Source organism: Rosenbergiella collisarenosi (assembly GCF_018494085.1).
Taxonomy (GTDB): domain Bacteria; phylum Pseudomonadota; class Gammaproteobacteria; order Enterobacterales; family Enterobacteriaceae; genus Rosenbergiella; species Rosenbergiella collisarenosi.
Window position 1 is genome coordinate 461,372 of record NZ_JABBFP010000001.1, and the last position, 57,671, is coordinate 519,042.

49 protein-coding genes are annotated in these 57,671 nt (G+C 49.3%); 31 read left to right on the top strand and 18 right to left on the bottom strand.

Features of this window, described 5'->3' with window-relative positions:
- Positions 1 to 54: 54 nt before the first annotated feature.
- Together HGT70_RS02055 and eat are read right to left on the bottom strand one after the other, a co-directional pair.
- Entirely contained in the window at positions 55 to 1,395 is a 1,341-nt protein-coding gene (locus HGT70_RS02055; protein WP_071434116.1) for an aspartate aminotransferase family protein, read from the bottom strand.
- Positions 1,396 to 1,472: 77 nt separating this feature from the next.
- The gene (eat, locus tag HGT70_RS02060; RefSeq protein ID WP_214194763.1) at positions 1,473 to 2,840 is read right to left on the bottom strand and encodes an ethanolamine permease; all 1,368 of its coding nucleotides are present in this window, start codon (positions 2,838 to 2,840) and stop codon (positions 1,473 to 1,475) included.
- Positions 2,841 to 3,092: 252 nt separating this feature from the next.
- Here eat and HGT70_RS02065 point away from each other — a divergent pair, with 252 nt between their 5' ends.
- The 3 genes from HGT70_RS02065 (at position 3,093) to HGT70_RS02075 (ending at position 6,547) form a co-directional block, all read left to right on the top strand.
- A complete protein-coding gene (locus tag HGT70_RS02065; RefSeq protein ID WP_214194818.1) occupies positions 3,093 to 4,109 on the top strand; it encodes a phosphotransferase enzyme family protein in 1,017 nt (338 codons plus the stop codon).
- A 114-nt stretch (positions 4,110 to 4,223) separates the two neighbouring features.
- Positions 4,224 to 5,291, top strand: coding sequence for an AraC-like transcriptional regulator QhpR (gene qhpR / locus HGT70_RS02070; RefSeq protein ID WP_244968787.1), 1,068 nt, complete (start codon positions 4,224 to 4,226; stop codon positions 5,289 to 5,291).
- A gap of 71 nt (positions 5,292 to 5,362) precedes the next feature.
- Positions 5,363 to 6,547 carry an MFS transporter gene (locus HGT70_RS02075; RefSeq protein ID WP_071434124.1) on the top strand — a complete coding sequence of 395 codons (1,185 nt, stop codon included), beginning with the start codon at positions 5,363 to 5,365 and terminating at the stop codon, positions 6,545 to 6,547.
- Between the two features lie 28 nt (positions 6,548 to 6,575).
- On the opposite strand, the gene HGT70_RS02080 is transcribed toward HGT70_RS02075, so the two are convergent.
- The 3 genes from HGT70_RS02080 to HGT70_RS02090 form a co-directional block, all read right to left on the bottom strand.
- The gene (locus HGT70_RS02080; protein WP_071434126.1) at positions 6,576 to 7,844 is read right to left on the bottom strand and encodes a mechanosensitive ion channel family protein; all 1,269 of its coding nucleotides are present in this window, start codon (positions 7,842 to 7,844) and stop codon (positions 6,576 to 6,578) included.
- A 110-nt stretch (positions 7,845 to 7,954) separates the two neighbouring features.
- Positions 7,955 to 8,557: a peroxiredoxin C gene (locus HGT70_RS02085; protein WP_048911659.1), complete on the bottom strand. Its 603-nt coding sequence runs from the start codon at positions 8,555 to 8,557 to the stop codon at positions 7,955 to 7,957.
- A 114-nt stretch (positions 8,558 to 8,671) separates the two neighbouring features.
- Positions 8,672 to 9,253: an acyl carrier protein phosphodiesterase gene (locus HGT70_RS02090; protein WP_071434129.1), complete on the bottom strand. Its 582-nt coding sequence runs from the start codon at positions 9,251 to 9,253 to the stop codon at positions 8,672 to 8,674.
- A 99-nt stretch (positions 9,254 to 9,352) separates the two neighbouring features.
- Here HGT70_RS02090 and queA point away from each other — a divergent pair, with 99 nt between their 5' ends.
- Positions 9,353 to 10,438, top strand: coding sequence for a tRNA preQ1(34) S-adenosylmethionine ribosyltransferase-isomerase QueA (gene queA, locus HGT70_RS02095; RefSeq protein WP_214194819.1), 1,086 nt, complete (start codon positions 9,353 to 9,355; stop codon positions 10,436 to 10,438).
- A gap of 99 nt (positions 10,439 to 10,537) precedes the next feature.
- Here queA and HGT70_RS02100 read toward each other — a convergent pair whose 3' ends face one another.
- Positions 10,538 to 11,617: a YncE family protein gene (locus HGT70_RS02100; protein WP_214194765.1), complete on the bottom strand. Its 1,080-nt coding sequence runs from the start codon at positions 11,615 to 11,617 to the stop codon at positions 10,538 to 10,540.
- Positions 11,618 to 11,681: 64 nt separating this feature from the next.
- Positions 11,682 to 13,904 carry a ferric-rhodotorulic acid/ferric-coprogen receptor FhuE gene (gene fhuE, locus HGT70_RS02105; RefSeq protein ID WP_214194766.1) on the bottom strand — a complete coding sequence of 741 codons (2,223 nt, stop codon included), beginning with the start codon at positions 13,902 to 13,904 and terminating at the stop codon, positions 11,682 to 11,684.
- Between the two features lie 627 nt (positions 13,905 to 14,531).
- On the opposite strand from fhuE, the gene tgt reads away from it, so the two are divergent.
- The 4 genes from tgt to secF are packed head-to-tail and all read left to right on the top strand — an operon-like array spanning position 14,532 to position 18,861.
- Positions 14,532 to 15,656, top strand: a complete 1,125-nt coding sequence (gene tgt / locus HGT70_RS02110) for a tRNA guanosine(34) transglycosylase Tgt (protein ID WP_071434133.1) — start codon at positions 14,532 to 14,534, stop codon at positions 15,654 to 15,656.
- 23 nt (positions 15,657 to 15,679) lie between these two features.
- The gene (yajC, locus tag HGT70_RS02115; RefSeq protein ID WP_071434135.1) at positions 15,680 to 16,012 is read left to right on the top strand and encodes a preprotein translocase subunit YajC; all 333 of its coding nucleotides are present in this window, start codon (positions 15,680 to 15,682) and stop codon (positions 16,010 to 16,012) included.
- A gap of 25 nt (positions 16,013 to 16,037) precedes the next feature.
- Positions 16,038 to 17,885, top strand: coding sequence for a protein translocase subunit SecD (secD, locus tag HGT70_RS02120; protein ID WP_157725230.1), 1,848 nt, complete (start codon positions 16,038 to 16,040; stop codon positions 17,883 to 17,885).
- Between the two features lie 10 nt (positions 17,886 to 17,895).
- Positions 17,896 to 18,861 carry a protein translocase subunit SecF gene (gene secF, locus HGT70_RS02125; RefSeq protein WP_071434139.1) on the top strand — a complete coding sequence of 322 codons (966 nt, stop codon included), beginning with the start codon at positions 17,896 to 17,898 and terminating at the stop codon, positions 18,859 to 18,861.
- Between the two features lie 53 nt (positions 18,862 to 18,914).
- Here the strand turns inward: secF and leuD are convergent, their stop codons facing one another.
- The 4 genes from leuD to leuA are packed head-to-tail and all read right to left on the bottom strand — an operon-like array spanning position 18,915 to position 23,596.
- Positions 18,915 to 19,520, bottom strand: coding sequence for a 3-isopropylmalate dehydratase small subunit (gene leuD, locus HGT70_RS02130; RefSeq protein WP_214194767.1), 606 nt, complete (start codon positions 19,518 to 19,520; stop codon positions 18,915 to 18,917).
- 11 nt (positions 19,521 to 19,531) lie between these two features.
- Positions 19,532 to 20,932 (bottom strand): 3-isopropylmalate dehydratase large subunit, encoded by a 1,401-nt coding sequence (leuC, locus tag HGT70_RS02135; RefSeq protein WP_214194768.1) that lies wholly within the window; start codon positions 20,930 to 20,932, stop codon positions 19,532 to 19,534.
- A 4-nt stretch (positions 20,933 to 20,936) separates the two neighbouring features.
- Positions 20,937 to 22,028 (bottom strand): 3-isopropylmalate dehydrogenase, encoded by a 1,092-nt coding sequence (gene leuB / locus HGT70_RS02140; protein ID WP_071434143.1) that lies wholly within the window; start codon positions 22,026 to 22,028, stop codon positions 20,937 to 20,939.
- A gap of 2 nt (positions 22,029 to 22,030) precedes the next feature.
- Positions 22,031 to 23,596: a 2-isopropylmalate synthase gene (leuA, locus tag HGT70_RS02145; RefSeq protein ID WP_071434144.1), complete on the bottom strand. Its 1,566-nt coding sequence runs from the start codon at positions 23,594 to 23,596 to the stop codon at positions 22,031 to 22,033.
- 758 nt (positions 23,597 to 24,354) lie between these two features.
- Between leuA and ilvI the strand changes: the two genes are divergently transcribed.
- The 21 genes from ilvI to mutT all read left to right on the top strand — a co-directional run bounded on the left by ilvI (position 24,355) and on the right by mutT (position 49,571).
- The gene (ilvI, locus tag HGT70_RS02150) at positions 24,355 to 26,079 is read left to right on the top strand and encodes an acetolactate synthase 3 large subunit (protein WP_214194820.1); all 1,725 of its coding nucleotides are present in this window, start codon (positions 24,355 to 24,357) and stop codon (positions 26,077 to 26,079) included.
- Positions 26,079 to 26,570: an acetolactate synthase small subunit gene (gene ilvN / locus HGT70_RS02155; protein ID WP_214194769.1), complete on the top strand. Its 492-nt coding sequence runs from the start codon at positions 26,079 to 26,081 to the stop codon at positions 26,568 to 26,570. Before ilvI ends, ilvN begins: the two co-directional genes overlap by 1 nt.
- A 136-nt stretch (positions 26,571 to 26,706) precedes the next feature.
- Positions 26,707 to 27,744: a catabolite repressor/activator gene (gene cra / locus HGT70_RS02160; protein ID WP_071434150.1), complete on the top strand. Its 1,038-nt coding sequence runs from the start codon at positions 26,707 to 26,709 to the stop codon at positions 27,742 to 27,744.
- Between the two features lie 278 nt (positions 27,745 to 28,022).
- The gene (gene mraZ / locus HGT70_RS02165) at positions 28,023 to 28,481 is read left to right on the top strand and encodes a division/cell wall cluster transcriptional repressor MraZ (protein ID WP_071434152.1); all 459 of its coding nucleotides are present in this window, start codon (positions 28,023 to 28,025) and stop codon (positions 28,479 to 28,481) included.
- Entirely contained in the window at positions 28,481 to 29,425 is a 945-nt protein-coding gene (gene rsmH / locus HGT70_RS02170; protein ID WP_071434154.1) for a 16S rRNA (cytosine(1402)-N(4))-methyltransferase RsmH, read from the top strand. Before mraZ ends, rsmH begins: the two co-directional genes overlap by 1 nt.
- On the top strand, positions 29,422 to 29,742 hold the full coding sequence (ftsL, locus tag HGT70_RS02175) for a cell division protein FtsL (protein WP_071434156.1): 321 nt from the start codon (positions 29,422 to 29,424) through the stop codon (positions 29,740 to 29,742). The genes rsmH and ftsL overlap by 4 nt, the downstream gene beginning before the upstream one ends.
- A gap of 13 nt (positions 29,743 to 29,755) precedes the next feature.
- The gene (gene ftsI / locus HGT70_RS02180; RefSeq protein WP_071434158.1) at positions 29,756 to 31,516 is read left to right on the top strand and encodes a peptidoglycan glycosyltransferase FtsI; all 1,761 of its coding nucleotides are present in this window, start codon (positions 29,756 to 29,758) and stop codon (positions 31,514 to 31,516) included.
- Positions 31,503 to 32,990: a UDP-N-acetylmuramoyl-L-alanyl-D-glutamate--2,6-diaminopimelate ligase gene (murE, locus tag HGT70_RS02185; protein ID WP_214194770.1), complete on the top strand. Its 1,488-nt coding sequence runs from the start codon at positions 31,503 to 31,505 to the stop codon at positions 32,988 to 32,990. The genes ftsI and murE overlap by 14 nt, the downstream gene beginning before the upstream one ends.
- Positions 32,987 to 34,348: a UDP-N-acetylmuramoyl-tripeptide--D-alanyl-D-alanine ligase gene (gene murF / locus HGT70_RS02190; protein WP_214194771.1), complete on the top strand. Its 1,362-nt coding sequence runs from the start codon at positions 32,987 to 32,989 to the stop codon at positions 34,346 to 34,348. The genes murE and murF overlap by 4 nt, the downstream gene beginning before the upstream one ends.
- Positions 34,342 to 35,424: a phospho-N-acetylmuramoyl-pentapeptide-transferase gene (gene mraY, locus HGT70_RS02195; protein WP_071434164.1), complete on the top strand. Its 1,083-nt coding sequence runs from the start codon at positions 34,342 to 34,344 to the stop codon at positions 35,422 to 35,424. The genes murF and mraY overlap by 7 nt, the downstream gene beginning before the upstream one ends.
- A 2-nt stretch (positions 35,425 to 35,426) precedes the next feature.
- Complete coding sequence (gene murD, locus HGT70_RS02200) at positions 35,427 to 36,743, top strand: UDP-N-acetylmuramoyl-L-alanine--D-glutamate ligase (RefSeq protein WP_214194772.1); 1,317 nt, start codon at positions 35,427 to 35,429, stop codon at positions 36,741 to 36,743.
- A complete protein-coding gene (gene ftsW / locus HGT70_RS02205; protein WP_071434168.1) occupies positions 36,743 to 37,969 on the top strand; it encodes a cell division protein FtsW in 1,227 nt (408 codons plus the stop codon). Before murD ends, ftsW begins: the two co-directional genes overlap by 1 nt.
- Positions 37,966 to 39,027: an undecaprenyldiphospho-muramoylpentapeptide beta-N-acetylglucosaminyltransferase gene (murG, locus tag HGT70_RS02210; protein ID WP_214194773.1), complete on the top strand. Its 1,062-nt coding sequence runs from the start codon at positions 37,966 to 37,968 to the stop codon at positions 39,025 to 39,027. Before ftsW ends, murG begins: the two co-directional genes overlap by 4 nt.
- A gap of 51 nt (positions 39,028 to 39,078) precedes the next feature.
- The gene (murC, locus tag HGT70_RS02215) at positions 39,079 to 40,545 is read left to right on the top strand and encodes a UDP-N-acetylmuramate--L-alanine ligase (protein ID WP_214194774.1); all 1,467 of its coding nucleotides are present in this window, start codon (positions 39,079 to 39,081) and stop codon (positions 40,543 to 40,545) included.
- A gap of 695 nt (positions 40,546 to 41,240) precedes the next feature.
- Positions 41,241 to 42,083, top strand: a complete 843-nt coding sequence (gene ftsQ / locus HGT70_RS02220; protein WP_071434173.1) for a cell division protein FtsQ — start codon at positions 41,241 to 41,243, stop codon at positions 42,081 to 42,083.
- The gene (ftsA, locus tag HGT70_RS02225) at positions 42,080 to 43,336 is read left to right on the top strand and encodes a cell division protein FtsA (protein ID WP_048911514.1); all 1,257 of its coding nucleotides are present in this window, start codon (positions 42,080 to 42,082) and stop codon (positions 43,334 to 43,336) included. The genes ftsQ and ftsA overlap by 4 nt, the downstream gene beginning before the upstream one ends.
- A gap of 72 nt (positions 43,337 to 43,408) precedes the next feature.
- The gene (gene ftsZ, locus HGT70_RS02230) at positions 43,409 to 44,563 is read left to right on the top strand and encodes a cell division protein FtsZ (protein ID WP_214194775.1); all 1,155 of its coding nucleotides are present in this window, start codon (positions 43,409 to 43,411) and stop codon (positions 44,561 to 44,563) included.
- A gap of 104 nt (positions 44,564 to 44,667) precedes the next feature.
- The gene (lpxC, locus tag HGT70_RS02235; protein ID WP_071434177.1) at positions 44,668 to 45,585 is read left to right on the top strand and encodes a UDP-3-O-acyl-N-acetylglucosamine deacetylase; all 918 of its coding nucleotides are present in this window, start codon (positions 44,668 to 44,670) and stop codon (positions 45,583 to 45,585) included.
- 248 nt (positions 45,586 to 45,833) lie between these two features.
- Entirely contained in the window at positions 45,834 to 46,331 is a 498-nt protein-coding gene (gene secM, locus HGT70_RS02240) for a secA translation cis-regulator SecM (RefSeq protein ID WP_071434179.1), read from the top strand.
- Positions 46,332 to 46,389: 58 nt separating this feature from the next.
- Entirely contained in the window at positions 46,390 to 49,095 is a 2,706-nt protein-coding gene (secA, locus tag HGT70_RS02245; protein WP_214194776.1) for a preprotein translocase subunit SecA, read from the top strand.
- 80 nt (positions 49,096 to 49,175) lie between these two features.
- Positions 49,176 to 49,571, top strand: a complete 396-nt coding sequence (gene mutT / locus HGT70_RS02250; protein ID WP_071434183.1) for an 8-oxo-dGTP diphosphatase MutT — start codon at positions 49,176 to 49,178, stop codon at positions 49,569 to 49,571.
- Positions 49,572 to 49,581: 10 nt separating this feature from the next.
- Here mutT and yacG read toward each other — a convergent pair whose 3' ends face one another.
- The 6 genes from yacG to ppdD form a co-directional block, all read right to left on the bottom strand.
- Positions 49,582 to 49,785, bottom strand: coding sequence for a DNA gyrase inhibitor YacG (yacG, locus tag HGT70_RS02255; protein ID WP_071434185.1), 204 nt, complete (start codon positions 49,783 to 49,785; stop codon positions 49,582 to 49,584).
- Between the two features lie 8 nt (positions 49,786 to 49,793).
- Entirely contained in the window at positions 49,794 to 50,537 is a 744-nt protein-coding gene (gene zapD / locus HGT70_RS02260) for a cell division protein ZapD (RefSeq protein WP_071434187.1), read from the bottom strand.
- On the bottom strand, positions 50,534 to 51,151 hold the full coding sequence (gene coaE, locus HGT70_RS02265) for a dephospho-CoA kinase (RefSeq protein ID WP_214194777.1): 618 nt from the start codon (positions 51,149 to 51,151) through the stop codon (positions 50,534 to 50,536). The genes zapD and coaE overlap by 4 nt, the downstream gene beginning before the upstream one ends.
- A 97-nt stretch (positions 51,152 to 51,248) precedes the next feature.
- Positions 51,249 to 52,448, bottom strand: a complete 1,200-nt coding sequence (locus HGT70_RS02270) for a type II secretion system F family protein (protein ID WP_214194778.1) — start codon at positions 52,446 to 52,448, stop codon at positions 51,249 to 51,251.
- Positions 52,435 to 53,832 carry an ATPase, T2SS/T4P/T4SS family gene (locus HGT70_RS02275; protein WP_071434193.1) on the bottom strand — a complete coding sequence of 466 codons (1,398 nt, stop codon included), beginning with the start codon at positions 53,830 to 53,832 and terminating at the stop codon, positions 52,435 to 52,437. Before HGT70_RS02275 ends, HGT70_RS02270 begins: the two co-directional genes overlap by 14 nt.
- Positions 53,829 to 54,269, bottom strand: coding sequence for a prepilin peptidase-dependent pilin (gene ppdD / locus HGT70_RS02280; protein WP_071434195.1), 441 nt, complete (start codon positions 54,267 to 54,269; stop codon positions 53,829 to 53,831). Before ppdD ends, HGT70_RS02275 begins: the two co-directional genes overlap by 4 nt.
- 236 nt (positions 54,270 to 54,505) lie before the next feature.
- On the opposite strand from ppdD, the gene ampD reads away from it, so the two are divergent.
- Complete coding sequence (gene ampD / locus HGT70_RS02285; RefSeq protein WP_214194779.1) at positions 54,506 to 55,054, top strand: 1,6-anhydro-N-acetylmuramyl-L-alanine amidase AmpD; 549 nt, start codon at positions 54,506 to 54,508, stop codon at positions 55,052 to 55,054.
- Between the two features lie 25 nt (positions 55,055 to 55,079).
- Complete coding sequence (ampE, locus tag HGT70_RS02290) at positions 55,080 to 55,931, top strand: beta-lactamase regulator AmpE (protein WP_214194780.1); 852 nt, start codon at positions 55,080 to 55,082, stop codon at positions 55,929 to 55,931.
- Positions 55,932 to 55,957: 26 nt separating this feature from the next.
- On the opposite strand, the gene HGT70_RS02295 is transcribed toward ampE, so the two are convergent.
- Positions 55,958 to 57,310: an amino acid permease gene (locus tag HGT70_RS02295; protein ID WP_071431599.1), complete on the bottom strand. Its 1,353-nt coding sequence runs from the start codon at positions 57,308 to 57,310 to the stop codon at positions 55,958 to 55,960.
- Between the last annotated feature and the right edge of the window lie 361 nt (positions 57,311 to 57,671).

Genomic DNA, 57,671 nt, shown 5'->3' on the forward strand with positions numbered 1-57,671 from the left:
GAAAGATAATTAAAGGTTGCGCAGCCAATCAGTGACTGCGCGTGACAAAAAAACTTAGCGACAGAGTTGCTCTAGCGCCCGATCTAATCCGCCGACTAACCAATCGATATCGGCGGCTTGGAAAGCGAGAGGCGGACGTAGTTTCAGCACGTTGCCATAAGGTCCAGCGACTGAGGTGAGGATCCCTTGATCACGTAGACGCTCGATCAGATCCAAGGCTAAAGCCTTGTTCGGTTGTTTGCTTTGCGGATCGGTGACTAGTTCAAAGCCAATAAACAGGCCCGCACCGCGTACATCGCCGACACAGCGATATTTATGCTGTAGACCGCGCAGCTCTGCGAGCAATCGCGCGCCCATTTCACGACTATGCTGCTGTAAATTCTCTTCTTGAATCACCGTTAATACCGCTTGCGCCGCCGCCATCGATACCGGATTCCCGCCGAAGGTGTTGAAGTAGGGAATATGATCGCTAAACGAGGCTAATACCTCACTTTTTGCAAACAGGGCGGAGACGGGAATACCGTTACCCATAGGTTTGCCGGTGGTTATGATATCGGGCACTACGCCGTGTCGCTCGAAGCCCCAGAAGGTATCGCCAGTGCGTGCGAATCCCGGCTGTACCTCATCGGCAATAAAAATACCGCCATTCTTATGCACCACGTCAATCGCGGCTTTAAGGAAGCCTGGAGGATTAGGTAATACGCCGTCTGAGGAGAAGATCGAATCGGCGAGGAAGCCAGCAAAGGTGATGCCGTTTTGTTTCATATCGTCGATCTGTTTTTGGATCTCATTAGCAAACCATTGACCCGGGTCGCTTGGCGCTAAACGATAAAAGTCGGGCGCCGGAACGATACGGGTGGTGGCGGCCAGCGCTTGACCGCTGCCAAGTGCCGGGGATGCGCCTGAGGTTAACTCGCTGGTGCCGTGATAGGCCTCTTGGGTGACGATAATGCCGGTGCCACCACTGAATGATTTGGCGACGCGTATCGCGAGGTCGTTGGCCTCCGATCCGGTACACATATACATGGCGCGATCGACCTCTGTCGGTGTCGTCGCCAGAATCGATTCGGTATAGTTTAAAATATTCTCATGCAGATAGCGGGTATGGGTATTCAGCTGTTGCATTTGCTGGGTAACGGCGGCGACGACGGCGGGATGGCAGTGACCAATACTGGCGACGTTATTATAGACATCGAGATATTTACGGCCTTCAGCATCCCATAGATATTGTCCTTCGCCTCTCACCAAATGCACAGGATTGCGGTAAAAGAGGCGGTAAGATTCGCCTAATAACTGGTCTCGCTTATCGGTCAATTGACGTATTTCTGGGCTAAGCGCGTCGGCATGTTCGGCGCGAAAACTGTTGGTGTCCATAATCGTGGAGCGTGTTGCCATGATCAATTCCTCGCACTGTTGCGGTCAGTGATAAATAAGAACGGGTCGCTTAAGCGCGTGCCCGCTCGCAAGAAAGATTATTCGTTTTCGACGATGGTAAGGTTCAGCGGCTGGCTTGCCGCACGTCTGACTTTGGTGGTCAGGAAATAGAGGTAACCGCCGACCATTAACCCGATAAACAGTCCACCGATCACCGGGTTGAACCAGAGCATAGTGACAAAGCAGATCACCGAGAGTACCAACGCAATACCAGGGATGACAGGATAACCGGGTGCACGATAGCTGCGCTCAAGCATCGGTGCGGTTTTACGTAAGCGGAATAGGCTAAGCATGCTCATCATATACATGACGTTAGCACCGAATACTGCCATCGTGATCATCGCGGCGGTAAGGCTCATTCCCTGCAGCGTCATGCCATCGTTCATCACGATAATCATACCGATGATTCCGCCTGCAATAATCGCGCGGTGGGGCGTTTGAAAACGACTCAATTTACAGAGCGAACTCGGAAGATAGCCGCTGCGCGATAGGGCGAAGAATTGGCGAGAGTAACCGAGAATGATGCCATGAAAGCTGGCGATCAGGCCGAACAAGCCAATCCATACCAACATATGCATCCACCGAGAGTGCTCGCCGACGATCATCTTCATCGCTTGCGGGAGGGGATCATTAATACCGGATAGCGCGCGCCAGTCGCCCGCGCCGCCAGCGAAAAGCATCACACTCAGCGCGAGGAAAACTAAGGTCAGGATGCCGGTAAGGTAGGCGATCGGGATCGTTTTCTTCGGATTTTTCGCTTCCTCTGCTGCCATTGCCGCGCCTTCAATAGCTAAGAAAAACCAGATGGCAAAGGGGATTGCTGCAAAGATACCGGGTAGAGCCGCCATGGAGAAATGCTCATGACCGGACCAGCCGTGGGAGACAAAATTGCTGAGGCTAAAACCGGGAGAGACGACGCCCATAAAGACCAGCAGCTCAAATACGGCTAATACGGTGACGATTAGTTCAAACATCGCCGCGAGTTTTACGCCGAGAATATTGAGTCCCATAAAGACAATATAGGCGCCTAAGGCGGCATATTTTGGGTTAAGTGTGGGGTATTGCACGTTTAGATAGGCACCGATTGCCATAGCGATTGCCGGAGGGGCGAAGACGAATTCGATAAGCGTAGCGAATCCGGCGATTAAGCCGCCTGTATCGCCAAACGCGGCACGGCTGTAGGCAAAGGGGCCACCGGCCTGTGGTATTGCCGTCGTGAGCTCGGTAAAACTAAAGATAAAGCAGGTGTACATCACGGCGATAATCAGCGTAGTGACGAGAAAGCCGAGCGTTCCTGCCACGCCCCATCCATAGCTCCAGCCGAAGTATTCTCCAGAGATCACCAATCCTACGGCGATACCCCAGAGATGGAGCGCGCCGAGTGTTGGTTTTAATGATGTCGTCATAGTTAACCCCGTTAGCAATAGTGAAGACGTCGTTGATAGTGAATGATGCTATGCCACCGATAATGCAGTGCTTAACGACGAGAAACTTGACCTGAGAAGACAGTTTACTGTGGTGCAAGGTAAAGTCCCGCGCTAACGGGCACCGACTGTACTCTAAGGTCAACTTTCGTGAATCTATCGTCAAGCTTGTGGCGCGAACTCTGGAGGATGCTACTCCACACATTAGGTTGCCATTGTGTGTAGGAGAAGATGATGAGTGTGAAACAATACGACGCCCTTGACCAAGCAGTACTGATGCATATCGCCAATCACGTTGTGCAAGCCTATCCCTCCCTGCAGGGGGCAGAGATCAAACTCCTCTGTCGTTCAGAGAATGCGACATTTTCGCTTAGCGCGCGGGGTAAACGCTATGCGTTGCGTCTGCATCGCGGTAATTATCATCAGAAGGCAGCTATCGAAAGTGAACTGTTATGGTTGGACGCCTTACGCTCGCAAGGGATCCAAGTGCCCGAAGCATTACGCGATGGCGAGGGTGAGCGCATACAAACCTACGGACTCTCCGCCGACGAGCAACGCCATGCCGTCGTTTTTCACTGGATCGAGGGGGAGATGCCGACCTGCGAGGTCTCACCGGTTGCCTTCCGGCAATTGGGCGAGATTACCGCACGTTTACATCAACATAGCCGAGATTGGCAACAGCCTGCCAATTTCCAGCGGTTACGGTGGGACCATGGTTCGATGGTCAGCGCGAACAGCCATTGGGGTGATTGGCGGGATATCAGCGATATGGCGGTGAGCGATCGGGCCTTAATCGATAACGTTATCGAAGACGTCGCGGGTAAGTTAAAAAAATATGGTCAACATCGCGATCGTTTTGGGCTGATCCATGCCGATCTGCGCTTAACGAATCTCTTGCTCGATCGTGGGGAAACTCGGGTGATCGATTTCGACGATTGTGGGTTTGGCTGGTATCTGCACGATCTTGCGGCGGCAATCAGTTTTGTCGAACATCATCCTAATGCACAGCACTGGGTCGACCATTGGATCGAGGGGTATCAGCAAGTGCATAGCCTTAGTTATGAAGATCTGGCAGTGCTTCCCGCCCTGTTTATTCAGCGACGGATCCAGCTGACGGCCTGGCTGGCCTCGCATAGGGATACCGAGATGGCGAAAAGTGTTGCTCAGGGGTGGTCGGCGCAGACCCTCGGCTTATGCCGCACCTATTTGGCAGGGAAAAACTTGCCGATTGGTCAGGGCGTGCACTATTAGGTAGCAGAGTGGGCGAAGAGGGAGGAGATAGATGAGTTATGCTGGGGGATTTTGATTCTTGGTATGAAATTTGCTGGTTAACCCTCATTGTTACCCTTTTTCATGAGGCTCACCATGCAAACACTCTTCTCTTCCCCCACGCCTGCCGCGCATCATGGGGTATTGGCCGCGGCCGCGAGCGGGCTTAGCCAATTTATTACGCACCAAGGTGGGGACAGTGAGCGGGTGTTTGGCATGAGTGGCATCAACCCCGACCTACTCGGTAACCCAACGATGAGCTTAAGCTTGGTTAACTATTGTCGCGTCATGGAAGTGGCTGCCAAGCATTCAGGCATCGATAATTTCGGGCTGTATTATGGCAAGCAATTCAAACCGCAATCGCTAGGTTTACTCGGCTATATCGGGATATGCTCATCGACCTTAGAGCAGGCATTACGTAACGTCGTTCGCGCCTTTCCCTACCATCAGCACGATACATTCGTTCAGTTAGTGGATAAGGGCGAGAGCTGGCAGCTGCACTACCAGGTACGCCACGGGGCTATTTTACAGCGTCGACAGGACGCCGAATTGACCTTATGTATGTTCTTAAACCTGATCCGCCATGCATTAGGCAGCCATTGGGCACCGAAAGAAGTTCACTTCGAGCATCCGCGTCCTGCCGCATGGCACGAACACTGTAAAGTTTTCGATGCGCCAATTTGGTTCGATCAGCCAACTAATTGCCTGGTGATCCCGAAAAGCGATGGGTCTCGTAGCATGCCAGAGAGCGATCCGATGTTGTTAACCGTCACCCAAGATGCCATCCGTCAGCTTAACTATCAGGTCTCAACACAACCCTTTGTCGATCAGATCCGCGCGCAAGTACAATTAGCGATCGGTGAGGGGGAACCTGATCTGGAAACGATCGCCGACCAATTAGCGATGACCCCATGGTCATTGCAGCGTCGTCTACGTCAAGAGGGGATGAGTTTTAGTGGTGTCGTCGACCACGTACGTGGCGAGATGGCGATGTGCTATTTGCAGCAGCCACAGCTATCGGTCACCGATATGGCATTGCTGTTGGGCTACTCGGAAGTGAGTGCCTTCTCACGGGCGTTCAAGCGTTGGTTCGGTACTAGCCCACGGCAATGGCGTCGGTCACAGACTGAAAAACATTTTGCCGATACCTCGATGATTCTCTAGCTGCTATGATTAACGCCTCGTATTGAGCCACGCCGCACATACTGTGTCGGCGTCAGTCTGATAGGGCGCTTATGCAATCCTTTACCCCGCCTGCCCCGAAAGGGGGCAATCCAGTATTTATGATGTTTATGCTGGTGACGTTTTTTGTCAGTATCGCTGGGGCGCTACAATCCCCAACACTTAGCCTCTACCTGAGCCAGGAATTGAAGGCGAAGCCTTTTATGGTTGGGCTATTTTTCACCATCAATGCCGTGACTGGCATTATTATCAGCTTTATTTTAGCCAAGCGGTCGGATCGTAAGGGCGATCGTCGTCGACTCCTAATGTTCTGTTGCGCGATGGCCATTGGCAACGCGGTGATGTTCGCCTTTGTGCGGCAATACGTAGTGTTGATCACATTGGGACTGATCCTCTCGGCGCTGACAAGCGTAGTGATGCCGCAGCTGTTCGCGCTAGCACGTGAATACGCGGATCGCACGGGTCGTGAAGTGGTGATGTTCAGTTCGGTGATGCGGGCGCAGATGTCGTTAGCCTGGGTGATCGGGCCGCCGATCTCTTTCGCGTTGGCGTTGAATTACGGATTTGTGACGCTGTATCTCGTGGCGGCCGCACTGTTTCTCTTATCGTTAATTTTAATAAAGACGACGTTACCCAGCGTACCAAGACTCTATCCGGCTGAGGATCTCGCGAAAAGCGCAGTCAGTGGCTGGAAGCGTGCGGATGTACGGTTTCTGTTTGCTGCCTCGGTATTAATGTGGGTCTGTAATCTGATGTATATCATCGATATGCCACTGTATGTCAGTAAAAGCTTAGGTATGCCTGAAAGCTTTGCAGGCGTATTGATGGGGACGGCTGCGGGGTTAGAGATCCCGGTGATGCTATTGGCAGGCTATTTGGCTAAACGGGTAGGTAAACGGCCGTTGGTGATCGTCGCAGCGATTTGCGGCCTAACGTTTTACCCAGCGATGCTGGTATTTCATCAACAAACAGGATTGTTAGTGATTCAATTGTTGAATGCCGTCTTTATTGGGATCGTGGCGGGATTGGTGATGCTGTGGTTTCAGGATTTGATGCCAGGGAAAGCGGGGGCCGCAACGACCTTATTTACGAATTCTGTCTCGACGGGGATGATCTTCGCCGGGCTGTGCCAAGGTATATTAAGCGATCTCCTCGGCCATCAGGCGATTTATATTCTAGCCACCGTTCTAATGGTTATCGCGCTACTGCTGCTGTTACGCGTTAAAGAGCAAGCTTAGAATGAGGGGGCCTGCAGGCCCCCTGTGGTTACGGGCTGTTTTGTTGAGTAGCTGGGCTAGGCATCAATGCGCGAATATCCGTACCAGTAGGGGTTTGATGAACGCGCAGCCCAAACGCAGGTAGTGCTGCGTAGAGATAATCGAAGATATCGCTTTGGATCGCTTCATACTCCGCCCAGACCACCGTATTGGTGAAGGCATAAATCTCAATCGGTTGGCCGTTCTCGGTAGGAGCCAACTGGCGTACCATCAACGTCATATCCTGGCGAATCTGCGGATGGGTCTTTAACCAACTCTCCAACCAGACGCGAAAAGTACCGATATTGGTCAGCGCACGATGATTAAGTAGCGATGCATTGTGATTATCGCGCTGCGTATTCCATCGGCTGATCTCTTGCTGCTTGTTGACTAAGTAGGGACTGAGTAGATGGGCTTGTCCCAGCTGTTCGATTTCGGCCTCCGACAAGAAGTGAATGCTGGTCGTATCGATATTGACACTACGCTTGATGCGTCGTCCTCCCGATTCCGACATCCCTCGCCAGTTTTTAAAGGAGTCGGAAATTAAGGCATAGGCGGGAATAGTAACGATAGTTTTATCCCAATTGTGCACTTTTACCGTGGTTAAATTGATATCGATGACCGCGCCATCCGCACCATATTTTGGCATATCGAGCCAATCGCCGATTTTTAGCATATCGTTGGCCGAAAGTTGAATACCGGCGACTAAACCCAGAATCGGGTCGCGAAAGACCAGCATCAGGACGGCGGTCATTGCGCCCAATCCGGTCAGGAGGCTACCGGGGGACTTTCCAAGCAGTAGCGAAATCATCAAGATGACGATTAAAATCGCCATAATTAATTTAATACTTTGGAAAATACCGCGTAGCGGGATCTGTTTGGAAAATTCGCTTCTGGCGGTGATCGCCTGAATAACGTCGAGCAGCGAGAAGCCGATTAGCAAGCTGAAGAGCATCACCCATAATTGACAGAGGGTGGTAAGTCCAACGAACAGCATACTCTGCGGATCGAACAGGATATGGAGTAATGTCTGAAAGAGTACGCCTTGTAATAGCCAGGCGGCGCGATTAAATAAGCGGTGTTTGAATAAAGATTTCGGCCAGAGGTGTTGGCTTTTTTCTGACTGCTTTTTCAGTATCGGTAATAGCAGTTTATGAAGCAGTAAATGAATGATTAAAGAAAGAAAGATCATCGCGGCTAACATGATTAATGTTGCGATGAGGTCGGTGTACTGCGTAAGACCTAAAGTCTGAAGCCAATGTTGTAGAGGGAGTTGCATAATCATCCTAGAAATGGCAACGCTGTCAAAAGGGCTGTAAGCGATTATCTACGGCGCGATGATTCCTTACGCGAGGTGAGTGCCCCCTAACGTCTTAGGGGGCAAGGCGATTATAGCTTCGCCGCGTTTTGCGACAGGTACTTCGCGACACCTTCTGGTGATGCGCCCATACCTTCTTTGCCTTTTTCCCACTGTGCAGGACACACTTCGCCGTGCTCTTCGTGGAATTGGAGTGCATCGACCATACGGAGCATCTCATCAACGTTACGGCCTAATGGCAGGTCGTTGACCACTTGGTGGCGAACAACACCGTCTTTGTCGATTAAGAATGAACCACGTAGCGCAACACCGGCTTCTGGGTGTTCGATACCGTACGCTTGTTGGATCTCACGCTTGATGTCGGCAACCATCGCGTATTGAACTTTACCGATCCCGCCATTCTCGATCGGAGTATTACGCCATGCGTTGTGAACGAATTCTGAGTCAAAAGAAACGCCAACCACTTCTACACCACGTTGCTTGAATTCAGCGTAACGCTTATCAAATGCAATCAGCTCTGAAGGGCAAACAAAGGTGAAGTCCATTGGCCAGAAAAAGAGTACGGCAGGTTTGCCGGCAATGTGCTTATGGAAGTTAAAATTCTCAACAATCTCACCGTTACCTAAAACTGCCGCAGCGGTAAAATCAGGGGCTGAACGAGTCACAAGTACCATACATACTCCAAGTGTTAATGAATAAAATCGTGTGAGGAACCGCGCTTAGCTACTGCGGCTCCCGCGTCTCATTGCGCGAAGGCAGTGTACCAGATGCGAATAAGGGGCGGGAGGCTAAAGCTGTTTTTCTTTGGCTTGTGCCATGAGCTGCGGGTAGAAACGGGAAAATAGATGTTCTAAGGCATCGTAGTTTGCGACGAAATCGTGATAGCAGTCGGCAAGCATAGCCAGACGGGGTCGCCGTTGCGCCATCTGACGTAATACGTTTTCTAGGTTCTCCGCCTCAGCATAACGTTCTAACCAGCGTTGTTGCCAGATCAGGCGATTGAGGTGTTGAAAGTTGTCGGGAGTATCTGGTAGATCGCGGGCAATCGTGTGCTCAGCCATCGCGCAGAATGCAGGCAATGATTGCGCGGGGTGCAGGCTTGCCCAGTCGCGCGCCAGAAAATGGTCCCAAATCACGTCCAGCGCGATCGGTGCGACGCGGCGGGTAGCTGGCGTGAAGAGCTGTTTGGCCTCACGAACTTCAGACAGATGGTCGGATAGACTATCGAGTCGGCGATGCATATGGATGCCTGCCACAATGGGTGCCGACCAGCGGCCTGCAGGATCGCCACGGACAAAATCCGCCAGTAAATTACCGGTTAAGGAACTGCTGGCGAGTTCGGCGAGATGGAGGTGTGCGAGAAAGTTCATAGCGCTATTATCGCCTGAGTTGTCTGAAAAGCCAAAGGTTCTGTAATGCCGCCTTTTCCGTTACACTGTGCGCCTAAATTTTTATCGGAAGAAGTCACCATGCGCGTTGCTGATTTTAACTTTGCTTTACCTGAGTCGTTAATTGCCCACTATCCACAGCCGGAGCGGAGCGCTTGCCGACTGCTATCGTTAGACGGGCCCTCGGGAGAGTTACAGCACGGCGTCTTCACCGATGTGTTGGATAAGCTCGAACCTGGTGATTTACTGGTGTTCAATAATACTCGGGTGATCCCTGCGCGGGTGTATGGGCAAAAAGCCAGCGGCGGTAAGCTCGAGATGCTGGTGGAGCGGATGTTAGACGATAAACGGGTATTGGCCCATGTCCGTGCCTCCAAGGCGCCAAAGCCGGGTGCAGAATTATTGTTGGGAGATGCCTTAGAGGTGCGTGCCACCATGGTCGCTCGTCACGATACTCTGTTCGAAATTGAGTTCCACGATAGTCGTGAGGTGTTGGATATCCTCAACCAAATCGGGCATATGCCATTACCACCTTATATCGACCGCCCGGATGAAGAGGCGGATCGCGAGCTGTACCAAACTGTTTATAGCGCGAAACCGGGGGCTGTCGCCGCGCCAACTGCGGGTTTGCACTTCGACCAGCCGCTGTTGGAGGCATTACGTCAGAAAGGGATCGAAACGGCTTTTGTCACCTTACATGTGGGGGCAGGAACGTTTCAACCGGTGCGGGTTGAGAGTATCGAAGATCATATTATGCATGCCGAATATGCTGAAGTGCCACAAGAGGTGGTTGATGCAGTACTCGCCTGTAAGGCACGAGGTAATAAGGTGGTCGCGGTGGGGACGACCTCGGTACGTTCTTTAGAAAGTGCTGCCAAAGCGGCAGATAACGCGTTAATCGCCCCTTTCTTCGATGACACGCAGATCTTTATCTACCCCGGCTATAAGTACCAAATCATCGATGCGTTAATCACCAATTTCCATCTTCCCGAATCGACGCTGATTATGCTGGTCTCTGCCTTTGCCGGCTATAAAAATACCATGCATGCTTATCAGCAAGCGGTAGAACAGCAATATCGCTTTTTTAGTTACGGCGATGCGATGTTTATTACGCAGAACCCGCAAGCGGTGAATGAAACGCTGAGTGACACGACTAACGGGTTGTAGCGATATATTGTTTTCTAGCTGAGTAAGACGGGGATGTTTTCATTCTTTGCCACCTTTCAGAGCCGAGAATATCCCCATCCTTTATCACCAAGCCATGAATTAGTCGAGCGCGATGCGCGCTATACTATCGGGTCCTTTCGTCGAGTTATCGGCATTAAACTCCTGCTTAAGGGTCACGTAAAGCGTCTTCCCGTCTGCTGATACGAATAGACTATTAGGATTGTCGGTAAACGACCAAGCGTGTTTTTCTGCCAAGCTCACGGCATCGAGTTGCAGTACCTTTTTGGATTCGCGCTGGCTAATATAAATCTCATGGCGTTGTGCATTAAACTTAATACCTAAGGCATCCCCCGCCAGGCGTTTAATCACTTTGCCGGTGTGCTCATCGAACACTAAAGTCGTCTTTGCCTCAGAGTTATCCGTAACGAATAGATGTCCCGTAGACGGGTCTTCGGCCATATTCAGGAATAAATACTTTCGACCATCATCGGGCTTCCAGCGTTGTTCTATTTTGTTGTTGTGGGGATTAATAACGGCTATCTCGCCACTGCCACTGGCGGCATAGATACGTTGGGTTAGCGGGGAGTAGATAATACCGGTCACCCACTTGCCAACATGCTCAATCTGCCCCTTAAGGGTCATTGTCTGGGCATCAACAACAGAGATATACCCCGGGTCGGTCACTCGTCCGATATAGAGTTGTCGGTCATGAAGAAGAATTTCGCGGGCACCTACCGGATCGCCATCTTTATCTTTGCCTTTGAAAAAGAGACGTTGTAGTACTTTTCCATCTTGAGCATCGATTTTCGATACGGCGCCATCTAACGAATTAGTGGTATAGATGAACTTCCCATCCTCGTCGGCCGTCATCCCAAAATTCTTAAGGTCGGTGTGGGTTTCCCCTGTCGTCGCGAGTGTATTCGGATCGAGCCGATAAATTACACCGCCATTCACGCCCTTAAAGCTTTGTGCGCTGGCGATAAATAACGCATTTTTTTGGGGGATAACGGCTAATTCGTAGAGACCATCACCGAGCTGTCGTTGGTTAACGACCTTTGCGGTAGGTTGGCTAACAGATTGTGAAGAGGGGGCGGCGATAGCCGTAAACGTGGGTAGCGCCAGCGTTGAAAGAACAGCTATAACTAAGCGCGATGAAGACAATACATTTCGTGATCTCATGGGGGCTCCACACTCGGGGACAATAGGCGATATGCCCCGAATTAACGGGACATGTCGTGAATAATTAGAATTTATAGGATACGTTGACGGAGACGTTACGTGGCTGGCCGTAAACATCGCTATTTCGATAGGTATAGTAACCACGGTCGAATAGATTATTAATATTCGCCTGTACTGCGACCTGTTTGGTGACCTGATAGCGGGTGAAGAGGTTGGCCAACGGATAGCTACCCTGATAGACCCGCTGTGTGTTGCCGTCAGGTGTCTGAACATCCCAGAACACACGGTTTTGCCAAGTGAAACCACCGCCCACGGTTAGCGCTGGCAGCGTTGGGAGTTGATAACGGCTAAAGAGTTTAAATACCGTTTGTGGCTGGTTGCTGCTATAGCGACCCGTTGAGTCGGTCGCTACATAGCGCGTTGCCCCAAAGGTCATCTGTAAGTTATCGGTGATCGCCCCGTTTAATTCAAACTCGGCGCCTTTACTGCGCGCACCTTTCGTCGCGACATAGGCCTGTTCGCTGCTATTGTTAACGTATACGCCATCTTGTTCTTGGCCGACGTCATTTTGTTCAATACGGAAGATAGCGAAGGTGGCGGTTAGCCGTCCATCGTCCCACGCCGACTTCACACCCGTTTCATAGCTCTTCCCGGTGATAGGAGACAAGTAGTGGCCGCTGCTATCGCGATAGGTTTGCGGCTGGAAGATAGAGGTGTAGCTAGCGTAGGCTGACCAGGTATCGTTGAGGTCATACACGATACCAGCGTAAGGCATCGTATTGTTTTTTTCCATATCGCCACTGGAGCCATCGCTACGATATTGCGTGTAGCGCGCGCCCACAATCAGCGCGAGTGGATCGGCAAGCGAAAAACGAGCGGCAGCGTAAGCCGATTTTTGGCGGATAATATCATTGGCGTTCTGGTACCAATCGCCCCAAGTCGGTTGGGCGATATTTCCATTCCAATGATTATTAAAGATGCCCATGTCGCTAGCGGTAATCTCGCTAGCATCGTCACTGGTCGTCCCGTTGCTACTCTGCGTAGCATTATGCTGACGGCTGTAATTGACCCCAAACATCAGCTGATGCTGGCGACCCAATAACTTAAAGGGGCCGCTGGCATAGCCATCGACAGACGTTAGCTCACGTTTGCCACGGTCTTTACTACCAAAACCATCAGCGCCCTCACCGGAGTCCATATCTGGCTTAGTGAGATAACCGACATAGAGGAGTTTATCGCTAAAGGTATTTTCGGCGTGAGTGCCGTTCAAGTGAGTAGACCAGCCGTTATCGAAATGATGCACTAAGTCAGCGTAGACCTTACGTACGGTGGTGTGGTAATAGGTCCAGTCCGCCGCCGAGTTGAGGCCTCGCCGATAGTGTGTGAGCGTACCATTATCATAAAAGACGGGATTTCCACCCCAAGTCGGGTTACTAGTATCGGCGTCTTGGTAATCGTAGGCGAGGGAGAGCGTGGTGCGCTCGCTCAAATCGGCATCGATCGTCCCGTAAAGGAATTTGGTGTTTTTGGTATAGCGATCGAGCCAGCTATCTTGGTTTTGGTACCCCGCAATAACCCGCCCGCGCAGCGAGCCTGATTCGTTCAAGGGAGTAGAGAGGTCTGCGATATAACGTTGTTTATTCCAGCTACCATAACTGGCGTCTAAACTGCCGGTAGCTGTCTTACTGTCGGCATGCTTGCGCACCATATTTACCGAGGCGGCAGGGCTACCTGCACCGGTCATTAACCCAGTCGCTCCGCGAATGACCTCAATCCGGTCATAAATAGAGGTATCCGAGGCGGTGTCGCCGTAGTTCCAAGCGTCTCCCATCGAGGTGGGAATACCATCATAAGTGAAATTAGTGAGCTTGAATCCGCGGGAGTAATAATAGGCTCTTTCGCTATCGTCCTGCTCACTTGTGATCCCCGTTGTATTATTTAATACATCGTTGATCGTTTGCAGTTGCTGATCCTGCATACGCTGCTGGGTAATCACGCTTAATGATTGAGGTACATCGCGAGGAGTCAAGAGTAGTTTGGTCGCGGCTCGCGTGGTTTTGACCTGATAATCCTGAGTGGAGTGATCATCACTACTATTAACGGGTGCACCGTAGACCACTACGTCCTGCTGTGTCCCGCTGTCGGTGGCAGCGTTAGCCTCAGCACGCGCGGCAGGAAGGGTAACCAGCGAATGTACGGTGAACGCCAGTAGCGAGAGTGTGAATACCTTATTGACCTGCGGTGTGTATGCAATGAGACGGGCCGTGCTTCTGCGAGCAGTAGACATAATTATCCCTATAAAATCCAAAGATTTAGATGCTGAATGCCTTTATTTTTTATTTGTCTGCGTAGGTGGCGACAAGGAATGGCATTTTTTGTAAATGAGAAGGTTAATCATAATCATTTGTCTTATGGTGTGGAATGATTATTTTATTTAATTTATAACTAACCCGCGCATGCCGAATCACCCCCCTTGATTTCAGGTTTTATCCTGTTTCCGCCCGAAGTTTTCCCAAAGAGAAAAGATTGTCGATTGAAAATTAGGTAAGGTTTTCTTAGCTTTCTACGTGAATATGCCCGGAGTAATCGTTAAAGAAAGGGAAGGAGGACGCGATAAATCGTGGGTCACCGCTCAGTGAGATCCTTGCTGAACGAGACGGCGAATTAGGTTGTTGTCCAATTCAAGTAGCACGCCATATCATCGGCGGGTGCGGGATAGGGAAATCATCAACTTTATGGTAGCATCCTAGCGCGGAAATTAACTGTGTTGGAAATTAGTCTTGAACAAGCGCTAATCCGGCACAATATTGCAAAGGTTAACCCGGACGAATGGACTAACGTCCCACCGTTTTCGCGGTTTCTGGTGTGTAACTCGTTGCATCTAATCAGACTGTTTCTCTGATGGAGAAGTTTTGTGAAATTTGAATATATTAAGCGCGATGGTCGCGCGCGCCGTGGTCGCTTAGTGTTTGATCGCGGAGTCGTTGAAACCCCAGCATTTATGCCAGTCGGCACTTACGGTACCGTAAAGGGAATGACGCCCGAAGAAGTGAAAGAGACCGGTGCACAAATTTTGCTCGGTAATACTTTCCACCTCTGGTTGCGTCCGGGCCAAGAGATCATGAAATTGCATGGCGATTTACATGACTTTATGCAATGGCAAGGTCCTATCTTAACCGACTCTGGCGGATTCCAAGTATTCAGCTTGGGCGATATCCGTAAAATTACCGAAAAAGGCGTACACTTTCGCAACCCGATTAATGGTGATCCTATCTTCCTCGATCCCGAAAAGTCGATGGAAATCCAGCACGACTTAGGATCGGATATCGTGATGATCTTTGACGAATGTACGCCGTACCCAGCAGAATGGGATTACGCGAAGCGTTCGATGGAGATGTCGTTACGCTGGGCGCAACGTAGTCGTGACCGCTTTGACGAACTGGGCAATAAAAATGCGCTGTTCGGGATTATCCAAGGCGGGGTTTACGAAGATTTACGCGATATCTCGGTCAAAGGACTAGTCGATATCGGTTTTGATGGGTACGCTGTCGGCGGTCTTGCCGTGGGTGAGCCTAAAGCCGATATGCACCGTATTCTTGAGCATGTTTGTCCACAATTACCGGAAGATAAACCGCGTTATTTGATGGGCGTCGGTAAGCCTGAAGACTTAGTCGAAGGGGTACGCCGTGGTATCGATATGTTTGACTGCGTGATGCCAACACGGAATGCGCGTAACGGTCATCTATTCGTCACCGATGGCGTGGTGAAAATTCGTAATGCGAAACATAAAAGCGATACTTCACCGCTGGATGCAGAGTGTGACTGCTATACCTGTAAAAACTACACTCGCGCCTACCTGTACCATCTCGATCGGTGTAATGAAATCTTGGGTGCTCGGCTCAATACCATTCACAACTTACGTTACTATCAGCGCTTAATGGCGAGCTTACGCCAAGCGATTGAAGACGATAAGTTAGAAGAATTCGTTGCTGACTTTTATACGAAGATTGGCAAAGAAGTGCCAGCTTTATCATTTTAATATCAATTAATGAGGGATAGTTTATGAGCTTTTTCATTTCTGACGCAGCAGCAGCGGCTGGCGCACCAGCACAAAATAGTAGTTTCTCGATGATCATCATGCTGGTCGTGTTCGGCCTCATTTTCTTCTTTATGATCCTTCGTCCACAGCAGAAACGCGCGAAAGAACATAAAAAGTTAATGGAATCGATCGCGAAAGGCGACGAGGTGATGACCACCTCAGGTTTCGTTGGCCGAGTGACTAAAATCTCTGAAACGGGCTATGTTGCTATCGCGTTAAACGAAACCAATGAAGTCGTGGTTAAGCGTGATTTCGTCGCTGCCGTTCTGCCTAAAGGCACAATGAAAGCATTATAATTTCACTCTTCCTTAGGGAACTGCCGTGTTAAATCGTTATCCTTTATGGAAGTACATCATGCTGATCGTTGTGTTACTGGTCGGCCTGTTGTATGCACTTCCAAACCTCTATGGTGAGGATCCGGCTGTTCAGGTCACGGGTGAGCGGGGCGCCGCTGCCAGTGAGCAGACAATGGATCAGATCCAGACCGTACTGAAACAACAACATATCGATACCCGTTCGATCGTGCTTGAGAATGGTGCCATCATGGCGCGTTTCGCAAACACTGATATCCAACTGCGAGCACGTGAAGCCTTAGTGAGCGCATTAGGTAACAACTATGTTGTGGCGTTAAACCTTGCACCGGCGACACCACGCTGGTTAGCGGCGCTTTCTGCTGAGCCAATGAAGCTTGGTCTAGATTTGCGGGGTGGTGTGCACTTTTTAATGGAAGTGGACATGGACACTGCTTTAGGCAAGCTGCAAGAGCAAAATGCTGAAACGCTACGGGGTGACCTGCGTACCGCGAAACTCGGCTATACCACAGTCGGTAAAATCGATAACTACGGTATTCAGATCCAGTTCCCAAATGCGCAGGCGCGCGATGCCGCCGTCAGCTACCTCAGCCCGCGTCATCGTGATTTAGTTATCAGAAGCCGTGGTAGTAATCAGCTGACTGCGGCGATGACGGATGCCCGCTTAAGCGAAGCTCGTGAGTATGCGGTACAGCAAAACATTACTATTCTGCGTAACCGTGTTAACCAGTTAGGGGTTTCTGAGCCGTTAGTACAGCGTCAAGGTTCCGATCGGATCGTAGTAGAGTTACCGGGTATCCAAGACACTGCACGGGCCAAAGAGATTTTGGGGGCAACCGCGACACTTGAGTTCCGTTTAGTCAATACCAGTGTCGATCCTGCGGCTATCGCAGCAGGTCGAGTCCCGGGTGACTCCGAAGTCAAGGCCATGCGCGATGGCCAACCGGTGGTGTTATACAAGCGTATCGTACTGACCGGGGATCATATTACCGATTCCACCTCAACGATGGACGAGTATAACCAGCCACAAGTTAATATCTCGCTAGATAGCGCAGGCGGTAACGCCATGTCTGATTTTACGCGTAACAATATTGGCAAACCGATGGCGACATTGTTTGTTGAATATAAAGACAGCGGTAAAAAAGACGCTAATGGTCGAGCGATTTTAGCCAAGCAAGAAGAAGTGATTAACGTCGCGAATATTCAATCGCGTCTAGCTAATAGCTTCCGTATTACAGGGATTAATAATCCTAACGAAGCGCATCAGCTTTCCTTGCTGTTACGTGCGGGTGCCTTAATCGCGCCAATCCAGATCGTTGAAGAACGCACCATTGGTCCAACCATGGGTCAACAGAATATCCAACAAGGCTTACACGCCTGCCTGTGGGGTGTTGCGGTGTCGATTCTCTTTATGCTGGTGTTCTACAAGAAGTTCGGCGTGATCGCGACTACGGCGTTAATTGCTAACTTAATCTTGATCATCGGTATTATGTCACTGCTGCCTGGCGCAACCTTGACGATGCCGGGTATTGCCGGGATTGTCTTGACCTTGGCGGTAGCGGTCGATGCCAACGTCTTGATCAACGAGCGGATTAAGGAAGAGCTGCGTAATGGGCGGACGGTACAGCAGGCGATCCATGAAGGTTATCGTGGCGCGTTTTCGAGTATTGTCGATGCCAACATCACCACGCTTATCACGGCTATTATCCTCTATGCTGTAGGTACCGGCTCTATTAAAGGGTTTGCGATTACGACAGCGATTGGGGTGGCAACCTCTATGTTTACGGCTATTGTCGGGACGCGAGCGATCGTGAACCTAGTTTACGGCGGCAAACGTATCAACAAGCTGTCGATTTAAGGAGCCTGTCGTGGCACAAGAATATAGTATTGAACAACTTAATTATGGCCGTAAAGTGCATGACTTCATGCGCTGGGACAAGCTTGCCTTTACCCTATCGGCGTTGCTGTTGATTGCCTCTGCCATCATTATTGGTGTGCGTGGCTTTAACTGGGGACTCGACTTTACCGGCGGTACGGTTATCGAGATCACGCTAGAGAAACCCGGTGAATTGGATGTGATGCGCTCAGCATTACAACATGCCGGCTTCAGTGATCCTCAGGTGCAGAACTTTGGAAGCAGCCGTGAGGTGATGGTTCGTTTATCTCCTCATGACGGTAACGCTGGGCAAGAGCTCGGAACTAAAGTTATTAGCGAAATCAACCAAGCGACTCAGCAAACTGCGGTAGTTAAGCGTATTGAGTTTGTTGGGCCGAGCGTTGGTAGCGACTTGGCACAAGCCGGTGCACTCGCCCTGCTGGCGGCATTGATTTGTATCTTGATTTATGTCGGCTTGCGGTTCGAATGGCGTCTAGCGTTAGGGGCGGTATTAGCCCTTGCGCATGACGTGGTCATCACGATGGGCGTGTTATCGCTGTTCCACATTGAGGTTGATTTAACGATTATTGCCTCGCTGATGTCGGTGATCGGTTACTCGTTAAATGACAGTATTGTTGTCTCCGACCGGATTCGTGAGAACTTCCGTAAAATTCGTCGTGGGACACCTTACGATATCGTCAACATCTCTCTGACTCAGACGCTGAGCCGGACGTTGATGACCTCGGCAACAACCTTAGTCGTGGTATTGATGCTGTTTATCTTCGGTGGTGAGCTACTACGTGGTTTCTCACTGACGATGTTAATCGGTGTGACTATCGGTACGGTCTCTTCGATTTATGTTGCCTCAGCGCTTGCGCTGAAACTCGGCATGAAGCGCGAACATATGTTGGTGCAGAAGGTCGAGAAGGAAGGGGCAGACCAGCCACGTATTCAGTAAGCGATGGCGATCAAAAAAAGGGACATGAAAATGTCCCTTTTTTTATGGTGAAACTATTGTAAGAAAGCGGGTTGCTTCGCCTCGTAGGCATCGATAGACGCTGCATGTTGCAGGGTCAGGCCAATGCTATCTAAACCATTTAGCATACAGTGGCGACGGAAACTATCTAGCTCGAAGGTATACGTTTTTTCTCCTGCCTGAATCGTCATTGCTTCCAAATCAACGGTAAAATTAATCCCCGGGTGTTGCTCAACCTGCTGGAACAGCTCGTCGATTTGCGCTTCGCTTAATTTTACGAGTAGCAGCTGGTTGTTGAAACTATTGCTATAGAAGATATCGGCAAAAGACGGAGCGATGACGACGCGAAAACCAAAATCGGTTAACGCCCACGGTGCGTGCTCCCGTGATGAACCACAGCCGAAGTTTTCGCGGGTTAACAGAATACTGGCACCCTTATACAACGGTTTGTTTAAGACGAAATCGGGGTTGGGGATCTTGCCTTGGTCGTCAATAAAACGCCAATCGTTAAATAGGTGCTGACCGAAACCGGTGCGTGTCACCTTCTGCAAAAATTGCTTAGGGATGATCGCATCAGTATCGACATTGGCCGCGTCTAACGGCGCAACTAATCCGGTGTGTTGCGTAAATTTAATTGCCATGTTGCAGATCCTCAGTTCAAGGTACGGATGTCAGTGAAGCGACCGGTAACGGCAGCGGCGGCGGCCATAGCGGGACTGACCAAATGAGTCCGTCCACCCCGTCCTTGACGACCTTCAAAGTTACGGTTACTCGTGGATGCACAACGCTCCCCGGCATTTAGGCGGTCGTTGTTCATGGCTAAACACATTGAGCAGCCGGGTAGACGCCATTCAAATCCAGCCTCTAAGAAGATTTTATCTAAGCCTTCTTCTTCGGCCTGCGCTTTGACTGGGCCTGAACCAGGAACCACCATGGCTACGATGCCTGGTGCGACCTTGCGCCCCTTGGCAATTGCGGCGGCGGCGCGCAAATCTTCAATACGTGAGTTGGTACAAGATCCAATAAAGACTTTATCGATGGCAACATCGGTTAAGCGGATGCCTCCCTCTAAGCCCATATACGCTAGCGCTTTTTCAGCTGAAGCTCGTTCCACTGGATCGCTAAACTCTTCTGGACGCGGGATTGGTTGGTCGACGGCGATGACCTGCCCAGGGTTGGTTCCCCAAGTCACCTGTGGGGCGATATCTGCGGCATCCAACGTTACGACACAGTCGAACTCTGCGTTATCGTCAGACTTCAGGGTTTTCCAGTAAGCGACAGCCTCATCCCACTGTTCACCCTTCGGCGCAAATTGACGACCTTTTAAGTATTCAAAGGTTGTGTCATCCGGCGCGACCAAGCCTGCCTTAGCCCCTAATTCTATCGCCATATTACACAGGGTCATACGACCCTCCATGCTAAGCGCTTCGATCGCCGCTCCGCAGAATTCGACCACATAACCCGTACCGCCTGCGCTACCGGTCTTACCAATGATGGCTAAGACGATATCTTTCGCCGAGATCCCGCCAATAGCAGAGCCGGTTACCTCGATTTTCATCGTCTTGGCGCGGCCTTGTTTTAAGGTTTGGGTCGCCATGACGTGTTCAACTTCTGAGGTACCGATACCGAATGCCAGAGCACCGAAGGCGCCATGGGTGGCAGTGTGGGAATCGCCACACACAATGGTCATACCGGGTAAGGTGATGCCTTGTTCTGGGCCGATGACATGCACGATACCTTGGAAAGGATGGTTTAAATCATAAAGACTCACCCCAAATTCGGCGCAGTTTTTGATTAGCTCCTGCATTTGAATACGCGCCATCTCACCGGAAGCATTGATGTCACGTGTCTCGGTAGAGACATTGTGGTCCATCGTGGCAAAGGTCTTCGAGGGTTGACGTAATTGACGTCCGTGAGCCCGCAAGCCATCGAAGGCCTGTGGTGAGGTCACTTCGTGAACTAAGTGGCGATCGATATACAAGATCGGCGTCTCTTGAGGCGCTTCGTGAACGACATGTGCATCAAATAACTTCTGGTATAAGGTTTTGCTCATTTTATTATTTTTCCTCGGCAATATACCGGGCAATGATATTACCCATTTCATCGGTGGAGACCGCATTCCCATCACCCGCTAAATCGTGGGTACGATGACCGGCTGCTAAGGCCTGGCTGATCGCCTGTTCGATGGCGTCGGCCGCCGCGTTCTGCTGCAAGCTATAGCGTAGTAGTAGGGCTAAGGATAAAATCTGTGCGATCGGGTTAGCGATATTTTTCCCTGCGATATCGGGGGCCGAGCCGCCAGCAGGTTCGTATAAGCCAAATCCTTCTTCATTCAGGCTCGCAGAAGGTAGCATCCCCATTGAGCCGGTGATCATCGCACACTCATCGGATAAGATATCGCCGAATAAGTTGGAACACAGCAGGACATCGAATTGAGAAGGATCTTTTATCAGCTGCATCGTGGCATTATCGATGTAGATGTGTGCCAACTCGACGTCAGGGTACTCCTTCGCAATCTCAATGACCGTTTCACGCCATAAAATCGATGACTGTAAGACATTAGCTTTATCGACCGACGTGACCTTGTTACGGCGTTTACGGGCGGATTCGAAGGCTAAGCGTGCAATACGCTCGATCTCATAGCGATGATAGATTTCGGTATCGAAAGCACGCAGTTGGTCGCCGCTGCCTTCACGGCCTTTCGGTTGACCGAAGTAGATGCCACCCGTTAATTCGCGGACACATAAGATATCGAAACCGCGCGCGGCGATATCGCTACGCAGTGGGCAGTAGGCCTCTAAGCCCTTATACAGGGCCGCAGGGCGCAAGTTGCTGAACAGTTTAAAGTGCTTACGTAGAGGAAGCAGGGCGCCACGTTCCGGTTGGTCGCTCGGGGGTAAGTGTTCCCACTTAGGACCACCGACGGAGCCGAACAGAATAGCATCGGCTTGCTCACAGCCTGCAACTGTCGCCGCAGGAAGTGGGGTGCCGTGATTATCGATGGCAATGCCGCCGACGTCAAAATGCTGAGTGTTGATCTGAAAACCAAAACGCTGGCTGACTGCAGCCAAGACCTTTTCGGCCTGAGCCATCACTTCTGGACCGATTCCATCACCGGGTAAGACGGCAACATTATAGTGAGTCGACATAATTACACTGTTTCCTTAATTTCAGTCTGAGACTTACGCTTCAATTCTTGCTCGACCTGACGTGAACGCCAAATCGTGTTTAGTGCATTGACCATCGCCTTCGCAGAAGACTCGACAATATCGGTGGCTAAGCCAATACCATGGAATTTACGGTCGTTATATTTCACGACGATATCTACCTGTCCCAGTGCATTCTCGCCCTGACCTTTGGCCGTTAACTTATAATTAACTAACTCGATCTCTAATCCGAAGATACGATTGATGGCTTGATAGACGGCATCGACCGGGCCATTACCCGTGGCGGCCTCTTCTTTCATCTCTTCACCCACAGCAAGTTTTACTGAGGCGGTGGCGGTAATATTGGCGCCTGACTGTACCGTAAAGTCGTGCAGGACAAAGTGATCGCTCTCGTCGGCTTGGCTATTAATGAAGGCTAATGCTTCTAAATCATAGTCGAAGACTTGGCCTTTTTTATCGGCTAATTTTAAGAAGGCCGCGTACAAGGTATCTAAATTATAATCTTGCTCTTGATAGCCCATCTCGGCCATGCGGTGTTTGACTGCAGCACGTCCAGAACGCGAGGTTAAGTTCAGTTGTACCTGATGTAAGCCGATAGATTCTGGTGTTAAAATTTCGTAGTTCTCACGGTTTTTCAGGACGCCATCTTGGTGAATACCTGAGGAGTGAGCGAAGGCGTTGCTCCCAACTACGGCTTTATTGGCAGGGATTGGCATGTTACAAATTTGGCTTACAATCTGGCTAGTGCGATAGATTTCTTGGTGATTGATACCAGTGTGCACATTCATCATGGCATGACGGGTTTTGATCGCCATGATCACTTCTTCCAGTGCGCAGTTACCGGCGCGCTCGCCCAAGCCATTTAATGTCCCTTCTACTTGACGCGCACCGGCGGTAACCGCAGCCATTGCGTTACCGACGGCCATCCCTAAATCGTCGTGGGTGTGGACAGATAAAATAGCTTTATCGATATTGGGTACACGCTGGATCAGTGCAGAGATAATGTTGGCATATTCGTGGGGCAGGGTGTAGCCAACGGTGTCGGGAATATTGATAGTACGTGCGCCGGCATTAATCGCGGCCTCGACCACACGACATAAGTCGTCGATAGGAGTACGGCCGCCGTCTTCGCAAGAGAATTCTACATCGTCGGTATAGTTCCGCGCACGGCGGATCATGTATTCCGCTCGTTCGATGACTTCCGGTAAAGTCGAGCGTAATTTGGTTTCGATATGCATCGGCGAGGTCGCTAAGAAGGTATGGATGCGGAAAGCATCGGCCACTTTCAAGGATTCATAGGCCGCATCAATATCTTTCTCGACGCAACGGGCTAGGGCGCAAACACGGCTATTTTTAATGGTGCGCGCAATGGTCTGTACAGACTCGAAGTCACCAGGGGAAGAAACTGGGAAGCCGACTTCCATAACATCGATCTTCATCCGCTCTAGGGCCAGCGCGATCTGTAATTTATCTTTCGCGCTTAAACTTGCCTGTAATGCTTGCTCACCGTCGCGTAACGTTGTATCGAAGATAATGACTTGCTGGCTCATATTTACTTCCTTAATTTCTTATATTTGATGGCCTTAGCGCATAAAAAAACCCGCGCTGTTCGGCGCGGGTTTTTCAGTTCTTTCAGGCTTTAATCTTTATTCGTTTTCGCCCACAGAACAACCGCGCTGATATTTAGCGAGGAGGAGGAGTTCTGTGAGGTGAGTGAAACGAATCATTATTAAAGCCTATAGAAAGCGTGTGTGCCTATATTGGTACGTGAATCAGCAGGGTATGTCAACGAAAAATTAACCACGCTGTTATTTAACAAGTGTGAATAATATGAGTAAGAGCACGTATCACCAGTATATTTTTTAAATCAATGATTTATATATAATAATTTCATATAAATACTTTTGCGATAGATGATTATTCTGCTTGATTACCAATGATTGGCGGTTTAGTTTGCGGTAATAACGCTATGCAGTACAGCTGACTTGATATAATGACGGGTCTCTCTAGTGAGACATTTTCTTTATTTCGTTATGAATGGGGGATATCAAGCTATTTATGAGAATGTGCTTAGCTTTTTTATTATGTCGATAAGTGAAATGTCAGAATAATTCTCTATTCATTTTGCTGGTAAGTTTTTTTGACTTATTTTCTGTGCCGCGAATTTAAGCGGTATGTTAACGTAAGAAGCTCCCCATTTAGAAAAACTTACTCTTCCGATTAACAAAGCGGATGGGGGGCATAAGCGAAGCATTTCTTATCACTGATGTCAGTGAACAGTCGTATGAGTGAGCAGCCGGAGGCAGTAATGCAGATGTTGTCAGGAGCAGAAATGGTCATTCAATCATTGATTGACCAAGGCGTAAAACAGGTGTTCGGTTATCCCGGCGGAGCAGTTCTCGATATTTACGATGCGATCCAAACGGTGGGCGGTGTTGACCATATCCTCGTTCGCCACGAACAAGCCGCTGTGCATATGGCTGATGCTGTCGCGCGGGCGACGGGCGAAACCGGGGTCGTGTTAGTGACTTCTGGACCTGGCGCAACGAATGCTATTACAGGTATCGCCACGGCATATATGGATTCAATTCCCATGGTTGTACTCTCTGGGCAAGTCGCTTCCTCATTGATCGGTAGCGATGCGTTTCAAGAGTGCGACATGATTGGAATTTCGCGCCCAATCGTCAAACACAGTTTTCTCGTCAAGCGCACCGAAGATATCCCTGAGATGATTAAAAAAGCCTTTTGGTTAGCCTCAAGTGGGCGGCCCGGGCCGGTAGTCATTGATCTACCGAAGGATATTCTTAATCCGGCAGTGAAACTGCCTTATCACTGGCCAGAAAGCGTTAGCTTAAGAAGCTATAACCCCACTGTTCAAGGCCATAAAGGGCAGATTAAACGCGCACTCAGTACGCTGCTGGCCGCTAAGCAGGCCGTGATTTATGCCGGTGGCGGAGTGATTACGGCCAACGCAGAATCCGCCTTGAAAACGGTAGCGGAAAAGCTTCAATTACCGGTCACCACGACACTAATGGGATTAGGCTGTTTTCCTGGCACGCACCCACAAAGCGTCGGTATGTTGGGAATGCACGGCACTTACGAAGCGAATATGACCATGCATAATGCAGATGTTATCTTCGCGGTAGGCGTGCGTTTCGATGATCGGACGACGAATAATATCGAGAAATACTGCCCGAATGCCACCGTGATCCATATCGATATTGACCCAGCATCCATCTCTAAAACGGTCAATGCCGATGTCCCGGTGGTCGGCGACGCACGTCAAGTGTTAGAGCAAATGGTAGAGCTCCTCGATAAAGCGCCACCCGTTTCGGCGACATTGGCAGCCGAATGGTGGGCGAAAATTGATCAGTGGCGCGCCCGCGACTGCCTCGCTTTCTCGACGGATGGCGATAAAATTAAGCCGCAAGCGGCAATTCGCACGTTGTGGAAATTAACCAAGGGTCAGGCCTATGTTGCCTCGGATGTTGGGCAGCATCAGATGTTTGCCGCACTTCACTATCCGTTCGATAAATCTCGGCGCTGGATTAACTCCGGTGGACTAGGCACGATGGGGTTCGGCTTGCCTGCCGCACTGGGGGTGAAATTATGCTTACCAGAAGAAACGGTGGTGTGCGTGACGGGTGACGGCAGTATTCAAATGAATATCCAAGAGCTGTCGACGGCGCTGCAATATGGGTTGCCTATCTTGGTGCTGAATCTCAATAACCGCTACTTAGGTATGGTTAAGCAGTGGCAGGATATGATTTACTCAGGACGTCACTCGCACTCCTACATGGAGTCGCTGCCGAATTTCGTTAAAATTGCCGAGGCTTATGGTCATGTCGGAATCGCGATTACGTCGCCCGATGAGCTTGAAGAGAAGTTGCAACAAGCCCTCGACTTAGTGGCTGAAGGGCGTTTAGTCTTTGTCGATGTGATGGTCGATGGTAGCGAGCATGTTTACCCTATGTTAGTTCGCGGCTCGGGGATGAATGAGATGTGGTTAAGTAAGACGGAAAGGAGTGAATAATGCGCCGGATATTGTCAGTAATACTTGAAAATGAGTCTGGGGCATTATCGAGAGTCGTCGGGCTCTTTTCTCAGCGTGGCTATAATATCGAAAGCCTGGCCGTCGCCCCGACGGAAGATCCCACATTATCGCGCATTACTATCCAGACGATCGGCGATGAAAAAGTGTTGGAGCAGATTGAGAAACAGTTGCACAAGCTGGTGGATGTCTTACGGGTCAACGAGCTAGGCCAAGGCGCTTTCGTTGAGCGAGAAGTCATGCTGGTGAAAATTATCGCCGAAGGCGCGGTGCGCGAAGAAATTAAGCGCTGTGCCGATATTTTTCGTGGGCAGATCGTCGATGTTAGCCCACGTTTTTATACCGTGCAGTTAGTCGGTAGTGCAGAAAAACTTGATGCCTATCTGACGGCCGTCCGGGCGGTAACCGATATTGCCGAGGTCGTGCGTTCTGGTGTCATCGGAATTTCTCGTGGAGATAAAACGCTTAATTGATCATTCAGCGGGCAGGGCGAAAGCCTTTCCCGCGCTTACGATTTGCTCGATACTCACGTCAAAGGGTATATAGTCTTGAAGCATAAGCGTATTATCCAACGCATGTGGGCGTAGAGGGCAGAGGAGTGAGGCAAGGATGAAATTAGACGAGATAGCACGGTTAGCGGGAGTGTCTAGAACCACTGCCAGTTACGTGATCAATGGCAAGGCCAAGCAGTACCGGGTGAGTGATAAAACCGTTGAGAAAGTGATGGCTGTTGTGCGCCAGCATAATTATCAGCCAAATGCTGTGGCTGCCGGCTTGCGAGCGGGGAAAACGCGTTCGATTGGATTAGTTATTCCTGATCTCGAAAATACCAGTTACACCCGTATCGCTAAGTACCTCGAAAGGCAGGCTCGGCAACAAGGCTACCAGCTACTCATTGCCTGTTCGGAGGACCAACCTGATAACGAGATGCGTTGTATTGAGCATCTTCTCCAGCGGAAAATAGACGCTCTGATCGTGTCGACCTCTCTCCCGGCGCAACATCCTTTCTACCAACGCTGTGCAGAGCGGCAATTACCCGTTATTGCATTAGATAGACCCCTCGATCACTGCTTATTCAGTAGTGTTGTAGGAGCGGACCGTAATGATGCCTTCGCGTTAGCTAGCGCTCAGCGTCAGCAGCCCATTGAACAGGTGCTTTTTTTTGGCGCATTACCAGAGCTTTCGGTGAGCTTCCTGCGTGAACAAGGATTCCGCGAAGCTTGGCGCGATGACCCGCGGGTACCACAATTTCTCTATAGCGACAGCTTCGATCGGCAAAATGCCGCACAGCAGTTTAGTCTTTTTCTTACGAAAAACCCGTTACCCACCGCAATTTTTACGACCTCGTTCGCTCTGCTACAAGGTGTCATGGATGCCTGCTTATCTGTGCTCGGTGAGCTGCCTTCGAGCCTCTCGATTGCGACGTTCGGTGATCATGAGTTATTAGACTTTTTGACTTGCCCGGTACTTTCTGCGGGTCAACGGCACCAGGATATTGCGGAATGCGTACTAGCATTAGTCCTGAAATCTTTGGTTGATAACGATCCTCCGGCTGCGGGGGTGACCACTATCCCTCGTCATCTTTATGCGCGAGGGGCCTTGTTACGGTCAGTGATAGCATCTGCCGGCGATACCGATCCACTGTAATAACCCAACCTGTTTCAAATCTCGTTGATTTACGTAATGTTATTTAAATTAGGGATTAATCTGAATTGTTATTTTTTCTCCTCATTTAAATCATTAAGTTATCTTTATCCCCTCGTCATAAAATCGCCTCTTCCTTTTACGAAAAGCTCGCGATGATTGGAATTATTACGCAGCGACTCACGAAGCCGCTTGACAAGCTTTTCCTCCGCTCCGTAAACTCCCATTGTGGGAAAATGTGGGGCAAAGTGGTGATTTCTTTCCGATTATAAGGTCATATCATGTTCCGTGGGGCCAACCCTGTAAATATAGACAGTAAAGGACGGCTAACGATCCCGACGCGTTATCGTGAGCAGCTTTACGCTGAGTCTGACGGAAATATGGTGTGTACGATTGATTTACATCAGCCTTGCTTATTGCTCTATCCACTACCCGAGTGGGAGCGTATCGAACGAAAGCTTGCCGGGTTATCCGCGATGAATCCTGCGGAACGCCGAATTCAACGGTTATTGCTCGGGCATGCGACAGAATCGCAGCTTGATAATGCGGGACGATTACTCTTAAGCGCACCTTTACGTGCCCATGCCACACTCACCAAACACATTATGTTGGTCGGCCAATACAATAAATTTGAGTTGTGGGATGAACACACTTGGTATGACCAAGTAAAACAAGACATTGAGGCTGAGCAGCATGCTCAGGGTGTATTATCTGAGCGTTTGCAGGACTTATCGTTATAATGACGTCTGAAAATTTTAAACATACTACGGTACTACTCGACGATGCTGTCAATGGGCTAAATATCCAGCCAGATGGCATCTATATTGATGGCACATTCGGTCGCGGGGGACACTCCCGGTTGATCCTCTCTCAATTGGGTGAAAATGGCCGATTAATCGCCATCGATCGTGATCCACAAGCCATTGCCGCTGCCGCACAGATTGACGATCCTCGCTTTTCAATTATCCATGGTCCTTTTTCACAATTGGGCGATTATGTTCAATCCCTCGACTTAGTCGGCAAAATAGACGGCATACTACTTGATTTAGGGGTTTCCTCCCCACAACTCGACGATGCAGAACGCGGTTTTTCCTTTATGCGCGACGGACCACTCGATATGCGGATGGATCCCTCGCAGGGAGAATCTGCCGCACAATGGTTAATGCGGGCTGCGGAAGAGGACATTGCGTTCGTCATTAAGACCTACGGGGAAGAGAAATTCGGCAAGCGTATTGCGCGCGCCATCGTTGAGCGTAACCGTCTGGCGCCGATGACACGTACCAAAGAGTTAGCTGAGGTGGTCGCGGCAGCGATGCCAGTGAAAGATAAGCATAAGCATCCGGCTACGCGCAGCTTCCAAGCCATTCGTATCTGGGTTAATAGTGAATTGGAAGAGATCGAGCGTGCACTACAAGCTTCTATTGCGGCGTTATCCCCGATGGGACGGCTCTCTATCATCAGTTTCCACTCGCTCGAAGACCGATTAGTTAAACGTTTTATGCGTACACACAGTCGTGGTGTGCAGGTGCCTGCGGGTGTGCCGATGACGGAAGCACAAATTCGGGCCCTAGGGGGGCGAGAGCTGCGTGCGCTAGGTAAATCGGTACCAGGTCCTGCTGAAGTCGCCGAAAACCCTCGTGCCCGTAGCTCTGTGCTACGAATTGCCGAGAGGAGCGAAGGGTGATCAATAACGAACGCCATAGCCTCCCGTCAGTCATTGGCGGCGATTTGCTGCGCCATGGTAAATTGCCGGTCATTTTATTGGCTGCGGTACTGGTGACCTCGATAATGGTCGTTATCACGACGCAAAAGACGCGCTTACTGACGGCACAGCGTGAGCAGATGGTGTTAGAAAAAGACTCCCTAGATATCGAGTGGCGAAATCTCATCCTCGAAGAAAATGCCTTAGGTGATCACAGCCGCGTCGAGCGTTTAGCGGTGGAAAAATTGCATATGCAACATGTTGACCCTTCTCAGGAACATATAGTGGTTCAACCATAGGAATCGAAAACTGATGGCCGGCGCAAAAAAAACGCTGAAAACAAAAAAGCAAGAAATCAAAGCCAACTTCATACGTTGGCGTTTTGCATTGTTATGCGGCGGAATTTTACTGGCATTAGTCGGACTATTATCGCGTGTCGCGTGGCTACAAGTGGTCAAGCCTGAACGGTTAGTCAAGGAAGGCGATATGCGCTCATTACGGGTGCAGTCAGTTCCTAGCTCACGCGGTATGATCAGTGACAGAAACGGGCGGCCTCTTGCGGTCAGTGTGCCGGTAAGTGCCATTTGGGCCGACCCTAAAGAGGTCAATGCTCAGGGCGGCATTGGCTATGATAACCGCTGGAAGGCGTTAGCCGATGCGCTATCGCTTCCACTTGACCAGCTAGCCTCGCGAATAAATGCCAATCCGAAAGGTCGTTTCGTCTATCTTGCTCGCCAGGTCAATCCTGCAGTCAGTAGCTATATTCAAAAACTAAAGCTTCCAGGTATCAATCTGCGAGAGGAATCGCGTCGTTACTACCCTGCGGGGCAGGTCGCCGCACACCTCATCGGCTTTACGAATATTGATGGCCAAGGGATTGAAGGCGTCGAGAAAAGCTTCGATAAATGGCTGACCGGTACCCCTGGGGCAAGAACGGTGCGTAAGGATCGGCAAGGGCGAGTGATTGAAGATATTTCATCGACCGATAGCCGTGTGGCCCATAACCTGACCTTGAGTATCGATGAACGACTACAAGCGCAGGTTTATCGTGAACTGAATAACGCCGTGGCCTTCAATAAGGCGGAGTCAGGGACGGCGGTGCTGGTAGATGTGAATACTGGCGAGGTGCTGGCGATGGCCAATAGCCCTGCCTATAACCCGAACAATTTGAGTAATACGCCGCGCGAGACAATTCGTAACCGAGCGATCACCGATATATTTGAACCGGGATCAACGGTAAAACCAATGGTCGTTATGACCGCATTAAAACGTGGGGTAGTTCATCCAGGGAGCGTGCTCAATACCGTACCTTATCGGATTAATGGCCACGAAATTAAAGATGTCGCACGCTACAATGAGCTGACGCTGACCGGTGTACTCCAGAAATCGAGTAACGTCGGCGTATCACGTTTAGCCCTCGCCATGCCCTCTTCGGCGCTGGTCGAAACTTATAGCCACTTTGGGCTAGGTCAGCCAACTAACCTTGGTCTAGTGGGCGAGAGTAAAGGGATCTATCCGCATAAACAGCGCTGGTCGGATATCGAACGTGCTACGTTTTCCTTTGGTTATGGGTTGATGGTTACGCCTCTACAATTAGCACGCGTCTATGCGACGATTGGTAGTTATGGGGTAGCTCGTCCCCTCTCGATTACTAAAGTGTCGCCACCGGTTGCGGGAACGCGCGCCTTCGATGAGGCGACGGTAAAAACCGTCGTCCATATGATGGAGAGCGTCGCGTTACCTGGTGGCGGTGGCGTTAAAGCTGCTATTAAAGGCTACCGTATCGCGATTAAAACCGGGACCGCAAAAAAAGTGGGACCTGACGGCCATTACGTCAATAAGTATATTGCTTACACTGCGGGTGTAGCGCCTGCGAGCCGACCACGTTTTGCGTTAGTGGTGGTTATCAACGACCCTCAGGGTGGAAAATATTATGGCGGCGCCGTCTCTGCACCGGTATTCGGTGCCATTATGGGCGGGGTTTTACGCACAATGAATGTCGAACCCGATGCACTGGCGACTGAGAACAAAGAATTAACGACAACGAATGAGGGATCAAGTGACCGATCGTAACCTGCAGGAGGTCTTAGCACCTTGGGTACCCAATACGCCTCGGCAAGCACTGAAGGCGATGACACTTGATAGCCGAGCAGTGCAAGCTGGCGATTTATTTGTCGCGGTCGTCGGTCACAGCACCGATGGACGACAATATATTTCGCAAGCCCTTTCACAAGGCGCCGTCGCAGTGATAGCCGACGCGCAAGGCATTGCAAACGATGGAGAAATCCGCCACCTTGAGGGCGTACCCGTCATTTATCTCGCGCAATTAGCCGAGCGGTTATCGGCATTAGCAGGGCGTTTTTATGCCCGTCCCCTCGATGCAATGCGCGTAGTTGGAGTAACAGGCACTAACGGTAAAACCACCATTACCCAGCTACTCGCTCAGTGGGTATCGCTGCTAGGAGAATCGAGCGCGGTAATGGGAACCGTCGGTAATGGGCTTTATGGTCAGCTTACCGACGCTGAGAATACTACCGGCTCGGCGATTGATGTACAGCGTACACTCGCAGAGTTTGCCGCCCAACATGCCACGTTGACGGCAATGGAGATTTCCTCTCACGGGTTGGTGCAGCACCGGGTTGCCGCACTATCCTTTGTCGCTGCCGTATTTACCAACCTCAGCCGCGACCATCTCGATTACCATGGTGATATGGCAAGTTATGCGGCCGCAAAATTATCCCTGTTTACGGAACATGAGGTCGGCGTTAGCGTCATTAATGCTGACGACGACGTCGGTCAACAATGGTTGGAAACACTTACCGATGCCGTTGCAGTAAGCTGTCGTGGGTTAAGCCTCTCTGAGCGTCATGGCTTATGGTTGAGCGCGACCGAGATATCTTATCGGGATGAAGGGATAACGATTAAATTCGATTCCGCATGGGGAGCAGGCGAGTGCGTCAGCGCCCTGATGGGGGAGTTTAACGCCAGTAATCTATTGCTTGCCTTGGCAACGCTATTAGCATTGGGTTATCCGCTAGCGCAACTGACGGCCACGTGCGCGCAACTCTCTCCAGTATGTGGGCGGATGGAAGTCTTTAAGCAGGCTGGACACGCGACGGCAGTCGTCGACTATGCCCATACGCCCGATGCGCTCCAAAAGGCCTTAGATGCTGCACGTCAACACTGTCAGGGTCAGCTCTGGTGTGTCTTCGGCTGTGGTGGAGATCGCGATAGCGGTAAACGCCCGCTGATGGGGGCTATCGCCGAGGAGTTTGCCGATCGTGTGATCATCACCGATGACAACCCGCGTAGTGAGAACCCGACAACGATCACCCGCGATATTCTCTCTGGACTGGTGGACCCTAGCCGCGCAGTAGTGATTGCAGGTCGGGCTCAGGCTGTGACAATGGCCCTCCAGCAGGCGGCTGAAAACGATATCGTGTTGATCGCCGGTAAAGGCCATGAAGATTATCAAATTATCGGGCAGCAGCGTATCGATTACTCAGACCGCCAGACGGTCGCGACTCTTTTAGGAATGATGGCATGATCCCAGTAACGAGTAGACAACTCGCGTCGATTACCGAGGGTGAGCTGATAGGTGAAGATATCACGCTGACTCATCTCACCACAGATACCCGCGAAATTGTTGACGGGAGTGCCTTTGTTGCCTTGATTGGTGAGCGATTTGACGCCCACCAGTTCGCAGAACAAGCGATCAAGGCGGGGGCAGGTGCGTTGCTGGTTAGCCGCCGTCTCGATGTTTGCGTTCCGCAGATAGTGGTGGCGGATACGCGTATCGCCTTTGGAAAAATCGGCGCATGGGTTCGCCAGCAAGTCCCTGCAAAAGTCGTCGGATTAACCGGATCATCGGGGAAAACGTCGGTGAAGGAGATGACCGCTGCGATCCTAAAGCTCTGTGGTGAAACACTTTATACGGCAGGCAACCTTAACAACGATTTCGGCGTACCGATGACACTACTACGTCTGACCCCTGAACATCGTTATGCCGTGATTGAAATGGGGGCCAATCATCAAGGTGAGATTGCCTATACCACCCATTTAGTGAAACCCGACGCGGCTCTAGTGAACAATCTCGCTGCAGCACACTTAGAGGGATTTGGCTCGCTTGCAGGCGTTGCTAAGGCGAAAGGTGAGATCTTTCAAGGCCTGCCACCACAGGGTATCGCTATTTTAAATGCACAGAGCCACGACCGTGAGAACTGGCAACCCGTCCTCGACGATAAACAAGTATTAACCTTCTCAGCGGCTGAGCAGGGGAGTGCAGATTATTTTGCCACGAATATTGCCGTGACAGTGGCAGGAACGGTTTTTCAGCTCCATACCCCTCATGGCGACTGCGAGATTATCCTGCCATTACCTGGACGTCATAATATTGCCAATGCGCTTGCGGCTGCGGCCTTAGCGCAAGCCGTCGGCGCGCCGTTAAGTGCAATTCGTCAGGGGCTGAAGACATTAACCGCGGTGCCGGGAAGGCTTTTCCCGATCACGCTTTCAGATACCGTACTTCTCCTCGATGACTCTTACAATGCGAACGTTGGCTCCATGACTGCAGCGGCGCAGGTGTTGGCGTCAATGCCTGGCTATCGCATTATGATCGCTGGAGATATGGGTGAACTAGGCAGTGATACCGAGTCATGCCATCGTGCAGTCGGTAGCGCCTTGAAGGATGCTGCGGTAGATAAGGTGTTAACTGTGGGTGAGTATAGCCATTGGATTGCGCAAGAGAGCCAAGTCGGTGAGGTCTTTGCAACAAAAGCAGCACTTGCCGCGCGTGCGCAACAATTAATCGAAGAATTTAAAAACGTAACGTTGTTAGTGAAAGGATCACGCAGCGCTGCGATGGAAGACATAGTCGCAATTTTACAGGAGAAAGACGTATGTTAGTTTGGCTAGCCGAACATCTGGCTAAATTTTATTCAGGATTTAACGTCTTCTCATATTTGACGTTTCGTGCCATTGTCAGCCTGTTAACGGCTCTCTTTCTCTCGCTGTGGATGGGACCGAAGCTGATTGCTTGGCTACAAAAGTTACAGATTGGTCAAGTCGTCCGTAACGATGGACCTGAGTCACACTTCAGTAAGCGTGGTACGCCGACGATGGGTGGGATAATGATCCTCACCTCCATTACGATATCGGTGTTACTCTGGGCTTATCCCTCAAACCCCTATGTATGGTGTGTATTGTTCGTACTCGTAGGCTATGGGATCGTCGGCTTCGTCGATGATTATCGTAAGGTCGTACGTAAAGATACCAAAGGCTTAATTGCGCGCTGGAAATATTTCTGGCAGTCGGTGATCGCTTTGGGCGTGGCGTTTACGCTGTATGCCATCGGTAAAGATACCCCGGCAACACAGCTAGTAGTGCCATTCTTTAAAGACATTATGCCGCAATTAGGCTTACTTTATCTTTTCTTGACTTATTTCGTCATCGTTGGAACCAGTAATGCGGTAAACCTGACTGATGGGCTTGATGGCCTTGCGATCATGCCAACGGTATTTGTTGCGGCAGGCTTTGGCTTGGTCGCTTGGGCAACAGGAAATGTGAAGTTTGCTGAATATCTTCATATCCCTTATCTGCGCCATGCGGGTGAGTTAGTCATTGTCTGTACGGCAATCGTCGGTGCCGGGCTCGGATTCTTGTGGTTCAACACCTATCCAGCACAAGTCTTTATGGGGGATGTTGGCTCACTCGCGCTCGGTGGCGCGCTGGGTACTATCGCCGTACTACTCCGCCAAGAGTTCTTATTAGTGATTATGGGTGGCGTATTCGTGGTTGAAACCTTATCGGTCATTTTACAGGTCGGATCCTTTAAATTACGCGGCCAACGTATTTTCCGTATGGCACCTATTCACCACCACTATGAACTGAAAGGCTGGCCAGAGCCGCGTGTCATTGTTCGGTTCTGGATTATCTCCTTGATGTTGGTGCTTATTGGTCTCGCTACGCTGAAGGTGCGTTAATCATGGCAGATTACCAAGGTAGAAAGCTTGTTATCGTCGGTTTAGGTATTACCGGGCTTTCGTGTGTCGATTTTTTTATGGCACGAGGTGTTGTACCGAAGGTTATTGATTCCCGTAGCAATCCACCTGGTATTGATAAATTGCCTAAACAGGTCGAGCGTTGGGTCGGTGACATTAATGTGCACTGGCTACTTGCCGCCGACCTTATTGTCCTTAGTCCTGGGGTGGCTTTGTCGCATCCCGCGGTGAGTGCTGCTGCCGCAGAAGGCATCGAGATCGTTGGCGATGTCGAGCTGTTTTGTCGTGAAGCCCAGGCACCGATTGTCGCGATTACCGGTTCAAATGGTAAAAGTACGGTGACGAGCCTAGTGGGAGAGATGTCCCGCGCGGCGGGGTGGCAGACGGCTGTCGGGGGGAATATTGGGCTACCTGCGTTATCGCTACTTAATCCCCAGGTACAGCTCTATGTACTAGAATTATCCAGTTTCCAATTAGAAACGACGCATAGCCTGCGAGCCACTGCTGCGACAATTTTAAATGTCACTGAAGATCATATGGATCGCTATCCCCTTGGCTTCCAACAATACCGTGCTGCAAAATTACGTATTTATGAGCACGCTAAGCACTGTGTCGTTAATGTCGACGATGCGATGACGATGCCGGTACGCGGCGTTGATCCACGCTGTATTAGCTTCGGCGTCACCTTTGGCGATTACCATCTTAATCAGCAGCAGGGGCAAACGTGGTTACGCGCCAAGGGCGAGAAGGTTTTAAATAGCGACGAGATGACGATCACTGGCCAGCATAATCTGACCAATGCCCTCGCCGCATTGGCGCTGGCTGAAGCCGTCGGTGTCCCGCGAGCCAGTTGTCTCAAAGCGTTGACCACCTTTACCGGACTAGCACATCGTTATCAGTTAGTGCATCGCCACGCGGGCGTTGAGTGGATCAACGATTCGAAAGCGACCAATGTTGGCAGTACGGAGGCGGCACTCAAAGGAATGAAATGTCAGGGCACACTGTGGCTGCTGCTCGGCGGCGATGGGAAATCTGCTGACTTTTCGCCTCTTGAGCGATTAATACAAGGTAACAATATAAAGGTTTACTGTTTTGGTCGAGATGCGGAATTGTTATACGCATTACGTCCTGACGTGTCCGTTAAGGTGGATACACTCGATGACGCGATGCACGCGATCAGTCAGCAGGTGAGCAAGGGTGATGTGGTACTGCTATCGCCCGCTTGTGCTAGCCTCGATCAATTTAAAAATTTTGAACAGCGCGGCGAACGATTTGCGGCGCTCGCGAAGGAGTTGGGCTAATGCATATCCCGGGTCTGAGGATGTTGGGGCGTGGTATTGCTGCGCTCTCAGAACGGATACAAGATTGGGTAATGGGATCGCGAGAGAAAGATAACTCTTCGGTAGTGCTCTATGACCGTACCCTATTATGGTTAACGTTTGGCTTAGCGATTATCGGCTTTGTGATGGTTACGTCGGCCTCTGTCCCTGTGGGGCAACGGATGAACGATGATCCTTTCTACTTTGCCAAACGGGATGCTTTTTATCTCGGCTTAGGCTTGGCTATTTCATTAGTGACGCTGCGTTTACCGATGTCATTTTGGCAGAAGTACAGCAACGTCATGCTGCTCCTCTCGGTCGTCATGCTTTTAGTCGTGTTGGTTGTCGGTAGCTCAGTAAACGGGGCATCGCGGTGGATAGCATTGGGACCACTGCGTATCCAGCCGGCTGAGTTTTCCAAGCTCTCATTATTTTGTTACTTAGCGAGCTATTTAGTCCGCAAAGTTGAAGAGGTGAGAAGTAATCTCTGGGGCTTCTTAAAGCCTATGGGAGTCATGGTCATTCTCGCGGTACTGCTACTGGCACAGCCCGATCTCGGTACGGTTATCGTATTGTTTGTGACAACGCTTGCGATGCTGTTCTTAGCCGGTGCCAAGCTGTGGCAGTTTTTAGCCATTATCGGTTGCGGGTTATTCTCGGTGGTCTTGCTGATCATGGTCGAGCCTTACCGGATGCGTCGCGTAACCTCGTTCTGGAACCCTTGGGCAGATCCTTTCGGAAGTGGCTACCAATTAACCCAGTCGCTAATGGCCTTTGGCCGTGGTGAGTTTTGGGGGCAAGGTCTGGGGAATTCTGTACAAAAACTTGAATATCTCCCCGAGGCGCACACCGACTTTATCTTTGCAATTATCGGCGAAGAACTTGGCTATTTTGGTGTGGTTCTCGCGCTATTAATGGTATTCTTTGTGGCATTTCGTGCGATGTCCATTGGACGCAAAGCCTTAGAACTTGACCAACGTTTTTCTGGATTTCTAGCGTGTGCGATCGGCGTATGGTTTAGTTTCCAGGCACTGGTTAACGTTGGTGCGGCGGCGGGAATGTTGCCAACCAAAGGTCTGACGTTGCCACTTATTAGTTACGGCGGATCGAGCTTAATTATTATGTCTACGGCAATCGTCCTGCTTTTGCGCATCGATTTTGAAACGCGCCTAGCGAAAGCCCACGCAGTAACCCGAGGTAATCGATGAGTAGTAAAAAGCTGATGGTAATGGCAGGAGGCACTGGAGGACATGTTTTTCCAGGGCTCGCGGTTGCTCATCAATTAATGGAAGAGGGTTGGGAAGTGCGCTGGCTTGGAACGGCGGACAGAATGGAAGCTGACTTAGTCCCTAAGCATGGTATCGAGATCGAGTTTATAAAAATTAACGGCCTGCGTGGCAAGGGGGCTAAGGCCCTGCTACAAGCGCCGTGGCGTATTTTCTCCGCTTGGCGGCAGGCGCGTAAAATCATCAAGCAGTGGCAGCCGGATATTGTATTAGGGATGGGCGGCTATGTCTCTGGCCCGGGTGGTTTGGCTGCGTGGAGTTGTGGCGTGCCGGTCGTGCTGCATGAACAAAATGGTATCGCTGGCCTAACAAATCAGTGGCTATCTAAAATTGCCCGTAAGGTGTTACAGGCTTTCCCAGGTGCCTTTGCGCACGCCGATGTTGTCGGTAACCCGGTTCGTAAAGACGTTCTCGCGCTTCCATCGCCGACTGAGCGGTTTCAGGAGAGAGAAGGGCCATTGAGAGTACTGATTATGGGCGGTAGCCAAGGAGCGAGAATTCTTAATCAGCAACTGCCTGAGGTGGCGCAAGCCCTAGGAAATAGCGTGATTTTCTGGCATCAAACTGGAAAAGGTAACCAAGCCGCGGTCGAGCAAGATTATCAACAGCGCGGCGTCGGTCAGCATAAAATTACCGAATTTATTGACGACGTGGCAGCGGCCTACGCTTGGGCTGATGTTGTAGTCTGCCGCTCAGGGGCATTAACAGTGAGCGAGATCGCCGCCGCGGGAGTCTCAGCCATTTTCGTACCTTTCCCTCATAAGGACAGACAACAGTATTGGAATGCGTTGTCATTAGAGAAAGCGGGCGCGGCGGTAATCTTAGAGCAACCTCACTTTACGGCGCAGGCGGTGATCGAGTGTCTCCAAAACTGGGATCGTAAAGCCTTACTCGTTAAAGCTGAAGACGCGCAAAAAACAGCGGTTCGCGATTCAACACAACGCGTAGCTCAAGAAATTAAACGCATTGTCGCACATTAATTTTAGGGACGACGTTTTGTCCCCTCGTAAGTGATAGGTAAGAAGTTATTCATGAATACTCAACAATTAGCGAAGTTACGTTCTATCGTGCCTGAAATGAGACGGGTTAAGCACATCCATTTTGTTGGGATTGGTGGGGCGGGTATGGGCGGTATTGCTGAGGTGCTGGCCAACGAAGGATACCAAATTAGTGGATCAGACTTGGCACCTAATGCGGTAACGAAACATTTGGTTGGCCTAGGAGCCACCGTCTACTTTAACCATAGCCCAGAAAATATTCAGGGTGTCAGTGTCGTCGTTGTTTCTAGCGCTATCGCTGAAGATAACCCAGAATTAGTGGCCGCTCGCGAGTCACGTATTCCGGTTATTCGCCGTGCGGAGATGCTCGCGGAGCTAATGCGTTTTCGTCATGGTATCGCGATAGCCGGTACACACGGTAAAACGACGACAACTGCGATGGTATCGAGTATCTATGCTGAAGGGGGACTCGATCCCACGTTCGTTAATGGTGGGCTCGTTAAAGCGGCGGGAACGCATGCCCGATTGGGTAGCAGTCGTTACCTGATTGCTGAAGCTGATGAGAGTGATGCTTCATTTCTTCACTTACAACCGATGGTGGCGATTGTTACTAATATCGAAGCCGACCATATGGATACCTATCAGGGTGACTTCGAGAATCTTAAGCAGACGTTTATCAACTTCTTACATAATCTACCTTTTTACGGTCGGGCTGTGCTCTGTGTTGACGACGAGGTTATTCGCCATCTGATCCCCGATGTTGGGCGGCAGGTCACGACCTATGGATTTAGTGCGGATGCTGACGTGAGAATAGATGATTATCAACAGCATGGCGCGACGGGCCAGTTTACGGTCTACCGTCAAGATAAACCCAAAATATCGGTCACCTTAAATGCGCCAGGCCGTCATAATGCGCTGAATGCTGCTGCAGCGATAGCCGTAGCGAGCGAAGAAGGGATTGAAGATTGTGACATCCTTTCCGCGCTAGAGAGTTTCCAAGGGACGGGGCGTCGTTTTGATGTTTTGGGGGATTATGCCACCGAAGCCGTTAATGGCCCGGATGGCAGCGCAATGCTCGTGGATGATTATGGGCACCACCCCACTGAAGTCGATGCAACGATCAAGGCGGCCCGAGCGGGATGGCCAGATAAAAAACTGATCATGGTGTTCCAACCCCATCGCTATTCTCGAACTCGTGATTTATTTGATGATTTTGCCAACGTTTTATCGAATGTTGATGTATTGTTGATGCTTGATGTCTATTCTGCCGGTGAAACACCCATTGCAGGGGCAGATAGCCGAGCGCTATGTCGTTCAGTACGTTCACGCGGTAAAGTCGAGCCGATACTCATTACTGATCAGGATGCATTATTAGAGTTTCTTGCACCGACCTTAAGTGGGAATGACTTGGTGCTTTTACAAGGTGCAGGAACGGTAGGGCGGATTGCGCGGCAGTTAGCTGATAATTGGAGCAAGCCTGCGTTGTTGGCTAACTCATAAAAAATACGTGTTTATTGTTAGGGGGAGAATTGCTCCCTCTACTCACGAGAGACTGAAGAAGTATTCTCTCTAGACGATTGGAATCGATACCCGTTAATGAGTTGAATCATATCTTTGCAACGTAATGCACCCTAGCGGCGGGGGAGGGGCTTTTTCTCCTGATGATATATTCTGTGAAGACGCTGCTCGAGCGTAGCGTTTTTAACCTTTTAGCTCAGTGGGGCCAGTCTGAACGTGCAGGACCTATTTTATGATTTTAGCCATATGTATCGTATGAAGTTTAGTGGCAAGTCATGAAGTTAATGGGCAACTGAAGGTTTTTTATGCAGGAATCAATGGTCTGTTGCAATAATTGGTGACAAAATATTGCCTTCAATACAGATTCAGACTATTAATGAATTTAATGATTATGATGCAAAATATCTTTTTGATGAGAAACGATATTTTTGCCGGTTAGGACTGACTGTTCGAATTAGCCACCCTAACACATTTAGCAGGGCTAAAGTGGCCCACCATTAGCTGCCAAGGATCGGAGATAACAAGGATTATGCCCAAGAGTCATGGTCATTTTCAGTCGATGGAGAATAACTTCTCGATGACTATTGCCCCATACGAAGTGATCCTTATGGTAGCTAAGCAAGCGGGAAACGTTATATCGCCGCTTGTTCAACAGATTCTGGAGTAAACAGACTGATATGTCTCAGGCTGCACTGAATACGAAAAATAAAGAAACGCAGAAACGTTTACGTTCTGGTCGCAGTAATGGCACTCGTCTTTTTGGCGTTGTGTTTCTTCTGATGGTCATTGGTACCATCGTGTTTGGTGGCATCGCGGTCGTTAATTGGATGAATGATGTATCACGGCTGCCGCTCTCAAAGCTCGTCGTGACAGGCGAAAAACGCTATACCTCGAATGACGATGTGCGCCAAGCGATACTGTCATTAGGGCCTCCTGGCACCTTTATGTCGCAGAATGTCGATATTATTCAGCAACAGCTTGAAAGGTTGCCCTGGATTAAACAGGTCAGTGTTCGTAAACAGTGGCCGGACGAATTAAAGATTCATCTGGTTGAATATGTTCCCGTTGCAAGGTGGAATGACCAGCATGTTGTAGATGCTTCGGGTATCTCGTTCACGCTGCCTTTCCATCCCGGCGCGCCGAAGCAAGACATGCCATTACTCTATGGCCCAGAGGGTAGTGAGAAAGAGGTGATGGACGCCTTTTATCAGATGGCAACTAGGCTGCATCAGGTTCATTTAACGCTCAAGGCAACGGCAATGACAGCGCGCCACTCTTGGCAGCTGATCACGAGTGATGGCATAAGAATTGAGTTGGGTAGAGGCGCAGACGATAAGCGGTTGCAACGCTTTATCACGCTTTATCCTGAGCTCGTAAAACAGGCACAGGCTGATAATAAAACGATCAGTTATGTCGATCTTCGTTACGATTCGGGCGCCGCAGTTGGATGGGGCCCCGCACCCGTAGATACGCAAGTAGGTAATCAGCAACAAAATCAGGCACAGGCTAAACAACAATGATCAAGGCAACGGACAGAAAACTGGTAGTAGGACTTGAAATTGGCACCGCCAAGGTTGCTGCCTTGGTAGGGGAAATTCTGCCCGATGGTATGGTTAACATTATCGGCGTTGGTAGCTGTCCTTCACGCGGAATGGATAAGGGCGGTGTAAACGATCTTGAGTCCGTTGTAAAATGTGTACAACGGGCGATTGACCAAGCAGAGTTGATGGCTGATTGCCAAATTTCCTCTGTCTATCTCTCATTATCGGGCAAACATATTAGTTGTCAGAATGAAATCGGGATGGTTCCGATTTCGGAAGAGGAAGTTACCCAGGATGATGTAGAGAACGTCGTTCATACAGCTAAATCCGTCCGGGTAAGAGACGAACATCGTATTTTACATGTTATCCCGCAAGAATATGCCATCGACTATCAGGAAGGGATTAAAAACCCAGTCGGTTTATCTGGGGTAAGGATGCATGCTAAAGTACATCTGATAACCTGTCACAACGATATGGCGAAAAATATTGTTAAAGCGGTAGAACGCTGTGGCCTAAAGGTCGATCAACTGATTTTCGCCGGTCTTGCGTCGAGTTATGCCGTATTGACGGAAGATGAGCGCGAGCTTGGTGTCTGTGTCGTCGATATTGGCGGAGGCACGATGGATATGGCGGTCTATACTGGCGGTGCGCTTCGTCACACTAAAGTGATCCCTTATGCAGGGAACGTCGTGACCAGTGATATTGCTTATGCATTTGGTACACCTCCCACTGATGCAGAGGCTATTAAAGTACGTCATGGCTGCGCGCTAGGTTCAATCGTTGGGAAAGATGAAAACGTCGAAGTCCCAAGTGTAGGAGGACGCCCTCCACGCAGCTTACAGCGCCAAACTTTAGCGGAAGTAATCGAGCCGCGTTATACCGAATTACTGAATCTGGTCAACGACGAGATTCTTGAATTACAAGAGCAGCTTCGCCAACAAGGGGTTAAACACCACTTAGCGGCGGGGATAGTACTGACCGGTGGTGCTGCGCAAATTGAAGGCTTAGCCGCCTGCGCGCAGCGTGTGTTCCACACTCAGGTGCGAATTGGGCAGCCCTTAAATATCACAGGATTGACCGATTACGCGCAAGAAGCCTACTACTCAACGGTTGTTGGCCTCTTACATTACGGCAAGGAATCTCACTTGGGTGATGAGGCTGAGTCTTCAAAACACTCGCCAGTCAGTACTTGGTTCAAAAAATTTAACAGTTGGTTAAAAAAAGAGTTTTAATTTTGATTCAAGAGGATCATTCTAAGCGTACTAAGTGATCCTCTGGCAACAGGCACATAACGGAGAGTAATCATGTTTGAACCTATGGAATTAACCAACGATGCGGTGATTAAAGTCATCGGCGTCGGTGGTGGTGGTGGTAATGCTGTAGAACACATGGTACGTGAACGTATCGAAGGTGTTGAGTTCTTCGCAGTGAATACGGATGCGCAGGCATTACGTAAAACAGCAGTCGGCCAAACAATCCAAATCGGTAATAACATTACTAAAGGATTAGGGGCAGGCGCGAACCCAGAAGTTGGACGTAACTCAGCGGAAGAAGATCGCGAGGCGTTACGTGCAGCATTAGATGGTGCCGACATGGTATTCATCGCAGCAGGTATGGGTGGTGGTACAGGCACGGGCGCAGCTCCAGTGGTTGCTGAAGTGGCTAAAGACCTCGGTATTCTGACAGTAGCAGTGGTCACCAAGCCATTTAACTTTGAAGGCAAAAAGCGTATGGCTTTTGCTGAACAAGGTATTGCTGAACTGTCTAAGCATGTCGACTCGCTGATTACTATCCCGAATGACAAGTTACTTAAAGTCTTGGGCCGCGGTATCTCTTTGCTAGATGCTTTTGGTGCAGCGAACGATGTACTTAAAGGTGCGGTACAGGGTATTGCTGAGCTGATTACTCGCCCAGGTCTGATGAACGTCGACTTTGCCGATGTGCGTACTGTGATGTCTGAAATGGGTTATGCCATGATGGGATCCGGTATTGCCTGCGGTGAAGATCGTGCTGAAGAAGCTGCAGAGATGGCGATTTCAAGCCCGCTGTTAGAAGATATCGACCTGTCTGGTGCACGCGGCGTCTTAGTCAACATCACTGCTGGATTCGATCTTCGTCTTGACGAGTTTGAAACGGTCGGTAATACCATCCGCGCGTTTGCTTCAGATAACGCAACCGTGGTGATCGGGACTTCTCTTGACCCTGAGATGAACGACGAGCTACGTGTAACGGTTGTGGCAACAGGTATTGGTATGGATAAACGTCCTGAAATTACCCTAGTTACCAACAAGAATAACTCGCAGCCTGTGGTCGACCATCGTTACCAGCAACACGGTTTGACTCCGTTACCTCAAGAGACCAAACCCGCGGCGAAGGTAGTTAACGAACCAGGCTCACAGCCTAATAAAGAGCCAGATTATCTCGATATTCCGGCGTTCTTACGTAAGCAAGCGGATTAAGATATTACTGAAAATTGGCGGTAAACGCTTTTTGTGTTAAGGTGTTGGTCCGTACATGGGGTATATTCCCGTCTGGAAACAGTAATTTTTGCGAGATTGATACGATGATCAAACAAAGGACATTAAAACGTATTGTTCAGGCCACTGGGGTCGGTTTACATACCGGCAAGAAAGTGACGCTGAACCTGCGGCCTGCGCCAGCAAATACTGGGGTCATCTATCGCCGCACTGACTTGAATCCACCGGTTGATTTCCCGGCTGATGCTAAATTTGTGCGCGACACGATGCTTAGTACTTGCCTTATCAATGACCAAGGAATCCGTATTTCTACGGTCGAACACCTAAACTCTGCTTTGGCAGGATTAGGGATTGATAACATTATTGTTGAAGTCGATGCACCTGAAATTCCTATCATGGATGGCAGTGCAGCCCCTTTCGTCCATCTATTGCTTGATGCAGGTGTCGAAGAGCTAAATAGCGCGAAGAAATTCTTGCGCGTTAAGCAGGCTGTACGCGTCGAAGATGGCGATAAGTGGGCCGAAGTGAAACCTCATAATGGGTTCTCACTCGATTTTACTATCGACTTTAAGCATCCCGCTATTGACTCCAGTTCTCAGAACTATCGTTTGAATTTTTCAACAGAAGCGTTCATTAGCCAGATCAGTCGTGCAAGAACCTTTGGGTTCATGCGCGATATCGAACAACTACAGTCTCGTGGCCTGTGCCTGGGTGGAAGTCTTGACTGTGCGATCGGATTGGACGACTTCCGCGTGTTGAACGAAGATGGTCTACGTTTCGACGACGAGTTTGTACGTCACAAAATGCTAGATGCTATCGGTGATTTGTTTATGTGTGGCCATAACATGATTGGTGCTTTCTCTGCCTATAAATCAGGTCATGGCTTAAACAATAAACTGCTGCAAGCGGTTTTAGCTAATCAAGAAGCTTTCGAGTGGGCAACCTTCGAAAATGAAGCTGAAATTCCGCAGGCGTTTAAACTGAAAAACTTCGTTCTCGCTTAATAGTATCGTTACGGTTAATACCGTCACCTAAGATGAGCCAGCTGATTCCTCCGTTCAGCTGGCTCTTTTTTTTGCATGAAATCTGTACGCTCAACTGCTTTTTCGGCGACATCGTGTAATCGTTAGTGTGGCATGAGTGGATTGATGCTACTATCATCGTCATCTGCAAGGTGGAAAACCGAGAATAGACTTCAGCTGTCATTAATAACGATAAGAGAAGATATTTTTTCAATATCAATGGATGAATTGTGATTGGTTTGATTTCGCGCTGGGGACAACTGGGAAAACGTTACCTATGGCCGCATCTCTTATTAGGGATAGTCGCGGCAGGGTTCGGTCTGCCTTTTACAACAGGTCTTTTATCAGCAGCGAACGACGCCACACTATGTAATAGACTTTCGATTTCCCCACAAGCACGCATCTTCCCTATCATACGTCTACATGACCGTATTTTACGTCCGACGTATGTCCAAAATTTCTGGCAGCAGCAAACCTTACGCACCGTCATTCGTCATCTTTCATTCTCAATTCCGAGGACGTCAAACGCCGAATCTAGCTATGCACAGCTTACGGTTAAACGCTTAGTTGTACTCTATTCCTTAATCACACTATTGACTTCAGCCGCCGCGCTTAAAATAAGACGGCTTACCTGTCAACGTCTAGTGATCGAACGGCCTCGAGTTTTCTCCGCCGGACATTGGTTAGCCCAAATTCAGGGGATCCGCGCCGGACCTATACCAACTTAATAAAAAATATAGGTATTTAGGATCGTAGATTGGTTGTCAAAATAGAGAATTTATAATCATGGTAATGAAGTTATTAACGAAAATTTTTGGTAGTAGTAATGACCGGACGTTACGCCGTATGCGTAAAGTGGTTGATGTTATCAACAAAATGGAGCCTGACTATATCGCGTTAAGCGATGACCAGCTTAAAGCGAAAACCAATGAGTTTCGTCAGCGCTTGGAAAAAGGCGAGAGCCTAGAAAGTTTAATTCCAGAAGCCTTCGCCACCGTCCGCGAAGCGAGTAAACGTGTCTTTAATATGCGCCATTTCGATGTGCAATTATTGGGCGGTATGGTACTTAATGAGCGTTGTATTGCCGAGATGCGTACGGGTGAAGGTAAAACCCTAACGGCGACCCTTCCAGCTTATCTTAATGCGCTCAGCGGTAAGGGCGTTCACGTCGTGACTGTTAACGACTATCTCGCCCAGCGTGATGCTGAGAATAACCGTCCCTTATTTGAGTTTCTGGGTCTAACCATCGGGATCAACTTACCGGGTATGCAATCACCTGCTAAGCGCGAAGCGTATGCGGCAGATATCACCTACGGGACCAATAACGAATATGGTTTCGACTATCTGCGCGATAACATGGCTTTTAGCCCTGAAGAGCGCGTCCAACGTAAGTTGCACTACGCTTTAGTCGATGAAGTGGACTCCATCTTGATCGATGAAGCGCGTACGCCGTTAATTATTTCAGGCCCGGCTGAAGATAGTTCTGAACTCTATATTCAAGTTAATAAAATTATTCCTCATCTGGTACGTCAAGATAAAGAAGACTCTGATACTTTCCAAGGTGAGGGGGACTTCTCGGTCGATGAGAAAGCGCGTCAAGTTCATTTGACTGAGCGTGGTCTAGTCAAAATTGAGCAGCTGATGGTTGCCCAAAATGTGATGCAAGAGGGAGAGTCACTTTACTCGCCGACTAACATCATGTTGATGCACCATGTTACCGCGGCGCTGCGCGCTCACGTGCTCTTCACGCGTGACGTAGACTATATCGTGAAAGACGGTGAGGTTGTTATCGTCGACGAACATACGGGCCGTACCATGCAAGGTCGACGCTGGTCAGAAGGTTTACACCAAGCCGTCGAAGCGAAAGAAGGCGTAGAAATCCAGAACGAGAACCAAACACTGGCTTCTATTACTTTCCAAAACTATTTCCGTATCTACGAAAAACTTGCCGGTATGACAGGTACTGCTGATACCGAAGCCTTCGAGTTTAGTAGCATTTACAAGCTCGATACTATCGTTGTCCCGACTAACCGCCCGATGGTCCGTAAAGACAATGCAGACTTAGTCTATATGACTGAGAAAGAAAAAATCGACGCGATTATTGAAGATATCAAGGATTGTACGTCTCGTGGTCAACCGGTACTGGTTGGTACCATCTCGATCGAAAAATCGGAAGTTGTGGCCGATGCTCTCGCGCGCGCAGGTATTAAGCACAGCGTATTAAACGCGAAGTTCCATGCCAGCGAAGCCGATATTATTGCCCAAGCTGGCCAGCCTGGTGCGGTAACCATCGCTACCAACATGGCCGGACGTGGTACAGATATTATGTTAGGCGGAAGTTGGCATGTCGAAGTTGACGCGCTTTCCAATCCTACCGATGCTGAGATCGCGGCGATCAAAGAGGCCTGGCAAATTCGCCATGATGCAGTACTAGAGGCTGGCGGGTTACATATTATTGGTACAGAGCGTCACGAATCACGTCGTATCGATAACCAGCTTCGCGGACGCGCAGGTCGTCAGGGCGATAAAGGATCATCACGTTTCTACCTTTCAATGGAAGATGCCTTAATGCGTATCTTCGCCTCTGACCGCGTGTCTGGAATGATGCGTAAGTTGGGGATGAAACCGGGCGAAGCGATTGAGCACCCATGGGTGACCAAGGCGATCGCGAACGCTCAACGCAAGGTTGAGAGCCGTAACTTTGATATTCGTAAACAGTTATTAGAATACGACGATGTAGCGAACGATCAACGTAAGGCCATTTATTCTCAGCGTAATGAGCTGTTGGATGTTTCTGATGTGAGTGAAACTATCAACAGTATTCGCGAAGACGTTTTAAGCTCGACTATCAGTCAATTCATCCCACCACAATCTTTGGAAGAAATGTGGGACGTTACAGGTCTTGAAGAGCGCTTACGTACCGATTTTGAACTGCATCTGCCTCTGACCGAGTGGTTGGATAAAGAACCAGAACTCCACGAAGAAGTACTGCGCGAACGTATTCTGCAGAGCTCTTTGCAACAGTATGCTGATAAAGAAGCTGCCGTTGGCGTCGAGACGATGCGTAGCTTCGAAAAAGGCATTATGTTGCAGACGCTGGATACTCTGTGGAAAGAGCACCTTGCCGCGATGGATTATTTGCGTCAGGGCATCCATTTACGCGGATATGCGCAGAAAGATCCTAAGCAAGAATATAAGCGTGAGTCGTTTGCCATGTTCGCCAGCATGCTTGAGGCGCTGAAGTACGAAGTCGTCAGTACATTAAGCAAAGTTCAGGTACGGATGCCGGAAGAGGTCGATGCCATGGAACAGCAGTTCCGCGAGGAAGCGGAACGCCTAGCAGAACAGCAACAGCTCAGTCATGTTGATGATGAAACCGCTGCGGCGAATGAGCTCGCGAGCCAGGAAGGAGAGCGGAAAGTCGGACGCAACGACTTATGTCCGTGTGGATCAGGTAAAAAGTATAAACAGTGCCATGGTCGTTTAGCGTAGCCCTTTCTCGGTAGTTGGTAATTAACAGAAAAGGTCCATGGAAACATGGGCCTTTTTATTGTTCAGTAAGGAAGTTAATGATGAAAAATCTCCATGTTGCCGTAGGCATCATCCGCAATGATAAAAAAGAAATTTTTCTCACCCAGCGGGCTTCTACCTCCCACATGGCCAATAAGTGGGAGTTTCCCGGTGGTAAAATTGAGTCTGGTGAGACGGCTTTAGATGGACTCACTCGTGAATTGATGGAAGAGACGGGAATTACCGTGGTGGATGCTCAAGCTGTCGGAACGGCCAGCCATACCTACCAAGAGGTAAGCGTTACGCTTTATTTCTATCTGGTGGAGAAATGGCAGGGTGAGCCTTGGGGTAAAGAAGGGCAGCCTCAACGCTGGGTCAGTCAAGTAGACCTGAAGGCCGACGAGTTTCCGCCGGCAAATATCGAGATGGTTAATCGACTCGTACTGGGTGATTTGTAGCTATCATCGATTAAGATTCTGGGTCTTGCTCGCTCCAGGCCTCATGGTCAAAATGCGTAGGTTGACCTGCAATCGATTTTTCTTCGGCGGCCCACTCGCCAAGATCGATCATTTGGCAGCGCTTGGAGCAGAAAGGGCGCCAAGGACTTAGGTTATCCCAAATCACCTCTTTTTGGCATTGCGGACAATTAACAGTAGTGACATCGGGTTGCATAGGACCTCTTAACAGCAAGCGAGTTGAAACGGTAAAATTTCAGGGACTCTATCATCGTTTTCTAACGGAAAAAAGCGAATTGAAAACCGCGCTTTATGGCCTGAGACTTGTGGGTAAATTTCATCGTCGCTGGACAGCAGGATACGCAGTAGATTTTTATCTTCGGCGGCGTTCTGAAAAAATCCTTGATGAGCCTGTAATTCGTTGAAACGTCCACTCTGCCTGATAAGGTGTAAAAGGGTTTGTAGGCTGAGATGAAGGGGTTCCAAACCCGCATACCAGTGATCAAGCTGCGCTTGGCGCTTTTCAATCGGTAGATGTTGCCACAAATGAAGCGTAGGTGTATCGAAATTGCAATAGCCGCCGGGTATCGAGAGTCGCTGGCGAATTTGGCCTATAAACCGGTCTTCCTTGAAAGTACTACCAAATTTAGGGACGGTATTCATCTTCTGCCCATGCGCGCTCAATTCATCAATGAGGCAGTGAACGGCTTGTGTATCAATATCGGGTACGATTAACCACTGTTGTAGCTTACTTTGTTGCCTTTCAAGTTCTTTTAGTAAATCAGCACGTAATTCGTTACGCTCAAAAATATCAAGTAGCTCGGTGAGGGTTCGTAGAAAGAGTAAACACGCTTCAGGTGAATGTGCGTTTTTAGACGCGACCAGTTGTTGGAGTAAATATTCGACTCGTAACCAATTGCGCATTTTTTCATTGAGTGGATATTCAAATATGATCGACGAGTGTGTCATAGGTGACGCCCTTTATAATCTGCCGCTAATTGATTGTAGGCCAAAATAAGCTGAGAGACTTTCTCGTCGAGAGCGCTTTTGGATAAATTGTTATCAATGATATCGTCAGCGATAGCGAGTCGCTGCTCGCGTGTCGCTTGTGCTCGAATTATGGCTAGTGCCTCTTGGTGAGACACATTATCACGTTTACACACGCGTTCGATCTGTCGCGCCTCATCGCTATCTACCACTACTACGCGTTGCGCGAGATGTTGGAGTTGATTTTCAACAAGTAGTGGAACTACCCATAAGCACCACTCGGCAGAGCATTGGGCTATCTGTAGTTGGGTTTTTTGCTGGATTAGCGGGTGGAGTGATGCGTTTAGCCATGTTTTATGTTGGGCTTCGGAAAAAATAATACTACGGAGTTGTTTACGATCAAGCGTGCCATCCGCTAGCAGAATTGTCTGACCAAAACGTTCTTTCATTGCGACTAGGGCTGGTTGTCCAGGCTCGACGACTTCACGGGCAATGACGTCGGCATCAATAATAGCGATATTTTTTGCTGCAAAAAGATCGGCTACGGTGGATTTACCGCTCGCGATACCGCCTGTTAACGCCACAATATAGGTCATGTTCTGTCGTCTCACTCTTAACAATATTTACGACGGGTAATTACCTTGAGTATGAAGGGGATATGAAGAGGTGTAAACCTTGGTAATGAGGGACGATTTAACCCAAGGCCTCACCTAAATAGAAGATAGGTAAATACATGGCTATCACAATGCACCCGACCAAACCACCACTTAGCCCCAGCATGATAGGCTCGATACGCTGGGTGAGTCGGCGGCTTAACACTGAAGCCTGCTGCGAATACCAGGTGGCTAACTGACTGAAGGTTTTCTCCAACTGCCCAGTTTCCTCTGCAGACCTTACCAATAATAGCGATAACGGTGGATACTCAGAATAGTGAGCCATTGCTGCTGATAACTTTTCACCGGTATGTAACCTTCGATAAATTTCCTCGATCCTCTGTTTCCATAGTGGCGAGCTAAAGATATTCGTAACTAGATGTAGGCCATCGAGTAATGTGAGGCCTGAATGCTGCGTACTCGATAAGGTAGAAAATAATAAAGAGAGATGACGATGTTGCCATAACTCTCCTAACAGCGGGATGTGTCGTACGCAGCGATGACGCGCTAATTGCCATTCAGGATATTTAGGGTCGATATAACGGGCGACTAATAGAAAGATGACACCGATCAGAAATAAATACGGAAGTACTGTATTAAACGAGTGAGCGAGCTGTATCACTAGCTGCGTAAAGCGAGGTAACGGTGCATTTAGTGACTGGTACATCAGGGCAAATTCTGGAAGGACGAAGACTAAAAGCCCGCACGTCGTGATGATAAGAAAGAATAGAGTGATACAGGGATAGCGCAGGGCAGCCACTAACTCGTCGTGCAGCACTTGTTGCTGCTTTAGTACCCTGACGACTTGCAGACAGCTATCGGGAAGGTGGCCAGTGAATTCTCCAGCTCTAATTAGGGCTGACACTGTAGGCGGAAATATTTGAGGCCACTGCGCTAAGGCCTGCGATAGTTTTTCTCCTGATACGATTTTTTTTAATAGCAATTCGATAATAATTCGCCATACAGGTGAGGGTGGATGACTCATTAATAGCTCTAAACACACTGCTAGGGTGAGTCCAGCATTAAGCATGGACTCGAGTTGTTGAAAGAAGACAATGAGTGTTTTTCCAGACCATCCCTTCAAGGTATGGTTTCGCTTAGTTTTAATGTGATAAGGGATAATGCTATCTGTTAGTAGTTGCAGTTCTATATCTTGTCGACATACACCCAGCTGATGACCGTCACAACTTTCACCCTGCAGGGTTATCCCTTGCCAATGATAGAGTTTAAGCTGCTGCATCGTTTTCCCCGACTATCCGTAACACCTCCTGATAAGTCGTTATTCCCTGTACTACGGCAGCAAGACCGATCTCAAAAAGATTTTGTACATTACGCTCTTGAAGCAGCCTACGAATATGATGGGGAGAGTCGTACTGGATAATGGCATATTGCAGCGAGCTACTGATAGGAAGTAGCTCGAATAAAGCATGGCGACCTAAATAACCAGACTTACAACGTTCGCACCCTGTAGCAAGCCAATGTTCGAAGGTTTGCAGTGGAAAGTGAGAGGGAAGTGGCTCGGGGGATAGACGTCGGCAATAGCCACATAAACGCCGTACTAATCGTTGTGCAATGATAAGCTTCAAGGCGCTAGCAGTGAGATATCCAGCAATCCCCATCTGTGTTAATCGACTTAGGGTGTCCACGGTGGAATTGGTATGTAATGTACTTAAGACTAGATGGCCTGTTTGTGCGGCTTTTATGGCGATTTCAGCCGTTTGGTTATCACGGATTTCACCAATCATGACGATATCGGGGTCTTGGCGTAATAGGGCTCGAAGAATGGTAGCGAAATCAAGGCCAGCTTTCAGGTTGATTTGTGTCTGAGTTGTTCCTGTGACCACCATTTCAATCGGGTCTTCGACGGTACAAAGATTACGCTCTGGGCTATTTAGGTAGTTGAGAGCACTGTAAAGCGTGGTTGTTTTCCCACTCCCCGTAGGCCCGGTGACAATAATTAATCCCTGTGGAGAATCCAACGCTACTTTAACCAAACCTAGCTGCCCGGTTGGCATACCGAGGTTCTCCAGTGCCAAATCACCGCGAAAAGTCTCTAACAGTCGCAGAACCACCTTTTCACCAAACCGCGTGGGTAATGTTGCTATACGAAAGGAGTATTCACTACCTTGCAAGGCAAAGGTTAATTGTCCATCTTGCGGGCGGCGGTTTTCTGCAATATCTACGCCCGCAAGTAGTTTAAAGCGGCTTTCAATGGCACTCACTTCCGCTAAAGTCAGTTCACCAAAAATATGTAAGACACCATCTACCCTGAAGCGGATCCTTGCGCCATGAGAGTGGGGCTCAATATGGATATCGGAAGCTTTTTGATCAATAGCTTGGCGAAGAATTGAATGACAATATTCAATTGTTGTTGCCGACTCCTCACTATTAATAACTTTTTGTAAGACAGGGGGGAGTGTGACTGAGCCGTATTGGGCCTTATATTCATGCGCAGAGATGACTTTTACTTCGATTTTTTTTTGGCAGGCAAAGGAGAGTTGCTCGAATTCGTCTTTAGTAGGCGGCGTCATCGCGATTAGACATAGACTATCCTTATTTTCCTTAAGGACGCATGCAGGGTGATTGTCACAGAAGCCTTTAAGGTAGCTAGTCTCTGCATTCATGGCTTACTCTCCCTATCGTCGTAACGTAGCTGGCGTTCACAGTTTTCACGTAGTGTTGAGTTAGTGGCTTGGCATCGTCGTTGCCAACTCAATGCTCCTTGTTCAGCTTGCAGTATAGGGATTAGCTCGGCGTTTAGGCCGTTTAGCGTATTAGTGCCTTGTGCACGTATTACCCCATTGTTAACCGTTAATTCCGAGATATAACGGGTAGTTCGAGGTAGTGGAATACCCTCCTGTCCGGCCTGGCAAACGTCGAGTTGTCCTTTTTCAAGCGCGCAGAGTTCAACAGCGATTTTATAAGGTTGAAGTACTTGGAGTAGATCGGTAAGCGCTGCTTTTTGTAGGTATCCTTGATAAGCGGGGATGCCTAAGGAACTTAATATGGCGATGATTGCGATAACAATCATTAATTCGATTAACGTAAACCCTTGTTCCATGACGTCGTCCTCAAGTGATTGAGGCGCCATGATTAAGGATAATTTTGTGCGTAAGAAACAACGATAATCAATCTAGGGTAAGTTCTCACAGCCTTAAGGCTCTTTTCGAAAAGAGTTGCATAAAGCTTGTGAGTTATCTTGAAGTACCTATGCTAATCTTGAAGGAAATCTGGCTCATTCTTAGCCAATCTTGTCTAATAAAAGGGCCACGTAATTGAGTGGTAAACGTGACTAGCATGCTAGCAATAGAAGAACATTGGTTAACGCTTGCGCGTAGAGTCCCCTCTACCCATTACAACGAACGACCTGAAGGCGTCACTCCTCGTTTACTGGTTGTTCATAATATCAGTTTACCCCCAGGTGAGTTTGGCGGTGATTATATCGACCAACTGTTCACGGGTACTCTCTGCGCAGACGAACACCCCTACTTTGCGGATATTGCAGGGTTACGCGTTGCGGCGCATTGCTTAATTCGCCGCGAAGGAGAGATAGTGCAATACGTTCCTTTCGATAAGCGAGCGTGGCATGCCGGGCAGTCGTGCTACCAAGGGGTAGAGAACTGTAACGATTTTTCGATTGGCATAGAGTTAGAAGGTACTGACGATCTTCCCTATACCGAGGAACAATATCAGGCATTGAGTCAAATTACGCAGTCGCTTGTAAAATACTATGGGTTGAAATATGAGGATATTACGGGGCATTCTGATATCGCGCCAGGCCGTAAAACCGATCCGGGAGCCGCTTTCGATTGGCGCCATTTTCATTCACTCATTACCGCATACTGATTATTTAAGGGAGTAGAGTTAATCCATGACGTTATTTACGCTATTACTCGTTCTTATTTGCGAGCGGCTATTCAAGTGGGGGGAGCACTGGCAGTTAGAGCATCGGCTTGAGCCGCTTTTTCGTCGACTACATCATTTCTCATTGGTGCGTACCATCGGATTAGTAGTATTGATCATGTTAGTATTTACGTTGTTTCTACATGCCATCGAGGGGCTAGTATTCGGGGTTCTATCACTGATCGTATGGATAGTAGTGGGAGTGTTATGTATTGGCGCTGGAAAAAGCCGACAACATTATCGCGATTATTTACACTCCGCCAATCAACAGGATGTGACGGGGCATCAGGCTATGGCTGAAGAGCTTAGTACGATCCATCCTATGTCGAGCACCATTACGGATAAACTCTATCTACGCGAGCTACAAAATGCGCTGCTATGGATAAATTACCGCTTCTACCTCGCCCCACTTTTTTGGTTTGTGGTAGGCGCAAGCTATGGGCCGGTTTTTTTATTAGGCTACGCCTTTCTGCGTGCATGGCAGGGATGGCTTGCCAAGCAAGACCGACAACAACGTGAGCAGTCTGGTGTAGATGTTTTATTGTTCTGGATTGATTGGATACCCGTGAGAGTTGCAGGTTTGGCTTACGCATTTCTTGGTCACGGTGAAAAGGCTTTGCCGGCATGGGGGCGCTTCATGACCGATATTCGACATAAGCCGTATCACGTATTATCGGTTTTAGCTCAGTTCTCATTAGAGCGGGAACCGTGTAAAGATAAGGTGGAAATGCCCCGGGTTGCTGTCGCATTAGCGAAACGTATCACACTCGTCATTGTGTTGATAACGGCAGTCCTGACATTGGCAGGAGTTATCCTGTAGTAAGGGGGGATAGCCCCCCCTTATCGTTAGCGGGTTGTTTTATTCTTAATCAGATAGCCAATAGCTAAAATCGCGACCCAAACTGGAATTAACCATACTGAAATAGCCATACCCGGGATGGTGAGCATAATTCCAAGAATTGCTACCATAAAGATTAGGCATATCCAGTTACCCAGCGGGTAGAAGAGTGCAGGGAAGCGCGGAGTAATGCCTTGGCGTATTTTCGCTTTGCGAAATCGCATATGAGCAAGACTAATCATCGCCCAGTTAATCACTAACGCTGAGACGACTAACGCCATTAATAGTCCGAATGCTTCGCCCGGCATCAAGTAGTTCAGCAGTACAACGAGAGCGGTTGCAAAGGCAGAAAAACCCAGGGCAACGTAGGGGACTCCCCGTTTATCGACGTTAAGCAGTGCTTTGGGGCCATTACCTTGTTTCGCCAAGCCATACAGCATACGGCTATTCGAATAGACACAGCTGTTATAAACAGAGAGTGCCGCCGTTAAGATAACGATATTTAATGCATTGGCAACGAGCTTATCGCCGAGCTCATGGAAGATTAAAACGAAAGGACTTGTCCCCTCAATAACCTTTGTCCATGGGTAGAGTGAAAGCAGAATCGCAAGCGATCCCATGTAAAAAATTAAGATGCGATAAATAACCTGATTGGTTGCTTTGGGGATGCTTGTTTGTGGGTCAGCCGCTTCCGCAGCGGTGATACCGACCAGTTCGAGTCCGCCGAACGAGAACATAATGATGACCATTGCGGTTATCAAGCCTGTTACGCCGTGTGGGAAGAACCCACCCTGTGCCCATATGTTGGTCACGGATGCTTGCGGGCCACCCTGTCCGCTTAACAGTAGCCAAGTACCGAAAGCTATCATTGCGACAACCGCGACGACTTTAATAATTGAAAACCAGAACTCTAATTCACCGTAAATTTTTACGTTAGCGAGGTTAATAGCGTTGATGAGTATAAAAAAGACTGCGGCAGAGACCCAAGTTGGGATCTCAGGCCACCAGTATTGGACATAGAGCCCTACAGCCGATAGTTCAGCCATCGCGACCAATACGTACAGGACCCAATAGTTCCAACCTGAGGCAAACCCGGCGAAACTCCCCCAATATTTGTAGGCAAAATGGCTGAAAGAACCGGCGACAGGTTCTTCAACAATCATTTCCCCCAGCTGGCGCATAATCATAAAGGCGATAAGGCCACCAATAGCATAACCGAGCAGCACTGAAGGGCCAGCCATCTTGATTGTTTGAGCTAAACCTAGAAACAATCCTGTACCAACTGCTCCTCCTAAGGCAATCAACTGGATATGCCTATTTTTCAGCCCCCGTTTTAACGAACCTGTTTGTTGCTCGCTCATAAATTCCTCTCGCGTAGTGTTCTTATACCTAATTTCAGGCTGTAAGGAGAATGTGACAGACTGTGTCATTTATTTTACGGGGTTATGGGGCAGAATTACTACGTTGAAATTAAGGAATTATTCGTTATCAGCGGCTGAATCACATAAGGAGTGAAAAACTCTCATTTAGAATATTCTATATTTTGATCATTCAGCATGGATAATAGGGCGCTATTAGGAGAAAATACGGAGAGTTATAGTGTCTATTGGCGTTAATGTACGATTTGATAGCGCGATGATTTTTCGGTGTGCAGACGCATAGCTTTTAGAGGCGTGAAAGATAATTGAGAAAAGTTGCTCCCTGTTTTTTTGATCCAACTCG

Coding starts and splice junctions, on each gene's coding strand:
- ilvN (WP_214194769.1), top strand. CDS start 26,079: ATGCGCCGGATATTGTCAGTAATACTTGAAAATGAGTCTGGGGCATTA.
- eat (WP_214194763.1), bottom strand. CDS start 2,840: ATGACGACATCATTAAAACCAACACTCGGCGCGCTCCATCTCTGGGGT.
- queA (WP_214194819.1), top strand. CDS start 9,353: ATGCGCGTTGCTGATTTTAACTTTGCTTTACCTGAGTCGTTAATTGCC.
- HGT70_RS02075 (WP_071434124.1), top strand. CDS start 5,363: ATGCAATCCTTTACCCCGCCTGCCCCGAAAGGGGGCAATCCAGTATTT.
- murD (WP_214194772.1), top strand. CDS start 35,427: ATGGCAGATTACCAAGGTAGAAAGCTTGTTATCGTCGGTTTAGGTATT.
- HGT70_RS02275 (WP_071434193.1), bottom strand. CDS start 53,832: ATGAATGCAGAGACTAGCTACCTTAAAGGCTTCTGTGACAATCACCCT.
- rsmH (WP_071434154.1), top strand. CDS start 28,481: ATGACGTCTGAAAATTTTAAACATACTACGGTACTACTCGACGATGCT.
- ftsW (WP_071434168.1), top strand. CDS start 36,743: ATGCATATCCCGGGTCTGAGGATGTTGGGGCGTGGTATTGCTGCGCTC.
- ampD (WP_214194779.1), top strand. CDS start 54,506: ATGCTAGCAATAGAAGAACATTGGTTAACGCTTGCGCGTAGAGTCCCC.
- HGT70_RS02100 (WP_214194765.1), bottom strand. CDS start 11,617: ATGAGATCACGAAATGTATTGTCTTCATCGCGCTTAGTTATAGCTGTT.
- lpxC (WP_071434177.1), top strand. CDS start 44,668: ATGATCAAACAAAGGACATTAAAACGTATTGTTCAGGCCACTGGGGTC.
- HGT70_RS02055 (WP_071434116.1), bottom strand. CDS start 1,395: ATGGCAACACGCTCCACGATTATGGACACCAACAGTTTTCGCGCCGAA.
- HGT70_RS02065 (WP_214194818.1), top strand. CDS start 3,093: ATGAGTGTGAAACAATACGACGCCCTTGACCAAGCAGTACTGATGCAT.
- murC (WP_214194774.1), top strand. CDS start 39,079: ATGAATACTCAACAATTAGCGAAGTTACGTTCTATCGTGCCTGAAATG.
- mraY (WP_071434164.1), top strand. CDS start 34,342: ATGTTAGTTTGGCTAGCCGAACATCTGGCTAAATTTTATTCAGGATTT.
- coaE (WP_214194777.1), bottom strand. CDS start 51,151: ATGACCTATATTGTGGCGTTAACAGGCGGTATCGCGAGCGGTAAATCC.
- ftsQ (WP_071434173.1), top strand. CDS start 41,241: ATGTCTCAGGCTGCACTGAATACGAAAAATAAAGAAACGCAGAAACGT.
- murG (WP_214194773.1), top strand. CDS start 37,966: ATGAGTAGTAAAAAGCTGATGGTAATGGCAGGAGGCACTGGAGGACAT.
- mutT (WP_071434183.1), top strand. CDS start 49,176: ATGAAAAATCTCCATGTTGCCGTAGGCATCATCCGCAATGATAAAAAA.
- HGT70_RS02085 (WP_048911659.1), bottom strand. CDS start 8,557: ATGGTACTTGTGACTCGTTCAGCCCCTGATTTTACCGCTGCGGCAGTT.
- ftsI (WP_071434158.1), top strand. CDS start 29,756: ATGGCCGGCGCAAAAAAAACGCTGAAAACAAAAAAGCAAGAAATCAAA.
- leuC (WP_214194768.1), bottom strand. CDS start 20,932: ATGAGCAAAACCTTATACCAGAAGTTATTTGATGCACATGTCGTTCAC.
- HGT70_RS02090 (WP_071434129.1), bottom strand. CDS start 9,253: ATGAACTTTCTCGCACACCTCCATCTCGCCGAACTCGCCAGCAGTTCC.
- leuD (WP_214194767.1), bottom strand. CDS start 19,520: ATGGCAATTAAATTTACGCAACACACCGGATTAGTTGCGCCGTTAGAC.
- HGT70_RS02080 (WP_071434126.1), bottom strand. CDS start 7,844: ATGCAACTCCCTCTACAACATTGGCTTCAGACTTTAGGTCTTACGCAG.
- cra (WP_071434150.1), top strand. CDS start 26,707: ATGAAATTAGACGAGATAGCACGGTTAGCGGGAGTGTCTAGAACCACT.
- ampE (WP_214194780.1), top strand. CDS start 55,080: ATGACGTTATTTACGCTATTACTCGTTCTTATTTGCGAGCGGCTATTC.
- ppdD (WP_071434195.1), bottom strand. CDS start 54,269: ATGGAACAAGGGTTTACGTTAATCGAATTAATGATTGTTATCGCAATC.
- fhuE (WP_214194766.1), bottom strand. CDS start 13,904: ATGTCTACTGCTCGCAGAAGCACGGCCCGTCTCATTGCATACACACCG.
- murF (WP_214194771.1), top strand. CDS start 32,987: ATGATCCCAGTAACGAGTAGACAACTCGCGTCGATTACCGAGGGTGAG.
- qhpR (WP_244968787.1), top strand. CDS start 4,224: ATGCAAACACTCTTCTCTTCCCCCACGCCTGCCGCGCATCATGGGGTA.
- HGT70_RS02295 (WP_071431599.1), bottom strand. CDS start 57,310: ATGAGCGAGCAACAAACAGGTTCGTTAAAACGGGGGCTGAAAAATAGG.
- yacG (WP_071434185.1), bottom strand. CDS start 49,785: ATGCAACCCGATGTCACTACTGTTAATTGTCCGCAATGCCAAAAAGAG.
- leuB (WP_071434143.1), bottom strand. CDS start 22,028: ATGTCGACTCACTATAATGTTGCCGTCTTACCCGGTGATGGAATCGGT.
- ilvI (WP_214194820.1), top strand. CDS start 24,355: ATGCAGATGTTGTCAGGAGCAGAAATGGTCATTCAATCATTGATTGAC.
- yajC (WP_071434135.1), top strand. CDS start 15,680: ATGAGCTTTTTCATTTCTGACGCAGCAGCAGCGGCTGGCGCACCAGCA.
- leuA (WP_071434144.1), bottom strand. CDS start 23,596: ATGAGCCAGCAAGTCATTATCTTCGATACAACGTTACGCGACGGTGAG.
- zapD (WP_071434187.1), bottom strand. CDS start 50,537: ATGACACACTCGTCGATCATATTTGAATATCCACTCAATGAAAAAATG.
- mraZ (WP_071434152.1), top strand. CDS start 28,023: ATGTTCCGTGGGGCCAACCCTGTAAATATAGACAGTAAAGGACGGCTA.
- ftsZ (WP_214194775.1), top strand. CDS start 43,409: ATGTTTGAACCTATGGAATTAACCAACGATGCGGTGATTAAAGTCATC.
- ftsA (WP_048911514.1), top strand. CDS start 42,080: ATGATCAAGGCAACGGACAGAAAACTGGTAGTAGGACTTGAAATTGGC.
- secA (WP_214194776.1), top strand. CDS start 46,390: ATGGTAATGAAGTTATTAACGAAAATTTTTGGTAGTAGTAATGACCGG.
- HGT70_RS02270 (WP_214194778.1), bottom strand. CDS start 52,448: ATGCAGCAGCTTAAACTCTATCATTGGCAAGGGATAACCCTGCAGGGT.